Raw genomic sequence first — 57,671 nt, 5'->3', positions numbered from 1 at the left:
CCGGCAAACACGATCGCGACCGCCGTCACCTCGCAGCCGGCGAATACGTGGCTGCCTACAGTGACGTCCTCATCGCGCTGACGGACAAACCCCTGGATGAGGCCGAAGACGCGGTGCGGAATGCCGGCGACGATGTTGGCGCCCGTGCCGTCACGGAGTTGAAGCGTTTTGGGATTACGCCGGGCCTCTTGCCGATCCTGCCGGTTCTGAGCGGGGCCGAGGACGGACCCATTATTCACGTCTATGCACCCCGGAAATCAGAGTCGCCGCCCGCCGGCGGTGCCGCGTTGTCGCATGAACCGGGTGAGGCGCTCGAAGTGCTTTATCCTGACGACTGCCGGCCCAGGGGAGTCAGCGAGTCTGCATGCCATGATCCCCGATGGGTCGAGGCCGGCAGGGAGATTTTGAAGGTCATCACTCAGCACCTCGAACGGCTTAACCATGAAAAGGTTTTTGATCCGGCCCGGGAAGATCAGGCGTTCGCCGAGATGCTGCCCGAAATTACTCATGGCCCGGCAGACGCGCCGCGAGGCCACGCGCTGCCCGCGGCGAGCGAGTCGCTTAGAGCAACCCTGGATCGCCTCGCCCGGTTGCGGCGCCGCGTGGCCGATTGCAGTGCGCATTACAACGCGCGCCTTAACCGGCTGAAGCGCACGCTGTTTACCCTGGCATTTTGCGTGGCGCTTCTCTTTTCGTTGGCTGAATACTGGGAGGCGCCGGCCCCAGGGACACCGTTTCAGCAGGTCTCTTTTCTGGCGGCCTTGGGGTTAACGCTGGCCACCTGGCTTGCTTACTTTCGGTTCAAAACGACCGCGGCGGCCGAACGCTACGACGATTATCGTGCCATCGCGGAGGGGCTGCGGGTTCAGTTTTACTGGACCGCGTGCGGCAGCGGTGAGTCGGTTGCGTCCCGCTACCTGCAACATCAGCGGGGTGAACTCGGTTGGATCCGTAACGTAGTCAGCGCCGTGGCCTTCCCGTACGAACCCAATCGCCTGCAGTTCAACCGGCTATCGCCGGTCGCTCAGCGCGCCGTGCTGCGAAGCATCCGCATCGCCTGGCTTGACGGGCAGCACGCGTATTTCAAAGCCCAAATCGAGCGGCTTACGCACCGTAAGGAAGCGTTTTCGACCCGTGCTCGAGTTCTGCTCTGGACGGGCTTTTTGCTCCAGGCAACCCTCATTTACGTTGCCCAGCACCCCGCGGCTCCATTCCTGTCGCGCCCGCTTGCGCTATTTCCGGTTATTCTGGGCGCGCTGACTCTGGGCGCCCTGCATCTTCTCAAGACCCGCGCTGAACCCCGCGAGAAGGGCTTAGCCTCGAACCACGCCGGCCTGCGAACGGGATCATTTCCAGCGCGGCGCCTGATCACTAACGGCCTGACGGTGATCGCTTTGACCCTGTTCATCCTTGGAACGGTTTACCTGCTCGGGGCGATCGTGCCCTGGCTGCCATCGGCTCGCAATCTGGGCAGCATCCTCAAGAATCTGGTCTTGACCGGCGGCGTTCTCTGCGGTGCCTGGATGGAGGTTAACTTCTTTGAGGAAAACCTCCGCCGCTACGCTTCCATGGTTTCCCTCTTCCAAGCGGCCGGCCCGCGTTTTGACCATTATTTCAACCTGCCCGAACGCGTTCCTCCGGATCAGAAAGCGGCCGCCGAACGGCACGCACTCACCGGCCTCCAAGCCTTGCTGGTCGCGGTGGGCAGCGAAGCGCTTTCAGAAAACGCCGAGTGGCTGATAACCCATCGCGTGCGGCCGCTCGAACCGGTGAGCGCGTGAACAGCAAAGCCGCGCAGTCTGACCGTTAAGGCCCGTTCAGGCGGAGCCAGTTAACATCCGCCTGGCCGATGTTAGCGTCGATATCAGTCTTGAAATTTTTCAACGCAGCCGCGTTACCGCAGACGTACAGCTTGCCGTTGTAAACGGTAAAGGCCTCCGGACCTTCGACGTCGGCCAGTACTCCCTTGGCGAGGCTGTAAGCACAGAATCCGCCATAGCTGGGCGCGTACTTCGCGGGATCCTTGTCAAACTCGGCCTTATCCGCTGGCGATACGAACAGGTAGGTAGCACCCCGATAGGTGCTCGTGAAGGTGGGATTGCCCGCGACCGGCTTTCGTTGTTTGAAGTAGGCGACCGGATCGTACCCCTTCAGAATCACCCCTTGGCTATCTACGTTGATTTTTGTTGCCAGACCGCCTTTCGGATCATTCGGTGCGGCTTGCTCAGGCGAAATTACCGGCCTGTTCCCCGGAGCGGGCCGGGCCGGCTCCGGCGCTTGCTGGGCGGAAGCGCTCAGCGAACAATTTACCGCAAGGACAAACGCGGCTGCGATGCAAGCGGCCGCCCGTGGATACAGGGGGATTCTCATACCTGAGCTCGAATCGATTCGACCTATTCTACACGCGAGGGATAGTTAAAGGAACGTTTTTATTTGAGGTGCGGGCAGCCGGTCTCATCGAGGTATCGCCTCCAGGATTTTCGATCGAACTTGCCTGGCGGTCAGGTCCGCCGGGCTGGCGAGAAGCGCGTGATCAACCGCCACCAGGGCGAGATCGGGCCGATGTTGCGCCAGCAGCATCTCAGCCGCGCGCGTGCAGATAACGCTGTTTTTCGGGAGGTGCGCCAGACCGAATGAGCGAAGGAAGTCGGAGCGCTTGGAGTCAGTCTCAGTCCCGGCCAGCGCAATGTGAAGCAAGGGGTGATCGGGACGGAAGGCCAACGCGTTCCGCATAGATTCGTCGGCGATGCTCGGATTTGTCAGGAGCACGTTATCCACCCATTCAACGATCGTGACATCGCTGGCGGGAAAGATGGTTCGATCGGTTCCGGCGCTAAAGAACCAACGTATAAAGCGGGTTCCCGGACGGAGGTCCCGCGCCGAGTCGTTGAGCTGGTTCGTCCATTGAGATCTGGATTCCTCATCGACCGTAACGAGCGAGCCATCGTCTGAAAATCGGAGTCCGCTTGCGATCGCCGAGAGCGCTTCGACTTGCAGCAGATCGGTACCGGACATCGAGCCAGGCAATGCTTTTACCTGTCGAGCGAGTTCGGCCGGGGTAGCCACGTCCCAAAGCTTGACGGTCTTGTCCCAGCTCGCCGTCAGGACCCGGGTCCCGTCCGGACTAAAAGCAGCCCATCGGACCGCATCCTGATGAACGAAGGAGGCAAGCCGCTTGCCTGACGCCGCGTCCCAAAGGTTGGCGCGGTTATCTGCGCCGGACGTCAGAATCCGGGCGCCATCCGGACTGAATGCTCCATGGTACACATTCGCTTGATGATCGAAAGACGCCAGGAGCTTGCCGGAAGGGGCCTCCCAGAGCTTGGCTGTGTGGTCTGCGCCGGCTGTCAGGATCCGCGTGCCGTCGGCACTGAAGACCGCCTCGCTGACCTCATCCTGATGGGTAAAGGTGGCGAGGAGTTTGCCCGAAGCCGCTTCCCAGAGCCGGGCACGATGGTCTGCGCCGGCCGTCAGGACGCGGGCGCCGTCCGGGCTGAACGCAGCGGTGTTGACCGTACCCTGATGGGTAAAGGAGGTGAGGGGTTTGCCGGAGGCGGCCTCCCAGAGCCTTGCGGCTTTATCGGCGCCGGCCGTGAGAATCCGTGTACCGTCGGGACTGAAAACCGCGGTATTTACCGCGTCCTGATGCTCAAAGACGGTGAGGAGTTTGCCTGAAATCGCGTCCCAGAGTTTAGCGGTTTTGTCCGCGCTGGCCGTGAGGATGCGGGCGCCATCGGGACTCAACGCCGCGGTATTTACCGCATCCTGGTGCTCAACGGAGGTGAGAAGTTTACCCGACGCACTGTCCCAGAGCTTGGCGGTTCTATCCGCGCTGGCCGTCAGCATCCGTGTGCCGTCCTGGCTGAACGCCACGGCATTGACTCCGTCCTGGTGAGCAAATGAAGTCAGCAGTTTACCGGAGCCTGTATCCCAGAGTCTGGCCCGGTGATCTGCGCCTGCCGTCAGCACCCGGGTGCCATCGGGACTAAACGTTGCGTCGTTAACGACGTCCTGATGGTCAAACGAGGCGCTGAACCCACCTGAGGCCGCTTCCCAGACCTTGGCGGTTTTATCCCAGCTCGCGGTCAGGATTCGAGTACCGTCAGAACTGAACGCCACGGTGCTTACGGCGTCCTGGTGAGTGAAGGTTGCGAGCAGCTTGCCTGAGCCCGCTTCCCAGAGCTTGGCCGTTTTGTCCCAGCTCGCCGTCAGGACCCGCGTGCCGTCGCGGCTGAACGCCCCGGATGCGACTACATCCTGGTGGGCAAAGGAAGCCAGGAGCTTGCCTGAGCCCGCTTCCCAAAGCTTGGCCGTTTTGTCCCAACTGGACGTCAGGACCCGCGTGCCGTCCGGGCTGAACGCTGCGTTGTACACTGCCTGGTCATGCGTAAAGGTCGCCAGCGGTTTTCCCGATGGCGCATCCCAGAGCCGGGCCGTTTTGTCTCTGCTGGCAGTCAGGATCCGTGAACCGTCCGGGCTGAAGGCTGCATGGTAGACGGCTCCCTGATGAACAAGCGAGGCGAGCATCTCGCCCGAAGCCGCGTCCCAGAATTTGGCGGTCTTATCCGCGCTGGCCGTCAGAACGCGCGTGCCGTCGGGACTAAACACCGCCTCGTTCGTTTCATCCTGGTGAGTAAAGGAAGCGAGGAGCCTGCCTGAGGCTGCGTCCCAGAGTTTGGCGGTTTTGTCCGCGCTGGCCGTCAGCACCCGCGTGCCGTCGGGACTAAACGCCACGGCATTAACCGTACCCTGGTGGGTAAACGAGGCGAGCACCTTGCCCGAAGCCGCGTCCCGGAGTTGGGCGGTTTTGTCCGCGCTGGCCGTCAGGATCCGGGTACCGTCGGGGCTGAACGCCGCGGCATTAACTGCATTCTGGTGGGCGAAGGCGGCGAGGAGCTTGCCCGAAGCCGCGTCCCAGAGCTTGGCGGTCTTGTCCCAGCTCGCCGTCAGGACGCGTGTGCCGTCGGGACTGAACGCTGCGGCGATGATCACTTCCTGATGGGTAAAGGCGGTGGTGAGCCGGGGAAGCGCGTTCTCACGGTGAATGATCAACTCGTGGAAGAAGCGTTCGGAAGCCACTTGATTCGCCGGGTCGAACCTGATCGCACGCGCGAGAGAGGCGATGGCTTCCTGCCACTCGCCCATTTGAAACTGGCGCTCGGCCTGATTGAAGCTTGCCCAGCTGGCCTGCCGCAGCTGCTCCTTCAGCTTCACCGCAATCTGTGCTTCCGATGCAAACGCCAGCGCCGCACTCCGGCGCTGGCGCTCAGCCCGGAGCCATTGAACGCCGGCGACGATCGCAAGCCCGGTGATCGCCGCCATCACCGCGTAACGAATCCGCTCCTGGACGTGTTTGCGCCGTCGCCGCTCCGCAAGACTTGCCGCGACGTAATCGACTTGTGCCCGGCTGAGCGACGGTTTGAAATCTTTGAGGAGCTTTTCGCCTTCCGCCAGGGGTAGTCCCGGTCCGAGCAGGTCGTCCCGCTGTTTGCCGCGGCTCAGCCAAAGCTTGAGGCTCGCATCCAGGCGGTCCCGCATGCGCAGGAACTCGCGGTTTTCGGCCAGCCATTCTTTCACGCGCTGCCATTCCCGGAGCAGCGCCTCGTGCGCGACGCTTACGGTGACCTCGCCTTGGGGGTCGGTGTCGGCGACCAACAGCCGTTCCTTGATGAACAGGTCGATGAAGCCCTTCGCACCGGCATTCTGATCCTGGCCCATGCCCTCCGCGGTGACGAAATCACGGTAAGGTACCGTCCGGCGGTTGGGCACCTCTTCCTCGCCCTGACCCAGCGTGACCAGGTACCGCATCGCCAACGGAAACGCCCTTTGCTCATGCGGTTGCAGCGTGAGGAATACCGCTTCGGCATGCTTGGCGAGCGCGCCTTTTAATTCCCCCAGTCCGCGGTAGTCCGACCACCGGAGCAACCCGTCGCTGCGAGCCGCCTGCGCGTCGTACAGCAGTGATAAAACGTGCTCGAGCAGGGGCAAGGATTCCGGAGTCGCCGAAGCGGCGTCGCAAAGTGCTTGATCCAGGTATTGGCCGGTGGCCGGCTCCGGTTCGAAGCGCAGGCCGGCTGCTTCGGCCGGCAGCCGGATCATGTTCCCGATCTCGTATGCCGCAGGGGGCCGCAGGTCGACTTTCCCACGCGGACGAGTAAGCTCGATCAGTTCCGGGAATTGCTGATAGAAGGGGTAAAAATCACTCCGTAACGTCGCCAGGACAAAGACCCGGCCACCGTGCGCCAAACCGGCAAGCGCGGAGATATAGCCCTGCCGAACCTCCGGTGAAAAGCCGGTCGTGAACAACTCCTCGAACTGGTCAACCACCAATGCCAATCGGGCTTTCGGCAGTTCGAGCCCCTCCCTCTGCTGCCGGGCCAGCTCCGCGTCGGCAGACCGGCCTGCGGCCCGCAGTTGCCGCTCTCGTTCCTCCAGGGAATGGCACTGCTGGATTTTCCACTCCCGCGCAGCGTGGTCGAGCGCGTCCCGGACCCGGAATGCGACGGTGCCGGAGTGTTGCCTCAGTTCGGCCGCCAGATCACGGACTGCGTTCGGCGATTCCGGATCCTCCAAGGCCGGCAGCGCAGGGGCTTCCAGCAGCGCGGCCGCCAGCGCATCGAAACAATCCCCGTCGCCTCCGCCCGCTCCGGGTCTGGTGATGGCGCGGCGCCAGAATCCGATTCCTTCAATCGTTTCGGGTTGCGTCAACAACGGAAGCACGCCCGCGCACGCCAGCGAGCTCTTGCCCGAACCGCTGGCACCCACGATGAGCACAAACGGCCGTTGCATCCTGGCTTGCTCTTCCAAGGCCTCCAAGACTTCCCCGATGGCTTTGGTTCTGCCGTGAAAGATCGGCGCGTGTTCGAAATCGAAAAACTGCAGGCCGCGGAACGGGTTATGTTTCCAGCGCCGTACCTGGCCGCGGCCGCCCACCAGCTGGCGCCGGCGCTCACCGGAAAGCTGAGTGGAGAGAAAATCCCGGAAATGCTCGCGAAAGAGCTGCTCAAACTGCTCAAGACTCCGGTAGTTATTGAACGCACCAATGTACTGGCCTTCACTATCTTTCAGGAGAGCCGCAAAGAATGCCTGGAGCGCCTTCCATTGCCGGAGAAATTCTTCAAGTTTTTCCGGCGGCTCGAGGGGCGGGTTAGGCTGGCTCCGGTTGCGGTAGACGTGCAGTGCCGGAATGCCGGGCGTTTTCTTGCGTTGCGCCTGTGCCCAGGCAACCTCGTAATCCGTCCCGGACTGAGGCTCACTCCCGTCCGGCATCCTGAAGCGGGGATGCAACTTCGTTCCGAGGCGCGACCACAGGATACAAATCACCAGGTCGAACTGAGCCGTATTGGGAATCTGGTCCTGGTAGGGGAGTTCCAATGAAAATCGCTGGTATTCCCAAAAGTAGGGGCAAAGAATCACCTCACCCGATTCCGGTTCGCTGGAATCGCTCGATGATGCCGGCAGCGGTTCGTCGCGGAGAAGGTTCGAATATTGAACACTGACCGGGATCCCCAGTTCTTCGGCCGTCATCCGGATCAGGCGGTCCGCGATCGTGCGTTCCGCCTGGACATCTCCTGGCGAGGAAACAAAAACCCGGATGGTTTTCATCAGGCCTAGGAACGGTGAAGCTCCGTTTGACTCCATTCCCCCAGCCCGCACTGGTCCTCAAGTGGCGAGGCCCCGCCGCTCTTCTGCCGGTAACATTTGCAAATGATGAGAACCGGCGCAAGACAAACCCGGGCGTGGTCCGCCGGTGAACGGCTTCGGCTTACCGGTGCTGGTTTCGCGGTCCGCCGAACCGTGGCACGAGCATGGGGGTAGCGCGACGGTACCGGTCAAAGGCCGCACCATAGGCCCCTTCCAACCGGCTGTCCTCGTGCAGGGAGCCCACGATGCCGTACAGACTCGTCCACAGGGCGAGCGCGAGACGGTTAACCGTCATCCTCGGGAAGGCCCACAGGGCCACCATGACGCCGACGTTTTCAGGGTGTCTCACGTTGCGAAACGGCCCGAGTTTTTCCGGATGCTTGAGCGCCTGCAGCGGCGGTCCTTGGGCGGCGGCCTCCGGAGGAGGATCACCACCCCGCAAGTAGGCAACGAGTTGCGGCAACCCAAGGATCCGGTCGAAGCCGGTAACGCTCAGCGCGCGTATCAGCAGGCCGATACCGGCCAACTGCATGAGATTAAACGCCCAGGCCCATGGCTTCGGGACCCGGTAAAGATCCCGGTCCCGCAACCGCTGGAAAGCAACGGCCGCGACCAGCGTGGTGAGCACTGATTGGCCGATGTAAAGGGGGCGATAGAGGCCGTTGCGGGCGCGTTCGCCCAGCAGCCTGGCAAACCCCTGCTTTACGGCGGCGGAAGCCAGCAAGCTGTGAACGACGCCGTACAGCAGGAAAAGCAAGCTCACCTTGAAGGCGCTGCCGGTCTGGTGCGAATCGGATCGTGCGTGCATAAAAACGGGGCCGTGGTGCCGGGTCATGGCAAAGGTGGCCATTCTCACATCGCGCGAGCCCTACGGGTCCGGATGCGTGGCACGGCGGTCGGGACGATTAGCGCTTCAGGTAAAAGCGGGTAAAAGCGCTTGGGCGTCCGCCCGGACGCAGCGCACGACGTCGCCGGCCGGTTCGGGATCGCATCCGGGGCCGGGGCAAGCGCGGGAGCACGATTGACGGGGACGGGGGCCTGCATAAGTGTTGGTTCAACTTTATAAGTGTGTAACCAAGGCCGGCAAACTCCATGAACACTGTCCCGCGCTGCGCGGCGTTTCCCTCGCGGCCGAAGTCAGGGCACGGAGGGCGTCAACGGCCTCTAGCCCGGCCGCCCATACGGCGGATCCGGAGCGCAGGACGGCAGAAGCTTGCCCCCAAGATTTCAGATCCAATGATATATGGCACTAATCGAAATTTCCGATTTTAATACCCCCGGCGGTTGGACCGATCCGCAATCCTCAACCCAGCGCAGCCGGGATTGTTGCCGGCAGCTTGAAGAAGGGAACATCCTTTTCTTTCGCCACATGCCCTTCGAGATGCCGAAAGCCGACCTTGAATTCCTTACCGGGGTGAAGCAGAGCGATTCGGCCCTCCACAAAAACATCTCGTACCGGCCGAAAGGGGACGTGCTGCGGGGAGTTGGATCGGCTCCCCCGGAAGCGACCGAGCGGCTGCACCAGGTCATGAGGTCCTACTCGCAAAACGTGACCGCATTCATTTCGCGCCTGTTGGAACCGTATGCCGGCCGTTTTCGTCACGATTTCGCAAGTTACCGCGCCATTGAGGAGCAAGGCCGCGACCTGCCGGTACATCGCCGCAACGACCTGATGCACGTGGACGCCTTTCCGACCCGGCCTACACGGGGCGACCGGATTTTGCGCTGCTTCACCAACGTGAACCCTGCAGAATCGCGCGTCTGGGTAACGGGCGAACCGATGAGCGTGCTCGCCCAGCGCTTCGCGCGGGACGCCGGACTCTCCCGCATGGCGGCCCAATCATCCTCTCCGGCCGGTCGCCTTCGCAGGACGTTACGGCACGTTCTTGGTCCCCTGGCAGGAAAGGGCGCGGCCCAGCGCACCGCTTATGACGAGTTCATGCTGAGCTTTCACGATTACCTGAAGGAGCGCCAGGATTACCAAGCCGAAAAACAAGGGAAGTTGAGAACTGAGTTTCCGCCGTTCTCCACCTGGATCGTGTTCACTGACGGGGTGCCGCACTCGGTTTTAAGCGGACGGCTCGCCCTCGAGCAGACCTTCATCATTCCCCTCAGTGCGATGATCCTGCCCGAGAAATCTCCCGCCCGGGTTCTGGAAAAACTCGCCGGCCAGCCGCTGCTCACATGACGCGTGTAAACGGTGATAATGCCGGCGAGTTGCTTTTGTCCGGTACCGCTGAGAAAGGCAGTCCATGAGTCCTCAACCTGCCAATGCGCCCGGATGGCAACCGCCGGCCAGGAACCGCCGGATTCTGCTCGCTTCACGTCCCGGCGGCGAACCCTCAACGGAGAATTTCCGGCTGGTCGAGACTGATATTCCCGACCCTGGCCCGGGCCGGATGTTGCTGCGAACCATTTACCTTTCCCTCGATCCCTACATGCGCGGCCGGATGAACGCCGGTCCCTCGTACGCACCCCCGGTTGAGGTCGGGGAGGTGATGGTCGGGCAGTCGGTGTGCGAGGTTGTCGAGTCGGACGTCCCCGGCTGCCATCCCGGCGACCTTGTCCTGGCGGCAAGCGGGTGGCAGGACTATTCGCTGTCTGATGGTGCCGGAACGCAAAAGATCGATCGCTCGCTCGGTCCGATTTCTTATGCGCTCGGCGTTCTGGGCATGCCCGGCCTCACGGCTTACACCGGTTTGCTGAATATCGGTAAACCCCGACCCGGAGAAACCGTCGTCGTCGCCGCGGCCGCCGGCGCGGTCGGTTCGGTTGTGGGCCAGGTTGCCAAAATCAAGGGCTGCCGGGTTGTCGGCGTTGCCGGGGGCCAGGAGAAATGCCGTTACGTTCGGGACGAACTCGGGTTCGATGCCTGCCTTGATCACCGCGAGCCGGATCTGCCGGAACGCCTGGAGGCGGCTTGTCCGAACGGCATCGATATCTACTTCGAGAATGTCGGCGGCCCCGTTATGGATGCGGTGTTGCCGCTGTTGAACAACTTTGCCCGTATCCCGGTCTGCGGCCTGATCGCTCACTACAACGCTACCGAGTTGCCGCCGGGGCCTGACCGCGTTCCGCTGTTCATGCGCGCTATCCTGACCAGGCGGTTAACCTTTCATGGGTTTATCGTCTTCGACTACGCTTCGCAATATCCCGAGTTTATCACGGACATGAGCGGGTGGCTCAGCGAAGGCCGGGTCAAGTACCGCGAAGATGTCACGGATGGGCTGGAAAATGCGCCGCGTGAGCTGATCGGTTTGTTAAGAGGTGAGAATTTCGGCAAAAAGATTATCCGCGTAAATCCCGATCCGCTCGAACGGCAGCAGCCTGCGATCAAACCTGCGGAAGGATAACAAAATTTCCGTAACCGGCGTAATACCATTGACACATTTATCTCGGTAGAATGTCGGCTCGGGGGGCGTCGGCGCCGGAGGATGCTGCGTACTTGGTTGAAATGCCTTGGGCCCAACGGGCCGGTAGAACATAGCCCAGGGTTTAGCCCACTGCCATTTAGTTAAGGGCCGCTGGATGGGGGCGCTTTCGTCTCGTAGGGCCGGCTGAGGTTAGCCAGGGACTTTTAGTCCCTGGACGGGGCGTTTAAGAGCGATCGCGTCCCGTCGGGAAAGGGGCGGCGGAAGGCGTTGCTCGCGGGTTCTACCGCCCCTTCAGGGCTCACGTCATTTTACGGTTACCAAGGGTAAACCCTGGGCTATGTTCTGCCGCCCCTTCGGGGCTGAGACCCGGTCGGATAGGGGTAACGCTGGCAGGGCGCCCGGGAAGGAAGACGTAGTTTTACCTCTGTATCCGTCGAAATGGTGTAAAAATTGTTTTCGCCTCGGCCTGCAAAACGCTAGGCGTCGGAGGGGCGTCGTGAGTGCCAGGGATTGAGTTGAACCGCCCTGAGGTGATCCGATGATCCGATGCAACCAGCCCTTCCTGGTGCCCCGGCCAGTAACGCCTTTTGGATTTGTCGCGGACCATTTCTGCGGTAGGGTTTCAACCATGCCTTTCCCACCAGTGACAGCATGGACGGAAACTGCGCCTGGCGCTTCGACACCTTTCGAGAACACTGGCAACGGCAGCCAAGTCGTTTCTGCATACTACCGCGTTCGAGATTTTAGCCGAAAGCTTTGTGCAACGCTTGAGCCTGAGGACTGCGTCGTCCAGACGGTGCCCGAAGTGAGTCCGACCAAGTGGCACCTGGCGCACACGAGTTGGTTTTTTGAGGCATTCGTACTCAAGGTAGCGGTGCCCGGTTACGCGTCCATTAGCCCGGAGTACGCCTACCTGTTTAATTCGTATTACAACGCTGCCGGCAAAATGCACTGCCGGCCGAAGCGCGGGCTGATCTCGCGTCCCACCCTACGCCAGACATGGGAATACCGCTCTCGCGTTGACGCGTTCATGGATCGCGTTTTTGAAGATCCGGATCTCACCGAGAAATTTGCCCCGGTCATCACCCTGGGGCTGCACCACGAACAACAACACCAGGAGTTGATGCTGACGGATATCAAACACGTTTTCTCAGAAAACCCGCTGCGCCCCGTGTTTCGTGAGCGTCCACGGTTGGCGGCCTCGCCGGTTCCCCCGCTCCGGTGGCAAACGTTCACGGCGGGGGTGCACGAGATCGGGTACAACGGCGATGAGTTTTGTTACGATAACGAGGGGCCGCGGCACCGGCAGTTTGTTGAAGGTTTCCAGCTTGCGTCGCGGCTCGTTACTAACGGCGAGTACCTTGACTTCATCGAAGACGGCGGCTACCAGCGGCCCGAGTTTTGGCTTTCGCTCGGCTGGTACACCGTCAATGAACAGGGCTGGGAGGCACCCCTCTATTGGGAACGACGCGACGGAAGCTGGTCCACTTTCACGTTGTCGGGCACGCGCGAACTCAATCGCAGCGAGCCGGTCTGTCACGTCAGCTATTTTGAGGCCGATGCATTTGCGCGCTGGGCCGGAGCGCGTCTGCCGACTGAGTTTGAGTGGGAGGTCGCGGCGGCGGATTTGCCGCGGGCAGGAAACTTCGCGGACGACGAAATCTTTCATGCAAAGCCGCTCGATGAAACGGCCACTGATGAACCCTTTGCGCAAATGTTCGGTGATGTGTGGGAATGGACGCGCAGTTCATACGCGCCCTATCCGGGTTATGCGCCCGTGGCCGGTGCACTCGGCGAATACAATGGCAAATTCATGTGCAATCAGTACGTGCTGCGCGGCGGCTCGTGCGCGACTTCCCGGTCACACATCCGCAAGACGTACCGCAATTTTTTCCCGCCCCAAGCGCGGTGGCAGTTCATGGGGATCCGCCTGGCCAGAGATGTGGACTAACGGCCTGCAAATCGGGTGGCGGCGTACTTTTCCCCATGAAACCTGACGACCACGCGATTGCCGGGAACTTTCACGATTTCGAACCTTCGCTGGATGCATTTCGCCGCGAAGTGGTGCGCGGTTTGTCAGAACGCCCAAAACGCATCGCACCGAAATTCCTTTACGATGAGACCGGCTGCAAACTTTTCGACGAGATTTGCCGGCTCGACGAGTATTATCCCACCCGTACGGAGACAAGTATCCTTCGGGAGAATGCCGCCGAGATTTGTGCAGCACTCGGCCCCGGGTGCCGGTTGGTCGAGTTTGGCAGCGGCAGCAGTACCAAAACGCGCATTTTGCTCGACCGCCTTTCCTCGCCGGCTGCGTATGTGCCGGTCGACATAGCGCGGGAGCATTTGTTGCGATCTTCGGCCAGCCTTTCACGCGTTTACCCGGGTCTGAGCGTGTTGCCGGTATGCGTTGACTACACAGCGGACTTCAGTTTGCCGCGCATGCCGTCTGCGCCGCGCCGGACGGTTGCGTTCTTTCCCGGCTCAACGATCGGCAACCTGGAGCCGGCGGAGGCCGAGCATTTTCTCCGCCGGGTTGCGGCACTCTGCGGCCAGGGCGGGGCATTGCTGATCGGCGTGGACCTGAAGAAGGACCGGCGCACCCTGGAGCGCGCCTACAACGACGCCCGTGGTGTGACGGCGGCGTTTAATCTCAACTTGCTGACGCGCATCAATCGCGCGTTTGGCGTATCCATCCGGAGCGAATCCTTTCGGCATCACGCCTTTTACAACGAAGCATTCGGCCGGATCGAAATGCACCTGGTGAACGGGGCCGAACAGACCGTACAATTAGACGGCGCCGAAATTGCTTTTGGGCGCGGAGAATCCATCGGCACGGAACACTCGTACAAATACTCCGTCGAGGACTTTGAAAAGCTCGCGGCGCGATCGGGATGGACGCTCGAAAGCTTCTGGGTCGATGCCGGCCGTCTGTTTAGCGTGCTGTACCTCGTCGTTGACCGGTACGGAGCGTGGCCCCGCGTCAACGGCGGCGATCCCGTAAGCCCCGCGAGATGATTGAACTCAAATCAGTCAGCAAAGCGTTCGGCGCGACGGTAGCCCTCCACGAAACCGACCTGTCGGTCGAGGCAGGAAAAACCACCGCGCTCATCGGCCCGAGCGGCTGCGGCAAGTCAACGCTTTTGCGATTGATCATCGGATTGCTCAAGCCGACCACCGGCATCCTCACCGTCGACGGCCAGCGCGTCTCCCCGACGAACATCCTCGAGCTGCGGCGGCGTATCGGGTACGTGATTCAGGAAGGGGGGCTTTTTGCGCACCTGACGGCTGCGCAAAATGTGCTGCTGATGGCGAAACATTTGAAATGGCCCGTCGCGCGAATGGAAACCCGGTTGCACGAGCTCTGCGAGCTGACGCATTTCCCCGGAAATGGCCTCGGACGCTACCCGGTCGAGCTCTCCGGTGGCCAACGTCAGCGCGTGAGCCTGATGCGTGCGCTGATGCTTGAGCCCAGGGTGCTGCTTCTCGATGAGCCGCTCGGCGCACTTGATCCGATGGTGCGCGCGCGGTTACAGGAGGAGTTAAAGGAAATTTTTCATCGGCTCCGCCAGACCACGGTGTTGGTGACCCACGACATGGCCGAAGCCGCGTTTTTGGCCGACCGCATGGTGTTGCTCAATGAAGGTCGCATCGTCCAGTCCGGAACCCTCGATGACCTGCGGGTCAGGCCGGCGTCGGCGTTTGTCCGGGAATTCGTGAATGCGCAGCGCGCGTTAACGACGACATGAGAGGGACGGTCGCGATCTTGCTCGTTCTGGCGTTCTGCGCTGCCGCACCGCCGAAGCCGGTGGCTGTCGGTTCGAAGAAATTCACCGAGTCCTACGTGCTGGGCGAGCTTGCCAAGGCCGTTTTGCAGCGCGCGGGATTTACCGTTGAACTCCGGCAGGGGATGGGTGGAACGATCATTTTATGGCAAGCCTTGTGCGGCGGCCAAATCTCACTCTATCCGGAGTATACGGGCACCATCGGCGAGGAAATTCTAAGGGCAAAGGAGCCGCTCAGCGTAGACAGCATGCGTGCGCCGCTTCGCCAACAGGGCATCGGTGTGACAGGAGAGCTTGGTTTCAACAACACCTACGCGCTGGTGATGACGCGGCAGCGCGCCGGCCAGCTCGGTATCCGCAAAATCAGTGATTTGCGGCAACATGCCGACTTGCGAGTGGGCCTGACGCATGAGTTCCTCGACCGGCAGGACGGCTGGGTGCCGCTGAGCAGGCGCTACCATTTGCAGATGGATGATGTGCGCGGGATCGATCACGCGCTCGGCTACGCCGCGCTGGCCGGCGGCTCACTCGATCTCAAGGACGCCTACGCGACGGATGCCAAGATCGTCGAGAACGACCTCGTCGTCCTTGACGATGACCTTCATTTTTTCCCGCAGTACAAGGCGGTGTTTCTCTACCGGCTCGACACCGATCCACATGCGGTTGCCGCGCTGGAAACGCTCGCAGGCACGTTGGACGAGGGGCGCATGACGCGCCTCAACGCCGAGGCGGAGCGGACCAAGGACTACGCGGGAGCCGCGGCGCTCTACTTTGGCGGCGCGCCAAGGCGTGCGGATGGTAACCTCGCAACGAAAGTGGCGCACTGGACCCTGCGCCATTTGGAGCTCGTGGGAGCCTCGCTGCTGCTCGCCATCATCGTCGGCCTGCCGCTTGGCATCCGCGCGAGCCGGCCCGGCCCGGTCAGCAACTTCATTCTGGGGGCATGCGGGATCATTCAAACCATCCCGTCGCTCGCGTTACTGGCGTTGCTCGTACCAGTCCCGTTTTTCGGGATCAGCCCGGCAACGGCGATCTTTGCGCTGTTTCTGTACAGCCTGTTGCCGATCGTCCGCAACACCGCCACGGGCCTTCAGGACATTCCCGCAGCGGTCCGGGACTCGGCCGCGGCGCTTGGCTTGGAGCCGCGCGCGCAGCTGCGCAAGGTATTTCTGCCGCTGGCCTCGCGTACGATCTTGGCAGGCATAAAAACCAGCGCGATCATCAACGTGGGTACCGCCACGCTCGCCGCGTTAATCGGGGTCGGCGGGCTGGGGGAACCCATTCTAAGCGGGCTTAACCTCAACGACTCCAATACCATTCTGCAGGGCGCAATTCCCGCCGCATCACTCGCGTTGCTGGCCCAGGTTGGGTTTGAGGCGTTGGATCGTGTGGTCATTCCAAAAGGTTTGCGTCTCAAGCCGTGAGTGTGTGGGTCGGCCTTGCGCTTCCGGGGCACACAGCCGGTTCGGCAAAAGTGAGGTACAAGGTATTTTCGTTTTGCCTGTATCTGGAGACCAAATTTGCGGCCCTGGCCTCTTACACCATTCAGACGGTTATCTCGATAGAATGCCGACGGGGGGTGCCGGCGCCGCAGGATGCTCCGTACTTGGTTGGTGGAAATGCCCGGCCCGTTGGGCCTGGACCGTTTATACGGTCTAATAGGTGTAACACCGGCACGGCATCTGGGAAGGAAGAAAAAATTTACCTCCATGGCCCTCGAAATGGTATTACGGGCTCCAGCCGAAATTTCGCGCGCGAGTAAAGGGGGGATTGCCAAGGATACAGTTGCGCGTTTTTGTACTTGCGATCCGGCCGCGCCGCACTTTCAGCCGTCAGTTCCTGGGATGGCGTACGTTGCTGCCCTTGCTTTCTAACTACCGGGCGATGGACACCTTCCCTTTTTGTAGTCAGCGATACGTTGTTCCCGGCACCCGTTACCCGTTACCCGTTACCCGTTACCCGTTACCCGTTCTCCCTCAGGGCACGAGTGGAAGAGATTAGTCAGGGAATCAAGACGCGGCAAAGATTTAATTCGGTTGTGGAGACCGGCGTGCCTGGGTTTATTCCAAGAGGAAGGTGAACATGAGAGCCAACCAGCACCTGGAGCAGTCCATGCAAGAGGAACAAATACGTGAAGCCCTGAATACGCACTGGCACGCGTCGGCAGCCGGCGACGCAAACGCGGAACACGATATTTACGCTGACGATGCCATTTGTGATTATCCCCAGTCAGGTGAACGAATCCTTGGGAGGAACAATTTGCAGGCCTTGCGAAGTCATCATCCCGGTAAGCCGTCGGGCTTCAACGTCAAGCGAATGCTCGGAAACGGTGATCTCTGGATCACGGAATACACAATCACGTACCAGGGGCGACCAGCATACACAGTGAGTATTATGGAGTTCCGCAACGGAAAGGTCGTGCGCGAGACACAGTATTTCGCGGATCCCTTCGAGGCGCCGGCCTGGCGGAGCCAATGGGTTCAGCAGATCATGTGAGGCCACACTGAGGCCGGATTGAACCCCGATCGGCGGCTGAACTTTTTTTATTTTGATGCTGGCCGTCGGACGTTTTGGCGGCAACGCGCGCACGGACTTGCCGGCGGAAGCGAATGGTGAAGGCCGTGATCGTGGGCGGGGCCCGTGCCCGCCGCGGAGTCGAGTGAGAAGGAGAAGGTTTTTATGACCAATGCATACGACGCCATTATCATCGGAACCGGACAAGCCGGACCGTCCCTGGCAGAACGCCTTACCGCCGCCGGGATGAAGGTTGCCGTAATCGAGCGCAAGCTGTTCGGGGGCACCTGCGTCAATACCGGGTGCACGCCGACCAAAACCCTGGTGGCAAATGCCTATGCGGCGCACCTCGCTCGCCGCGCAGCCGATTTTGGGGTGGTGATCGAGGGCCGGGTGAGTGTGGACATGACAAAAGTGAAGGCCCGCAAAGACGCCGTGTCGGGCGAGTCCCGAAAAGGCGTCGAATCCTGGCTCAAGGCCATGCAGAACTGCACGGTGTACGAAGGGCACGCCCGTTTCATTTCGCCGACCGAGGTGAGCGTAGGCACCACGCTGCTGAGCGCGGAACGCATCTTCATCAATGTAGGCGGGCGCGCTCTGGCACCGCCCCTGCCCGGCCTTGATCAGGTCAGTTATCTTACCAACAGCTCGATGATGGACGTGGACTTCCTTCCTCGCCATCTGGTTATCGTGGGCGGCAGCTACGTGGGCCTTGAGTTCGGCCAAATGTATCGGCGCTTCGGCAGTCAGGTCACGATCATCGAAATGGGGCCGCGTCTGGTCCGTCGCGAAGACGAGGACGTCTCCGCCGCAGTGAAAGACATCTTCGAGCGCGAAGGCGTTAACGTGCGCCTCAACGCGCAGTGCATCAGCGTGGGCAAGCGGGGCGACGAGATCACCGTAACGGTCGATTGCGCGAGCGGGCCTCCCGTCATCGGCGGATCTCATCTGTTGCTCGCGGTCGGACGCCGGCCCAACACCGACGACCTCGGGCTCGAGAAAGCCGGCGTTGCCGTGGACAAACACGGGTACATTCTCGTAGACGATGAACTGCGCACCAACGTGCCCGGCATTTGGGCGCTGGGCGACTGCAACGGCAAAGGCGCCTTTACCCACACGGCTTATAACGACTACGAGATCGTGGCCGCGAATGTCCTCGATCAAGACCCCAGGCGGGTTAGCGACCGGATCCCGGCCTATGCCCTTTACATCGACCCACCACTCGGGAGGGCGGGCATGAGTGAAGCAGAGGTGCGCAATGCAGGCAGGCGTGCGCTCGTCGGAAAACGACCGATGGCGCGGGTGGCTCGTGCGATCGAGAAAGGCGAAACGCAGGGCTTCATGAAAATCCTGGTCGATGCAGATACCAAAGAAATTCTAGGTGCGGCCATCCTCGGGCCCGGCGGCGATGAAGTCATTCACTCGATCCTGGACGTCATGTATGCAAAAGCCCCGTACACCGTCATCCAAAGGGCCGTACACATTCACCCGACGGTTTCGGAGCTGATTCCCACCATGCTGGGCGGGCTCAAGCCCCTGTGACCCTTGTTGACGCCGCAGCTTCCTACGCGCCCCATCATCGATAACGCCCAGACAACTACGAAACGTGGAAGTACATTGCGCCTGTAGGAAAGAATGCCGTGTGGTTGCGGAAGACCTTCGAAGAGGGCACGTGGGGTGGCCGGAGCCGGCTGGCATGGCGGACCTTGCTTCGTTTGCGACGCGGTTCCTATGATGGAAAGCTAGGATGATGCGTCCCGACATTGTTCCAGGGTCCAAATTCCCAGACTACGAGCTCACCGATCACACGGCGAAACGCCGCAAGCTATCCGACTTGCAAGGACAACATCCGATGGTGCTCGTCCTGAGTCGCGGGGGGTATTGCCCGAAGGATCGCCGCCATCACGAAGGCTTGGTCCAACTTCACCGCGAGCTGGAGGTGGGCTACTGCCGGCTCGTCACGATCAGCACAGATAACATCACTGAGACGAATGAGTTTCGCTCGGGAATCGGCGCGCACTGGCCTTTCCTTTCCGATCCGGGCCGCAGGATTCAAAAGGATCTCGACATCGCGGAGTATACGGATCCGGAGCACAATCCGATGATTCCTCACGTCATTGTACTCGAACCGGGTCTTGTCATCTACAAGGTCTACATGGGCTACTGGTTCTTCGGCCGGCCGACCATTGAAGAGCTACGACAGGACTTACGCGCCGTGACCAGGAACTGCCGGCCGGACTGGGACATCACCACGCCGGAACTGAAAGCAGCCTGGCAACAAGGCCGGAAGGACCTCTTCTATCCCTACGGCAAAACTTACGCGCAGACTTTAGGCGAGCAGGACTAAGAGCGAAGCCGGCAGAAGGCATCCGAATTAACCTCACACGGGAAGCGATCGTCATTCGCGGTTCAGTAATCTGACGCTGCGTACCGGTAGTGGAGGAGTATCCCATGGGAAAGCTTGTGTCAGTCAACGTAGGCCTGCCGCGTGAGGTCACCTGGCGGGGGCAGACTGTGGAGCCACATTGTCTATAGCAGGCCCGAGCTTGAGGATCAGCTGGGTCAGGATTACGACTCCGCCGGCCGCCTGAAAGTGGCCTTGCTCGATCGGCTTCGCGTCACTCGAAATGGTGATTTCTACCTCTGTGGACCACCTTCATTCGGGGTGTGCCACACCTGCGAGTGCGCGTTGATCGGAGGGGCGGTCGACTATCACCCCTCGCCCTTGGAGCCGCCAAGCGAAGGAAATCTGTTGATCTGCTGCTCGCAACCCAGGGGTGAGGTCGAGATCGACCTCTGGCCGGTCTTGGGCGTTTTGGGCGTTGCTGATCTCCGCGGCGACGGCCACGCTTGATGATGCGACCTCACGGCACCAGGACTGCAGCTCCCTGCAGGCGTCCGGTGCGCAACCGTTCGAGCGCCTCGTTTGCCTCCGTTAACGGCAAACGTTGTACCTCCGGTTTGATCCCGGCGGCCGGCGCCAGGGTAAGAAATTCTTCGGCGTCGCGCCGCGTCAGGTTGGCCACCGAACAGATCGTGCGTTCACCCCAGAGCCAGGCGTAAGGAAACGAAGGTACATCGCTCATGTGGATGCCGCCGCACACGACGCGGCCTCCCTTGTCGACGGCCTTGAGCGCCAGGGGTACCAACGGCCCCGCCGGGGCGAAAATGATCGCGGCATCCAGGGGTTCCGGCGGCGGTTCATCCGAACCGCCGGCCCAGATTGCCCCGAGGCGTTTGGCAAACTCCCAATCGGCGGCTTTACCGGGGCGGGTGAAAGCGTAGATCTGCCGTCCCTGGTAACGGGCCACCTGAGCCACCAGGTGCGCCGCCGCGCCGAACCCGTAAAGGCCAAGCCTTCGCACGCGGTCCGGGTTGCCCGCCATCACCAGCGACCGGTACCCGATCAGGCCGGCACAAAGCAGGGGCGCCGCAACGGCGGGTTCATCGTACGCCACGGGGATCGCAAAACAGAAACGCTCATCGGCAACGGCGTACTCCGCATAGCCGCCGTCGCGCGTGTAACCGGTAAACTGCGCCCGCTCGCAGAGATTTTCGTCGCCCCGTTTGCAGAACCGGCACTGGCTGCAGGTCCAACCTAACCAGGGGATACCCACGCGCCGGCCGGACGCGAATCGGCCGGAGTCGCACCGGAGGACCTTGCCGACAATTTCATGGCCCGGAATGAGGGGCAGTTTCGGTTCGGTCAGTTCGCCATCGACAACGTGCAGGTCGGTCCTGCAGACGGCACAGGCTTCCACCCGGACCAGGAGTTCCCCGGTCCCGGGCTGCGGGGTGGGCACCCGCTTGGGCACAAGCGCCGTCAAGGGCTTCTCCAGGACCATCGCCAGCATGAGGGGTGGAATTTGTGCTTCGGGCATCAGCTTCGAGGGTAAAGGATATGCAGCGGGTTTTCACTGAAACGCTGCCGGTAAATTTACATTGCCCGTACAGGGAAAGGCTGCGACCCCTGTACGGCCCAACCATCAAGAGACCTTATACCGTTCAGACATTTATCTTATCTCGGCAGAATGCCGGCTCAGGGGGGTGTCGGCGCCGGAGGATGCTTCGTACTTAGTTGAAATGCCTTAGGCCCAACGGGCCGGTAGAACCTAGCCCAGGGTTTACCCTGGGTAACCGTAAAACTACGATCGAGCCCTGAAAGGGCGGCAGAAGACGTTGCTCACGGTTTCCGCCGCCCCTTCAAGCCAGGGTCGTGGGGAAACGCCTTCCCAGGGTAAACCCTGGGCTATGGTCTACCGGCCCGTTGGGCCTAGGCCGTTCATACGGTTTAATAGGTGCAACGCCGACAAGGTACCTGGGGAGGAAGACAACATTTTTTACCTCCATGGCCGTCGAAATGGTATTAGCCCCGGATCAAAAGAGCTGCTCGACGCTGTAACGGCCAGGGCCGCGCTGCGTCAGTAATGGTGTAATATGGTGTAATCGAGCGATGGTAAGGATCGAAAAAATGGAACGCTATCCCCGGGATAACCCTCAGAGACGAACCGATATTGCCCGCCAGACCGTTACGCCTAAGCGGTTGGGCGCTTCACCGCAGCGCGGTTCACCTTCACAGCGCCCGCAATGGGCGCCAAGGCCTTGGCCGGCCATTAAGCCCGCAGCCCCGAAACGTTAGAGTTAAGGATCGCGAGGCCTCGAAGCGTTATGAGCCGGCTTTAATACCGCTTCGACGGCCATGGAGGTAAAATTTTGTCTTCCTTCCCAGGTTACCTGCCGGCGTTAAACCCACTAGACCGTATAGTCATCCTAGGCCCAACGGGCCGGAAGATCTTAGCCCAGGGTTTACCCTGGGAAGGCTTTTTCCCCCAACCCAGCCCTGAAGGGGCGGCGGAAACCGTGAGCAACGCTTTCTGCCGCCCCTTCAGGGCTTGATCGTGTTTTGACGGTTACCCAGGGTAAACCCTGGGCTATGCTCTACCGGCCCGTTGGGCCTGAGGCATTTCAACCTACCGGCCCGATATCCTTTATGTTGCTCGACGAAGGCGCGCGTGAGGGCTTGGAGAGAATCAGCCGTCTCGTGCCGCGCCATCGTTGCGCGGCACCGCGACGCAACCTGCCCGGTTCTGCGTGCCTCTCACGTCAGAGAGGCCATTTCCAATTGGCTGCTTCCGGGACGTCGACCCCGTGGTCATACGCGTATTGGCGGCAGGCAATCTGGGTGTTCTTGTAGCGCTCCTTAGCGTGGGCGCCTGCCACTTTGAGCCGCGGCACCCGGTCAATAACGTCCATGGCCAGGCTGAACCGGTCGATCTGATTTCGGATCGCCAGTTCCAGCGGCGTGTTGATATTGCCGTGTTCCCTGTACCCGTGGACGTGCAGGTTGTCATGGTTGGTGCGCCGGTAGGCCAGCCGGTGAATCAGGTAGGGATAACCGTGGAAGTTGAAGATGATCGGCTTATCCAGGGTAAACAGGCTGTTAAAGTCGCGGTCCGACAAACCATGCGGGTGCTCGGTGTCGGGCTCGAGCTTCAGCAAGTCTACCACGTTGATGAATCGGAGCCGCAGGTCCGGGAAGTCAGCTCGCAGCAGCACGCTGGCTGCCAGGGCCTCCAGGGTGGGAATGTCACCGCAACCCACCAGCACCACCTCCGGCTCCTGCCCCTCGTCGGTGCTGGCCCATTCCCAAATGCCCAGGCCTTTGGTGCAGTGGGCGATAGCGGCATCCCGGTTCAGGTACTGTAAATGGCGCTGCTTGTCGGAGACGATCACGTTGACGTAATCACTGCTTCGCAGGCAATGGTCGGCGACCGACAAAAGGCAGTTTACGTCCGGCGGCAGGTAAACCCGTACGACCTGAGGGCTTTTGTTAATGACGATGTCGATAAAACCGGGGTCCTGGTGGGTAAACCCGTTGTGGTCCTGGCGCCAGACGGTGGAGGTGATCAGGAGGTTCAGCGAGGAAATCGGCGCCCGCCAAGCCAGGTCGCGGCTGATCTCAAGCCATTTGCAATGCTGGTTGACCATGGAATCGATCACGTGCGCGAACGCCTCGTAGCTGGAGAAAAAACCGTGACGCCCCGTCAGCAGGTACCCTTCCAGCCAGCCCTCGAGGTTGTGTTCGCTCAACACCTCCATGACCCGGCCGTCGGTCGAAAGCTCGCCACCGTCGGCGTCCTCGGGAAAGAAAACCGCATTCCAGGTTTTCTTCGAGGCGGCATAGACCTCATCGAGCTTGTTGGACGTGGTCTCGTCGGGACCGAAGACGCGGAAATTGTTCGGATTGGCCCGCAGTACCTCGCGCAGGAACGTTCCCAAAGGCCGGGTGTTTTCGGCCTCGGTTTTACCGGGGGCATTGACGTCAGCCATGAAATCCCGGAAGTCCGGCAGCCGCAAGGTCCGCCGGATCAAGCCGCCGTTGGTGACCGGGTTGGCGCTCATGCGGCGCGTGCCGGCCGGAGCCAACGCCTTGAGTTCAGGCATCAGCCGGCCCTGCGCATCGAAACACTCGTGGGGACGGTAGCCGGCCAGCCAATTCTCCAGCATCTTAAGGTGCTCCGGGTTCTGGGCGATGGTGGCGATGGGCACCTGGTGGGCGCGCCAGAAGCCTTCCACGCGGTGGCCGTCGACCTCCTTGGGGCCGGTCCACCCCTTCGGACTGCGCAGCACAATCATCGGCCAACGCGGCCGGCCCGTACGGCCCGACCGGCGCACCTGGTCCTGGATGGCCCGGATCTCTTCAAAACAGCGCTCCAGGGTGGCCGCCAGCGCCTGATGCATCGATTGAGGTTCAGACCCCTCCGCAAAATAGGGACGGTAACCGTAACCGCGCAACAAGGCCTCGAGTTCCTCGTGCGGGACGCGGGCGAGGACGGTCGGATTGTTGATCTTGTAGCCGTTGAGGTGCAGTACGGGCAGCACGGCCCCATCGCGGGCGGGGTTGAGGAATTTATTGGAGTGCCACGAAGTGGCCAGGGCCGCGGTCTCAGCCTCGCCGTCTCCCACGATGGTTACGGCAATCAGGTCGGGATGATCAAAGGCCGCGCCGTAGGCGTGCGACAAACTGTACCCGAGCTCGCCGCCTTCGTGGATGGAACCCGGGGTTTCAGGCGTGCAATGGCTGCCGATGCCGCCCGGGAACGAGAACTGCCTGAAAAACCGCCGCAGCCCCTCTTCGTCCTGGCTTTTGTCGGGATAAACTTCCGAGTAGGTGCCTTCCAGGTAGATGTGGGAAAGCACCGCGGGTGCCCCGTGGCCCGGACCGGCGATAAAAATGAGGTTAAGGTCGAGCTTGCGGATAAGCCGGTTAACGTGCGTGTAGATCAGGCTCATGCCGGGGTCTGACCCCCAGTGGCCGAGTAGACGCGTCTTGAGGTGCTCGGGCCGGAGCGGTTCGCGCAACAGTGGATTGTCGCGCAGATAAATCATGCCGACGCAGAGGTAAAGGCTCGCCCGCCAATAGGCGTCCAGCAGGCGCACCTCTTCGTCCGTCAGAGGCGATCCCGGTATGGTGGCTCTGGCCGGGCCGTAGGCGCTCAAGTTGTCCAGGTCATGCGAATCTACAAACTCGATGTTCTTCGGGTCCATGGGTCGTTGCTCGTCAGGCTTGAGGTTGATGGCGATGGTGATAGTGGTGGCGGTGGAAATGGCGCCGTTCGGGCCGGGCCGAAAGCCGATAGCACCCAGCGTTCAGAATTGGGCGGCAGCGGCCCGAAGCGCTGCAGGTACGCGTCGAAATCCCGTTTCCTCTGGTCGCGCCTGCCGCCGATGACGGGTTCTTGGAATCGATCATTCGTCAGATTTCTGGCCCCCGAGACCGGGAAAACCCGATGCCGGAGGCAGGTTTGCGGGCCGACAGGTCACGAGCGGCCATGACCAAAGCCGAAACGGCCTCGACAACGCTTACCCGCTGATCTTGCGGGATGGCGGCAAGAACGCGCGCGAATTTCGCGCCGCGCACCCGTGCGAGGTGTTGCGCAGCGGTTCTGCCTGCTTCGCTCAAACTGACGTGCATGACCCGGCGGTCGTGCTCGGCGGTGGTCCGCCTGACCCAGCCACGGCCTTCCATCAACCGTACCAAACGGCTGACCGTACTCTTTTCCAGGCATAAACCCGCCGCGAGATCGCGTTGGCTGATCGGTCCGGCAGCGTGCATGTCCATTAACGCGTGAACTTCGGCCACGGAGATCGGTCGGCCGCCGGACGGCATCCGGTCGGGCCGATGCAGACCAAAGGCACGAACCAGGGTGACGACCGCCTCCATCAATTCCCGGGCCTTGACAAGGTCAGCCATACTCATGATATTGAAGATAGTTCGAATCTACAACCAATTTGCGTTCCTTTGAAAGCGTTTCTTTTGTTCCTGGCGGTTCGCCACGCCGTTTGCCCCTTTGGTCAGGAGCCATCGCCGGGAAATTCGCTTTGTTTGAAGGAGGCCGAGGCGCGCGGCAGCTGCTGCCTTGATAACTATAGCCGCGATTCGCAGGCGCGCAGATCCCCCCGTGATTTCCGTTGCCGGAGTTAGGATCATCTGACGGGCGACTGTCTCGAAGGCTAAAAGGGGGAACGGACGGAATTTTCAGCCCGCAGACGGGGCTGCGCGCTACCGGCAGCGGTGCTTTCGCGTGCGCAGGCGGGTTCCGGGTGATCACCGCTTCCCGGAGCAAGGGGAACGTCTCCCGAAGCGGGCGCATCAGCGTCAAATTAACATCGCCTCCGCAGGCTTCGGCGCGCACGTTTTCAGCGCTCTTCGACCGGCGGCGCAACAGAACATGATTCGTGAAATCTGGCGCCTGGCAAAACCTTACTGGACCAGCCAAGAGAAGGCATGGGCCTGGGGGCTCCTGTTCGCGGTGATCACCCTCAACCTCGGCAGCGTCTATCTCAGCGTCCGGGTCAACGAGTGGAATCGTGCCTTCTACAACGCGTTCCAAAGCTTCGATCGGACCGAGCTTTTCCGGCAATTCGGCATTTTTTGTATCCTGGTGGTCCTTGCGGTTACGACTTCGGTCTACGCCGTCTACCTGAACCAGATGCTATACGTGCGCTGGAGGCGGTGGCTGACTCACGAGCATCTGGATGCCTGGATGGGGCAACAGGCCTATTACCGGTTGCAGTTGTTGAGCACGACGGATAACCCGGACCAGCGGATTGCGGAGGATATCGGCCAGTTTACGGCTTACCTGATGAGCCTGGCGGTGGGCCTCATTTCCTCGATCGCCTCGTTTGCCTCGTTCTGCGTGATTCTCTGGGGTCTTTCCGGGACGGCAGAGATCCCGCTTGGCCCGCTGGGGGCGGCGCGCATCCCCGGGTTTTTGGTCTGGGCGGCTCTGCTCTACGCCGGAGTTGCTACCTGCGTGGCGGTTAAGATCGGCCGGCCGCTGGTGACCTTGAATTTCGACCGGCAACGCTACGAGGCCGACTTCCGCTTCAGCCTGGTGCGCCTGCGCGAAAACGCGGAGCGGGTGGCCGTTTATGGTGGCGAACCGGTTGAGCTCGACGTTTTCCACCAGCGCTATCACCGCATTTTCGAGAACTTCAAGCGCATCATGAAGCGTCAACGGATCCTGGGCTGGTTCACTTCCGGCTACACCCAGGTGGCGCCCATTTTTCCCATGGTACTCATTGCGCCGCATTATTTTGCCGGACTGATCACCCTGGGGGGTTTGATGCAGGTGGTGAATGCCTTCGCCAACGTCCATGCCGCCCTGTCGTTCATCATCAGCAGCTATCCGGATATTGCGGCTCTGCAGGCGGTCACGCAACGGCTCAGCGACTTCGAGCGGCGCTTGGGCAGCATTCGCAAACTGCCGGATGCGCCGTCGCAGACCGCCTTTCGCCGCGGCCGGGCCGCCGGGGGTGTGGTGGTCCGGAACCTGGATGTTGATCTTCCGGCGAACATCCCCCTTTTGCGTGGGGTAACGTTTGAGGTCGCCCCCGGAAAGGCGCTGCTGATCACCGGCCCGGCGGCGATAGGAAAAACGACCTTATTGCGGGCCATCACCGGCGTGTGGCCTTATTGCCGGGGCGAAATTGAGCTTGGGTCCGGTTCGCTCCTCTCGGTTCCCCAGTCGGCCTACATGCCGTTGGGCGCGTTGCGTGCCGCGCTCCTTTATCCCCGGGGCGAAACGCACGGCTCGCCGGACGAGCGGCTCCGGATGGCGCTCGAGGCCGTCGGGCTCGAGGCGTTAACGCCCGACCTTCATCGGGAGCGAGACTGGTCAAGGCAGCTGTCGCTGGGCGAGCAACAGCGGCTGGCATTTGCCCGGATCCTGTTGGCCAGACCGGCGATGGTGTTTCTGGACGAGGCGACTTCGGCGCTGGATCACCGCGCCGAGGCCCACTTGTACGGCCTTTTGCGCACGGCGCTCCCGCAGTCCACCGTGGTCAGCACGGGGCATCGAACGGGGTTGCGCCGCTTCCATGATCAGGTTCTGGACTTGAATGCCTTCCGACCCCTCGTCCTTGCGCCCGCAGGGCCGGACGCGCGGTTGCTGATGGTCACGACGGCCGAGCGCCCGCCAGGGAAGCGGAGTGCTGCGACCGCACAAGTCTCCCGCTTTGCCGACGGCGGCCTCCAAGCCTCCGGCGGGCGGCGGGTGACCTTTTCTGTCGAACCGGGTTGGATCAGAATAAAATCGAGAAGCCGAAGGTGAACCGCCTGCTGCCGCGCGGCGGGGCGGGTTCTGGCGTCCCGGGCCGCGGCCGTTGAGTGCCGGGCCTTCAGGGCTACGCCTTAACCTCAGCGCAGTCGCCCGCAGGGCGGAGCCTGTCTCATACCATTTAGACAATTATCTCGGTAGAATTCGGGCGCGAGGGGGTACTGGCGGATGCTCCGCGCCTTGTCGAATTGATCTTACACCGTTCAGACAGTTGTCTTGGTGGAATTTCGACCGGGTTTCAGCCCCGAAGGGGCAGCAGACCTTAGCCCAAGGTTTACCCTGGGTAACCGTAAAATCACGATCGAGCCCTCCTAAGGCGTCACGCCTGTACGCCCTCCCTAACAAACGCCCGTCCCGCCGGGTTGGATTTGCTGAAGGGGCGGTAGAAAGCGTTGCCGTCGGGTTCTGCCGCCCCTTCAGGGCTCGATCGTGATTTTACGGTTACCCAGGGTAAACCTTGGGCTAAGTTCTCTTGGCCTTTCGGGCCGAAAGACGGTCACGGCTGTCCCCGCGCTGCCCTCAAACAATGTGGGTAAAGCTCAGGGGTGGAACCCTGGGCTAAGGTCTGCCGGCCCGTCGGGCCTAAGACAAAAATTTTACCTCGATGGCCATCGAAATGGTCTTAACGCTCTCCGGATACGGCAGGCCGCCGGCCCCGAGATGCGCTGCTCTCACGCGTTTTGCGGGCTGTAGCATGGCCCGAACGGATAAGATTGGCGCTTCAAGAGGATTCGACATCGACACAGGGCCATCCAGCGATTAAATAGGGAAGGAACTAGCGTTGAATCCGGAGCATGCGCCCATAACGGATGACCCGGCGCGTTTTTGCACGACCCGCTGGAGCGCAATCCTTGTGGCCGCGCAGAGCCAGTTACCCGGAAGCCAGGCGGCTCTAAGCGAGCTCTGCCGCCTTTACTGGTACCCCCTGTATGCATTCGCCCGCCGCCGCGGGTCTGCTCCGCACGATGCCCAGGACCTCACCCAAGGCTTTTTCCTGCACCTGTTGGAACATCGGGCCCTGAAACACGTTCAGCCGCTGAAAGGGAAGTTTCGATCCTTTTTGCTCGCCTCTTTCCAAAATTTCCTGGCGGACGAAATTGACCGGGCTCGCTGCCTCAAGCGGGGCGGGAACCGCGAGTTTGTTTTTCTGGATGCCGAGGACGGTGAGAAACGTTACGGGCTCGAACCGCGCGACCACCTGACCGCAGAAAAGATCTTTGAGGCACGCTGGGCCATGACCCTGCTTACCCGGGCGGTAGAACGTCTGCGCGATGATTACGTTGCCCGTGGCGAGCAATCAAAGTTTGAAGTGCTCAAGGTGTTCGTGGGTGTGGAGGAAGGGAAGGGCCCGCCGTCCTACGAAGAAATCGCCAAATTGCTGGGCGTAAGGATCGGTGCGGCCAAGACGTTGATCCACCGGTTCCGGAAACAATATGCCGCATTTTTGCGCCAGGAAGTCGCCCTCACGGTGACGGACCCGGCGGAGATCGAAGATGAGATCCGCGCGTTGTGCGATGCGCTGGTTGTTGCCGAAGGCCGGTTATGAACGGGGCGTCCGGAGACGCTGCGATCGATTCGAAAGCCCAGGCCGGGGCGCCGCCACCCACTGACGTAATTTCCACATGCCCGAAATGCGGGACGAAACTGCCGGCTGCCCGTCCTGCCGAGCGGTGTCCGGTTTGCCAACTCCGGGCTGCGTTGGAGACAACCACCGAACCCGTCGAAACCACGAGTGACGGCGACCCGGCGGAAATCTCTCCGGGGAAAGGCGCCGGCACACCGTCAGTGCACAGGTTTGATCATTACGAATTGTTCACGCGCAACGACGGTACTCCCGTTGAGCTCGGTCGCGGGGCGATGGGCGTCACGTATAAAGCCTTCGACACCAACCTGCGTTGTCCCGTGGCGTTGAAAGTCATCAATCCCCGTTACCTCTACGACGAATCCGTGCGCGCAAGATTTGTCCGCGAGGCACGTGCGGCCGCCCGACTTCGCCACCCGCACGTGGCGTCCGTCTTTCATCTCGGCACGAAAGGCGGCCATTACTTTTACGCCATGGAATTCGTGGAGGGCGAAACGCTTGGCGAAGTGATTCATCGCCAAGGGCCGTTGGGGGTGGACGTGGCGGTCGAGGTTGTCGCCCAGGTCGCTGCTGCGCTGGGCGCGGCGAACAAAGAGCAAATCGTCCATCGGGACATCAAACCGTCCAATCTCATGCTCTGCTTCGGCCAGGACGGCGCGGTGACCGTCAAAGTTATCGACTTCGGTTTGTCGAAGGTAACGTCCCCTTCGCAGTCTGATCCGGGCCTCTCCGCGCCAGGCACCTTTGCAGGAACAGCTCTCTTCGCCAGCCCGGAGCAGTGCTCCGGTGCAAAGGTGGACATTCGTTCAGACATTTATTCGCTGGGCGTAACCCTCTGGCAGATGCTCACGGCCAAACTGCCTTTCGAAGGCACCGCGCCTCAGCTCATCCACCAGCATTTGCACGCGCCGCTTCCGTTCCAGCAACTGAAACAGCTCCCGCACCCGGTCTGCGTGCTGCTTCAGTTCATGCTGGAGAAAGATCCCGCGCGACGCCCGCAGACTCCCGACGAACTCCAGTCGGCGTTACGCGCCATGAAGAAGGCATTGGACGCGCCGCAACGGCCGGAATTTCGAGACCGGCGAGGGATTTCTCAGCCGGGGAGGAAAGTGCCGTCCCGCCGGTGGAATTGGCTTCCCGCCGGGATTGGCGTTGCGCTTCTGCTGTTGGCGGCCGCGCTCGGCCTGAATTGGTATTTTTCCAGTCCGCGATCGCTGCCGGCGCCGACGGCCGGGTCGTCCGTCGCGGTGCTGCCGTTCGACAACCTCAGCGGCGACAAGGAAAATGAATATTTCAGTGATGGCCTGACCTCTGAAGTGATCTACCGGCTATCCGGCGTGCCGGATTTACGCGTGATCGCGCGCGGTTCAGTCCTGCAGTACAAAGCGATTCCGCCGGCTCAGCGGAAGAGTCTGGGTGAAATCGGCACCGAACTTGATGTCGGCGCGATTCTGGAGAGCAGCGTGCAACGGGTCGGCAACCGGATCAAGGTCATCACCATTCTCTACGGGGCACGGGCCGGCCGGAGGCTCTGGGGATCATCGTACGATCGTGATTTGAAGGATGTATTCGCCATCCAGAGCGATCTGGCCGAGCAGATCGCCGTCGCGCTGCACGCAACGCTCTCTGCCGAGAGGCGTGCAAATCTCCAGCAAAATCCGACCGAGAACGTTAATGCCTACGACCTCTACCTCCGTGGAGAAGCAGCCTCGCACCTCGATCGCAAGGAGGACAACGACCATGCGGTCGAGTTTTTCGAACAGGCGTTGGCGCAGGATCCCAGGTTCGGGCTCGCCTACGTCGGCCTGGCCGGCGCCTACATCGATCGGGTGAAGCGCTTTCAAGGTGAGGCTTTCTGGCTGGATTCTGCGGTTGACCTTTGCCAGCAGGCGATCGCACTCGACCCGAAGCAACTGCGCGCGTACACCACGCTGGCCAACGCCTTTAACCTCAAAGGCTCGTTTGATCGGATGGATGGACCGGTTCGCACCGCCCTCGAGCTCGCGCCGAATGATTGGGATGCAAACCGCATGGCGGCAGCCGAGTTCACGGAGCTCAGGCGTGAGCCGGAAATGTACGCATCGATTCGAAAGTGCTTCGTGACCAACCCGCAGGATTCGTGGGCGCCCTATGAGCTCGCGTTGATCTGCTGGACGGTCAGCGAGACGGTTCTGGCCGAGCAATGGATGCAACGCGCCATCAATTTGGAAGCTGATCCGCAGAAGCACCACCTCATGGAGGCTGAACGGCTGGTGTACCGCGGCGATTACGCCTCGGCGCGTCCTCAATTGAAGCCGTTGCCGCCGGATCTGAAAACCCAGTACGCAACGGTTTCGGACCTGGTTCTTTTCTGTTCGTTGCGGCTAGGGGATTGGACGGCCGCCATCAGCGCCCTCGAGGCCAGGCTGAAGGCAAACGGCGACAACCCGACTGCCCTGCTCCGTCTCGCGCTCGCGCGGCGAGGGGCCGGCCAGGAAGACGAGGCCAACGGTACGGCCGAACGTGCCGTGACGTTGGCCCGGCAAAGCCTGCCAACGACGAAAGCGCCCCGCTGGATGCGTTTTGATCTGGCGGTAGGTTTGCGGCTGCTGGATCGAAAGGACGAGGCTTATCAGTTCTTGCGCGAGTTGGTAGCCCACGGCGGTTTTCCCCATCCGGTGTTAGGAACGGCCGATCCGGGGTTGGCCGTCTTTGCGTCTGACCGCGAATATCAAAGCATCCTGGCCGATCTGCGTACGCAGAACGAGGTTAAACGCACCCGGATTCTCGAGATTGAGCAAGGGTTCTGAAGCTGCCGCCGGCACGCGCGAGAAACCCTGTATACTAACTCTCAAGCCGGCAACGGCCGTTTAGAAGGGCCGCGGCGAACCGGATATCGCTGACCGCCGTTGTTCAGGCCGCTGCACTTCCATGGCGTCTAACTAACGCGGGCCAACCTCGGGTTGGCGGTGATCAGTCCTGCCGTGTTCCTCGCTGTCAATCGTTTTCGGCGCCTCACCCGCGTGCGTCAGGTACAAGGCAAGCGCGATCAGCGCAATGCCCACCGTAAGGTAGACCAGGTTCAGTGGGGGCGTTTCGGGCCGGTTCGCATCTTTAAATACCTCCACGATAAGGATGATCAGGATGATCTTGCCGAGGCGGGTTTTGAGATCCTCCAATGATTCGATCTCCAGGAGCCGCCGTGAAATGCTTGAAGCACGCGCAACCGCAAGCTCACCGATGAAAAGCTCGTACAGGCCGAACGCGAAGATGAGCATGAATGCGGCGAGCAACGAGATATCAATTACCGCAATGATTTTGCGTGCGATATCGCCCAGCAAGGAATCGTGCATTTCCGAGGTGATGGCCGGGCTGAAGGAATGAACGGTGGTCGTCAGGATGCCGACAAAGTCAGCGGTGACTAAAAGCACCAACGCGACGGCGCTCATGACGCTTATCACCACGGTGACCAGCACCACAAAACGGCTGTTCCACAGCGCGGTCTCAAACCATTGCTTCAAGGAATTGCTCATAAAATCAGCCATTTTCGTCCTGCCAAGGCCGTTGCCAATCATCAAATGCCGCGCCTACCAGCCCAAATAATGTGAAAATTATGGAAAAATCCGAAAACTTTGCTTGCACCAAGGATCGAATTACGCTTCAAAAGGTTGCCGGAACCAACGGTCCGCCTCCTGACTTCACGGCGGCGCAACCGCCTTCCCGAGAACTCAGATGCCGGATGTGAGCTTTATTAAGTCGAAACGGGCATGGGTCATAGCAGCCGCGGCGGGCTGGCTGGCATGCGTCTGCTGGAGTGGTGCACTGCAATCGACCCATCGCGCACACGGGGACGCACCACAGGATCCTCTGATCGGCGATTGGGCGGGCGTGGAAAGGTTTGGCCCTCTGGAAGCGGCTCAGGTCGATGTGCGCCTGAAGTTTAGCTCAGACCATTCACTCTCGGTCGAGATGGCGGCCGGCCACGGTCCGGGCACGAGTCCAGAGGATAATCTGGCCGGGCGAGGCACGTGGCAGCGCCGGGCCAACCAGCAAGTCTTGCTCACCGTCGAACACCTGAGGTATGGCATCAACGAACTCGGGTCTGGCATGCGTGCCAAACGCGTCAAGCGGTGGTGCAACAAGGTGGTTAACCTGATCGATGTGGGGGACCGCCGGTTGGTGCTTACAAACCTGTTTCGGCCCGGCGAGGAGGTTTTTATGCGCTCACAGGATTAGCTGCCGGGTCGCTGCAGCAGTTCCATGGAGGTAAATTATGTCTTCCTTCCCAGGTGCCCTGCCGGCGTTACACCTATCAGACCGTATAAACGGCATAGGCCCAACGGGCCGGGAGGCGGTTTGATGGCCTGAAGGGCCAAAGGAACTTAGCCCCGGGTTTTATCCCACTGCCATTTAGTTAAGGGCCGCTGGATGGGGGCGCTTTGGTCCCGCAGGGACGGCTGAGGTTAGCCAGGGACTTTCAGTCCCTGGACGGGGCATTTATTGAGCTTTAACAAATGTAATCACCGAACAATCCGCGGAAAAATGACCCTGATCGTATCGATCAAGTCTCAATCATACCATTTCGATGACCATCGAGCGAAAATGTTGTCTTAGGCCCAACGGGCCGGTAGAACATAGCCCAGGGTTCCACCCTGGGAACGCACCCCTCCCCCCGATCGAGCCCTGAAGGGGCAGCAGAACCTGCCGACAACGCCTTCTGCCGCCCCTTCAGGGCTCGATCGTGATTTTACGGTTACCCAGGGTAAACCCTGGGCTATGTTCTGCCCCCCCTTCGGGGCTGAAACCCGGTTGAACTTCCACCAAGGTAACCCTCTGAATTGGTGTAAGAGCCGTTCAACAAGGTGCGCAGCATCCTCCGGCGCCCCCCTGAGCCGGTCTTCTACCGGAATAACGGTCTGAATGGTGGAAGAGGGAGCGCGTCCCCTATCAGGGACGCCTGAAACGCTGCCCCGGAGGGTGCCGGCTCCCAAGAGACCGGCCAAACCCGGTGCTGCCGCCGTGGGTTCCCGGCCCAGTGCACCGGACCGTGGCCGTGATCAACTGGCTGTTCCGCTGACGCCGCCATTATCATCTCCTTAAGGATTCCTCGACAGTCTGGGGCGTTGGTCCGCGCCTTGAGAGGAATCAATTTTTCGGTCCGGGGACACGTTCCTTGAACCGGGTCCGGCAATGGCACCAACGCTTTGTTATCGCTTTTCCGCTCCTTTGGACTCTTGAGGATTGTCGGCTTCCATGACATTCTTTCGTTGCAACGGACAGGCTTGCCGACTGACGAGGAGGTACAGACGACGGCGAAAAACGTTATTTGCCTTTGGTACAACGGCACAGCGGAAGAGGCCGCCGGATTTTACGCCCGGACTTTTCCGGACAGCGCCGTCACCGCGGTTCACCGCGCCCCTGGCGATTATCCGGCGGGCAAGCTGGGAGATGTGTTGATGGTCGAGTTCACGGTGCTCGGAATACCCTGCCTCGGCCTCAATGGCGGCCCGGCCGTCGAACACAGCGAAGCGTTCTCGTTTCAGATTGTCACCGAGGATCAGGCCGAGACCGACCGTTACTGGAACGCGATCGTTGACAATGGGGGAGAAGAAAGCCAGTGCGGGTGGTGCAAGGATCGGTGGGGCTTGTCCTGGCAGATCACCCCAAGGGTGCTTCTGGAGGCGGTAACCGGTCACGATCGGACGGCCGCCAAACGCGCTTTCGACGCGATGATGGGAATGAAAAAGATCGATATTGCCGTAATCGAGGCAGCGCGGCTTGGATCGCGCTGATTGTTTGCGCCTGTATTACTGCGGCGGCTTAAAACTGTACAAATCGGCCGGCTGACGGGACCGGATTTGAACCTGCGTGGCCCGAACGCGTATGAGTGACCGCTTGGGGGACATGGTATCAGGCATTGAGGTGCCTTCAGGGATTGGTGTCGGACCGTACTTAAATCGTAGACTGAGGCGATTTCCTGTACTTGATTCGTGGACTGGCGCCCCCTCCAGCGAGGTATAACCGAAAGTTGCGGATGAGGGCGTAAAGAAAGGCGCATCCTTCCAGTAACGAAAAAGAAACCCGACTGCCTCACCCGAGGCAGTCCGCAACGAAAGGATGCACCGTGAAAGAAGATAAGGTCCTCTCGCTGGAGGAGCATAAGCGTCTAAGCAACCGCACCTGACCATCGCCTGAATCATTTGTGCTGCACTGGCCGGATGGCAAGACGGTGCGCAAAAGACTTATGGAACCCAACGAAGATGCCATTGTTGACATCCCCAAAGACCGCGTAAAATTCTTTGGGGGTACCGGGAAAATGCTGTTACCAAGTCGTGCGGCCGTGGCAGCCCTGATAAAGCAAATCCCTGAGAGCAAACTCATCACGACCAAGCTGCTTTGTAAGGAACTTGCTGATCAGTTCAAGGTGCGAGGGACTTGTCCTGTTACGACCCAAAAGGCTCTCCAAGCGATCGCTAATGACTCAAGCAAAAATATTGCTTACTGGCGGGTGATAAATGCGAACGGAGGGCTGATCGCTCGGTTTCCCGGCGGCGCAGCCGGTCAGGCGGCACGATTGGAAGAAGAGGGTTTCACCATCGACAAAAAAGGGAAAATACCGAAGGTAAAAGGCTTCAGAGAAAGCCTCGTACGTTTTGATTAACACTTCGTGATCGACGTGTCTTCCAAAACGATCCGCTCCGTCCACACGCAGAAAGGTCGATTCCACCTTATACTGCTCCGTAAAATTCTGCTCTCCCGCATTTTGCGTGGCTTTAACTCAGATCGCTGTTTGCTACCTGATTTTTTACCTAACCAAATGGTCTGTATCGCGAAGCCGGCCGACTTCCCCGTCCAGCGCGTGGCGGAACGGACGCCCCGGGCCCGGGCAGTTCGCAAGTAACCACCGCCTTGGCGCACCTGATATGGGCGTGATTAGTCCGGCGCGTACGGAGGAGCCGGCAGAACTTGACGCCCGCAGTCCCTTGGAAGAACTCATCGCCCAAGACGCTCGCAAAATGCTCCAAGCCGCCATTGACCACGAGGTACAAGCCTACTGCGGGCTCACCAAAGTCGGCGCACGGCCCAGGGCCACGCGGCCGTCGTGCGCAACGGCCACGTGCCGGAACGACAGTTGGCCACCCGGGTGGCCAGTCTACGATTTAAGTGCAGTTCGACAGCTGATCCGGGCCCGGGTGCTCAGGCAGCGAACGGGAAGAGGTGTTCCGCGGTTGTATCCCGGCTTCCGGCAGCCGGTGCAAAGCATCGCGGTCCGACCCTGAGAATCTCCCGCTCTCCAAATCGCTTGTACTTAATCCCTGGCCCAGCCAAGGCGAAAAAAGTCAGGCCAATCGCCCATCCATAGGAGCAGCCTCCTGCGTACGCGAACCGCTATTACGGCTGCTTTTTCCCTAGTGTCTGCAAAGAGTAGCCGCCCATCGCCCATGAAGGAGTCAAACCATGCAACCCCGTTTTTACCTCCACCAAGGCGTGAGGCAGATGCGCCGGCGCCCGCCTTCTTGGCTCACGGTCAGCCTCCTGCTCGGGCTCATGATAACCGCTGCCGGCCTGCGCGCGCAGACGGTCAACCCGGCTGCCTACTGGCCCTTCGACGAGGGCACCGGCATCGTGGCCCACGATGCGTCGGGCAATAACCACGATGCCACCCTGCAGGGCGGCGCCGGTTGGACGGCCGGCCTCGTGGGCCCCTATGCCCTCAGCCTGCCCGGTGCCCCCGGCAGCTACGCCGACGTCCCTACGGATGTGGTCGACACCACCCAGAGCTATACGGTGGCTGCCTGGGTTAAACTCAACGATGTCAACGGCTACCAGACCTTCGTCAGCGAAGACGGCCCGGAACCCACCAACCCGGAAAGCGCCTTCTTCCTGCAATTGCGCGGCGACAGCCACCAGTTCTCCTTCACCATTCCCTACAGCTTTTTCATTAACGCCCAGTCGGGCTTCACGCCGGTCGCGGGCCGATGGTACCACCTGGCCGGCGTTTATGATGCCGCCGCCCAGTCGGTCTCCCTCTACGTCAACGGGGTCCTCGCGGACACCATCTATCGCGTGGCACCCCGGGCGGCGAGCGGCCACACGGGCATCGGCCATGGGCAGTTTGCCGGCAGCTACGTGGACTGGGTCAACGGGGCCATCGACGACGTGCGCCTCTACGGCGCCGCCCTGAGCGGGGCCGATATCCTGCGGATTGCGCAGATCGGCAACCCGTCCCTGACCGTGCCGACGGTGCAACCGGCCGCGCTCGAGGTCGACGCCGCCCACCCAGGGGCCCGGCTTGATCCCCTGTTCAACGGCCTGATGATCGAGGAAATCAACCACTCGCTGGACGGCGGCCTCTACGGCGAACTGATCCAGAACCGGGACTTTAAGGATGACCCCACCACCCCGGTGCATTGGTCGGTCGTGCAGGACGGCGGCGGGGCCGGTTCGATCGCCCTGGACCCGAGCCAACCCGTGCCGAATACCGCCTTGACCGTGAGCCTCCGGGTGGACGTGAGCCACGGCCCGCGCGTGGGGGTCGCCAACGAGGGCTACTGGGGCATCCCCGTCCGGCCCTTGATGACTTACCGGGCCTCCTTCTGGGCCAAAGCCGCCCCAGGTTTCAGCGGCCCGCTGACGCTGGAGGTGCAAAGCGCCGACGGCACGACGGTGTACGCCCGGGCCCAGGTGCCCGAGATCACCACCGACTGGGCGAAATACGGCGTCCTGCTCCAGACCTTTTATGCGCCCTTCACCGATGACGCCCGCTTTGTGATCTCCACGGGCAGCGCCGGCACCTTCTGGCTCAACCAGGTGTCGCTGTTTCGACCCACGTACCGCAACCGCCCCAACGGCAACCGCATCGACCTGATGGAAATGATGGCGGCCATGAGGCCGCATTTTCTCCGGATGCCGGGCGGCAATTACCTGGAGGGCAACACCATTGAGACCCGTTTCGAGTGGAAAAACACGATCGGCCCCATCGAGCTGCGGCCCGGGCACATGGGCACCTGGGGCTACCGCTCTGACGAAGGGGTGGGGCTCTTGGAGTTTTTGGAATGGTGCGAGGATTTGAACATGCAGCCGCTGCTGGCGGTCTATGCCGGCTACTCGCTTAATGGCACCCACGTCAACCCCGGCCCGGACCTGGCGCCTTACGTGCAGGACGCGCTCGATGAGATTCAGTACGTCACCGGCAGCACCAGCACCGCCTGGGGCGCCCGGCGCGCCGCCGATGGCCACCCGGCGCCCTTCCCGCTGGAGTACGTGGAGGTCGGCAACGAAGATTTCTTTGACACTTCGGGCAGCTACGAAGGCCGTTTTGCCCAATTCTACGACGCCATCAAGGCGACCTACCCCAACCTGAAGCTGATCGCTACGACGCGCGTCAGCAGCCGCACGCCCGACGTGGTGGACGATCACTTCTACAACTCGCCCCGGAGCATGGCGCGCATGTCCAGCCATTATGACCCGAGCAATTACGGCCGGACCGGACCGAAAATCTTCGTGGGCGAATGGGCCTCCCAAGAGGGTAGCCCGACGCCGGACCTGTTTGCCGCCTTGGGCGACGCCGCCTGGCTGACCGGCCTGGAACGCAACGCCGACCTGGTAATCATGGAGTGCTACGCGCCGCTGCTGGCCAACGTCAACCCGGGCGCCTACCAGTGGCCGACCAACCTGATCGGCTACGACGCGCTGCGCAGCTACGGGTCGCCTTCCTACTACATGCAGGTGATGTTCGACTGGCTCCACGGCGACGTGGTGCTGCCGGCAAAGCTGACGACGAGCGGCGGCTCGCTGCTGTATGAAAGCGTCACGCGCGACACGCGGGATGGAACCATCTACCTGAAGCTGGTCAATATGGCCGGGGAACTCCAGCCGCTGCACGTGACCCTGAACGGCGCGGGCGGCGCCGCTGCGGGCCTCGCGGTGGTGCTGACCTCGGCCAACCCGCAGGACACGAACACTTTGGATGAGCCTTACAGAGTGGTGCCGCGGATCATGCAGGTCAGGGGCGGGGGCCCCAGCTTCGATTTGGAGCTTCAACCCTACTCGGTCACGGTCCTGCCCATCGGCGGGCCTGGGCACGGTCAGCCGTGATCGTTGAGCGCGATTGAGTGGTAAACGCCGGGGTGCCTAAAAACCCGGTTGCTCCCGGTGAAATGATCGAGCACCCAGCCGGCTTTTTCCAGGTCATTGATCAACGCTCGGATCTTCCGTGGCGTGCGTTCGGGACAGCGCGCCCCTCAAGGCATCATGGTTGCAAACGTGAATTCATGAAAGTCCGCATTCACTTACTCCGGTCGAACCACTCCCGGAGCGCATGGGCCACGATGTCCTGATGCGACCAGTCCTTTTGGCCGGTCCCCTTTCGCCGGGCCGAGACGTCGATGAGTTCGTCGACTAACGCTTCAGGTAACCGGGAGGATTGCGGGATGAGCCGGACGTCCGGTTCTGGCGGCGGCGGCTTAGGGGCTTCGGTTTCACCTCTTCAATCATCTCTTCGGTTCCTACGATTTTGAGATCCGCAGCACACGCAACCACGGCTACCTGCTTCGGATGTATCGAGTCCGCTCAGAGAATTCGCCGCTGTTCGTTCGGGAGCGGGACGATTACGGGCTGGAGGATGCTAAGACGCGCGCTGATCGCTTGGCCAACCAGCATGTGCCGGTTATCGTGCAGGGGTAAACCATGAGCGCACCCGCTACCGCGCGGCCCTTTGCCGAGCAGCACGCCTTGAACCGTCAGGTCTGGGACCGGATCGTCGACGACCCTCGTTTCGAGGACGTCCTCGAACGGGTAGAGACCGACCGCGACGGCCGCCTGATGATGAGCCCACCGCCCTTAATGCCCCACCGCGTGCGCCGGCAGCGCATCAGCGAGCTCCTGAACCGGCTCTTACCCGAGGGGGGGCACCTTCGCCGAAGGGGCCGTTTCGACCGGTCAAGGCGTCAAGATTGCCGACGCGGTCTGGTACCCAGCCCCCTTGGCCCGGCGCGTCGAGCGCGAGGAGCTGAGCGTGCCGGACTTTGCGCCGGACATTTGCGTCGAGGTGCAATCGCCCAGCGACACCCCACCCAAACTCCGCGAAAAGGCGGCGGCTTTCTTCGGGGTCGGCGTCCGGGAGGTTTGGGTCTGCGACCGCAAAGGCAAAATGAGGTTTTACGGCCCGGAAGGACCGCTTGAACGCTCCGGCCTCTGTCCTGAGTTCCCCGACGAGATCCCGGCCAAATTCTTGCGCTAGCCGCCCGTATGCGTGAGCGGCTGGTCTGGTACGAACACCTGGCGCCCTTCTGCCGGTCCGTGATCCGCCTGCGCTCCGGCGCCGGATCGATGCCACCGTCCCCGGCCAGCTCGGACCCTGCGACGAACTACCGGCTTTCACCGCAAGCATGTCTTGCGGCTGCTGAAGCGCGGCGGCCCAAGCGTCGCAGGCCTTGGGCGAGCGGCCAAGACCCGTGCCCGTCGTCTGTACGACGGTGGCCCACTGCGGCCAATCGACCCTGGGCAATTACGTCCATAGTTTGGTGTTGACCGATATCGCCTCGGGCTGGACTCCAGTGCGCGGCGATGGTGGTGCGCGAACAAACCCTACTTATTCAGACCCTTGAGCAAGTGCGGGCGAAGTTGCCGGTACCGCTGCGCGGGCCGGACGTGGACAATCGATAGCGCCTTCATCAATGAAACGCTGGTGGCCTATGGCCGCCAGCGCGGGCTGGAGCTGACCTGCTGCTGCGCCTACCGCAAGAATGATCAGGCCTTGCTTGATCAGCGCCAGGGCTTTCGCGTTGCCGCTCGCCTCGTATTTGGCGAGCAGCCGCGACAGGATGGCGGCGTGGTAGTAGACGATCGCATTCGCGATCAGCCGTGCGCACGGGTTGCTGACCTCGATTTCGATGTCGGTCCTGCCGGTCAGCTCCTTCTTGCCGCCGACTTGGGCAATGGCCGAGCGGAGCTGGAGTTGGGGTGACGGAATTTTCAGGGGTTTGGGCTTACAACCCCTGGTCGGCGCGCCTTGTTTTCCGGCCTTCATGCCTTGACCGTTAGCTGGATCCTTGCGAACCATTATTGGCGGTAAACCATGACCCTCAAGCAACAGGTCCACCTCCTTATTGATGAACTGCCCGATGATTCCCCGGTATTCATCGAAGTGTGTGAAGCGCTGCGGATGGATCACGCTATCGACGAGGCCCTGGCCGACCCACGCGCCGGCCGCACTTATAGCGCCGAAGAGTTCATGGCGAAAGTGCGCGAACGATGGCCGCCAGGAGGCTCCGAGTAGTCTTCACCCGAAGCGCCTGGGGTGATCTCGAGAAAATCGTCGCCTACTGGAGCCGGCGGGGTGAACCCTAGCGCGGCGAACAGTACGCGCACGATCTTCCGGCCGAAGCGATCCGCCCGCTCAGCGACCCGGGCGTTGTCCGCCGCGGTCACCACCTGCGGCGCACCGCTTACCCCGAAGTGCAAGAGCTCCCGGCCTTCAAACGCTCCTACCGCATCCTTTACTTGCGCAAAGAAGCCGAAGGAATCGTTGAAGTGCTGCGCTGTTGGCACAGCCACCGGGGCGAACCCTTCAAGGAATTACTCGGAAGCGGCCCGACCCTAAGTTTCCTTAAGTGGTTCCCTTGCAGCAAGTTGCAGTGCGGCGCGAAATGGCCTTCCGGCACATTTACAAATTTAAAACGGTGTCGCAGGCGGCCCGTTTAGTATTGATAAAGCGCGTTATCAATACTAAAACGGCCCAACATGATTCAGGACGCCGAAAACGGGCAATCCCTCAGCATTGCCTCGGAACCGGAAGGAAAACGCTTGAGCCGGGCCGAGTTCCAGGGGTAGCGGGAGGGAAGCCGCGATAAGACTTCACAAGAGCCGGATCCCCGGTAAGGGGGCAGCTGCAAGTGCTGTTCATCGGTGGATACCTGGGCGTAGCCGATCCGCATGGCGGTTCTCGAAACTCAGCTCGGGCGCGACATTCCAAGAAAACGGTTTCAAGAATGGATTTCGAGAATGGCCGTCCCGAGGCGACAAGGTGGACCTTCGGCATTCGGCTGCGGTCCTTAAAAACCACCCTTTCCGAGAAGACCCCCATGCCCCGCCGCTGCCCCCTGACCGGGGCATCCGGCTCTTGTGAGGTCTTATCGCGGCTTCCCTCCCGCTACCCCAGAAGGCGATGCCGCCCAGGCGCGGGACCCCGTAGGCCGTGCCATGGATCAGGAAGCGGTGCAGGTGCTCGTCGCTCCAAGCGAAGGTATGCTGGAGGATTGCATGGAGTGGAGGTCGGCGAGGCTGGGGTGGCTGGCCACGAGCAGGCGCCGCCACACCAACGGGCTGGACGCTGCGGAGCACGACGCGAAGTTGATCGAAGTTGATAAATCCCCGGAAGATACGGAAGGTTCAGCCATGCGGGCACGTTTCCGAAGCCTACAGGTCTGGGCTTCGAATCCGACCCCCCCAAAATCTCCCGCTCTCGAACTTAGGCTAGGGGTAGCGTGAACTGAAACGTCGCGCCGCGCCCCGGGTTGTTGGTGGCCCAAAGCCGGCCCCCGTGGGCCGAGATGATGGTGCGGCACACCCCCAAGCCCAAGCCCATGCCTTGCCCCTTCGTCGTGAAAAAGGGCTCAAAGATGCGCTCTAGTTTATCGGGTGGAATGCCGCCGCCCTGGTCGGTCACCGATACCCGCACCCCTTGGCCATCCCCCAGCTCGGTGCGCACCCGCAGCCTGCGCTCAGACCCCTCGACGCCGGCCATGGCGTCACAGCCATTGACCACCAGGTTGAGCAGCACCTGCTGGAGCTGCACCCCGTCGCCGGGCACCGTCGGCAGGGGCTGCGCCAGGTCGGCCTCCACGGCAACCTGCTGACGGGCCAAGTCGCTGCGCGCCAACTTGAGGGCGTTCTGGACCACTTCGTTCACGTCGAGCCGCTGCCGTTGCACCTCGCCCTTTTTCAGCAGCAACCGTAGGCGCCGGATGACTTCGGTCGCGCGCTTGCTGTCCTCCACGACGTCATTGAGGATGTCCTGCAGTTCGGCCGCATCGGCGCCCCCCTGCGCCATCAAAAGCTGCGCGGCTTGCGCGTTACTCAGGATGGCCGTGAGCGGCTGGTTGAGTTCGTGGGCCAGCGCGCCGGACAGCTCCCCCACCAGCATCACGCGCGAGAGGTGGGCCAGTTCGTTGCGCTGCCGCGCCGCTTCCAGTTCGGCCTGCTTGCGTCGGGTGATGTCCAGCGAGACGCCGCGCAGGCGCCGCGGCTTGCCGCCCTGGAACTCGACGCGGCCACGCCCGGCCATCCACCGCACCTGCCCATCAGGCAACATGACGCGGAACTCGCTCTCATACTCGCCGTCGCCGCTCAGCGCCTTGGTGACGGCTTGGCGCACCGCCTCGCGATCCTGCGGGTGCACCGCCTGCAGGCCGCGCTCGAAGCTGAGTTTCTCCGACGGCGTGAAGCCGAACAGCGCCCGGCCTGGGTCCGAACTCCAAGCCTCGTCTTGCGGGATGTCCCACGTCCACATGGCCAAGTCGGCAGCCTCCGCCGCGAGGCACATGCGCTCCTCGCTGTCACGCAGCGCTTCTTCAGCCTTGCTTCGATCGCAGTTTTCTTGCCTCAGGTCAGCGTACAATCGGGCGTTTTCTAGAGAGATCGCCGCCTGTGAGGCCAGCAGTTCCAGCACCGCAAGGCGACCCGGAGTGAAAACGCGGGGCGTCAGGTTGTTCTCGAGATAAAGCACGCCGACCAACGCGCCCGTCTTCACCAGCGGCAAGCACAGGATGGACCGTAGACGCCTCGCGCGCACGTCGTCGTCGTGCGAAAATGGACTCGGGGCCGAGGCGTCGTCCAGAATCACGCGATCATGCGTCCTCATCACGTAGCGAAGGACGGACTCGGGGACTTTGGGGGGCGTCACGAAGGCTTGCGCGAGGGTCACCTCGACCTTGTCGTCCCGCGTCGCGGCCTCCGCCGCGGTCCCGGGCTCCTGCCCATGGGGCAGGAACAGGAGGCCTCGCTCGGCACCGGCGCTCTCGACCGCAATCACCATAAGGGCCTCGACGAGTTTCCCGAGGTCGATCTCACGGGACACCGCTTGCATGGCCTTGACCACGGTGGTGAGGTCAAGTTGCTCGAGGGACGCGCCCATCGTAATGGTCGGCTCAAGCGGCACCCCTGTGAGTTCCGGGTAGAGTTGGTCGAGCCGCTTCACCTTGCCCCGAGCGCCCCACCGGAAATAACAAGCGCGCGCATCCCGGAGGTGGTCGTGGCCCGTTGCCCCTGAACCGCGGCGAAGGTAGAATCGGCCCGCAAGTTCGTTGGCGATGCCCTCGTTCTGGGTAAAACCATTTTCGCGTGCGGACCGGATCGCCCGTTCGTACAGGCGCTCGGCCTCGAAAAGCCGCCCGTCGAGGCGGGCGACCTCGGCTGCAACCAGGGCGTATTTGTCCAGAAAGGTAGCCGCACAGCACTCGGCCCATTCGCGAAGCTGCGCCATGGCCTCCGTGAGCGCTTCGCGCCACCCGCGCTGTTGCTCAGGGGGTGTCGTCTCAAAGAGCGCCGCGATCGTAAGGGCCAGGTAGTAATGGTAATCGGCCAAGTGGACGCAACCCGTCGCGGCCCAAAGCAGCGCCTTGGCCTTCTGGGCGGCGGCGAGCGCCGCTTCGTGGTCGCCCAGGATGAATCGCCCCTGCAGTTGAAGAATCCAGTACCAGCAAACGATGGCCCGGTCGCCCGTTAACTGTACCTCGAAGGCGGCCTCGTCGACGCGTGCGCCTTCGGAGGTGAAGGCCGTTGGGCTGCCTCCCCGCATGCTCTGAATGAACTGTTGCTGGCTGAGGAGGCGCTCCACATAGTCACGGGATTTGGCTTTCCGGACGAAATCCAGGCATTTCTCGGACTCGCTCCACACCTCGTCCAGGTGATCCCCTCGCACCAGAAGGTCGGTGACGGTATGGTCACAGCAGTAACAGGCATAAGTAAGGTCGCCCGTTTCGACCGCGGCGGCAAAGGCAGCCCTGATAAAGTCCAGCGCCGTCGTGACGGGTTGGGTCCAAATCGCAACCCAGGCCATGGTCATGTAAACCTTCGCCCGGTAGGCAACAAATCCGTACTTCTCGACGAGGTCGATGCCGAGCTTTCCAAAACGGTAGCCCTCGGCATAGCGGTGAAAGGCCGGCCCTAAAATGAACCCAAAATACGCGTAACCGTGCGCGGCGGCATCCGTCGTGCCGTGCTCCAAGCTCAGGTTCACGATCCGGCAGATGGACAGCAGGAACAGGTTGGTATCGGTGAAGAACGCCGGGGAGTAGAGGGCAGACAGCACGCGCGTGGCCGCCTGAATTTCCGGGTCGGTCATGGGCGGCAGGTCGATCAGGCCCTCGATGGGCCGGCCGCCCAAGTTCCGCCAAACCAGCTCGTATTCAGCTTGGACCTGCTCCGGGGTGGGGTGGGCCGGCAACTCGATGCCGAACAGGCGCAGACCTTCGAGCGCGCTATTGACGGCCTCCTGGTAAGTCGATCCCAGGATGTGGAGATTAATCCTCAAGCGATAGACGGCCGCCTTATCGGCTTTCGACGCGGCGTGCTTGAGCAGCTCCGAAATCAGGGAGGCCGCCTCTTCGAAGTTTCCGCACAGGAACTGGCATTCGGCGCGCAGCAACCATAAGCTAAACGCAAGCTCGTACCGGTTCTGCCAGCCCTCGCGGCCAAGCAGGGTCATTCCCACCCCCAGGTAGGTGCACGCGGCCGCGTAGGCCGTCGAAGCCCGGGCTTTTCTGCCGGCCTCCAGGTTGAGTTGGGCCGCGCGCCCTTTCTCGTCCAAGTCCGAGATGAGCGCCACGCCTTGGTTGAGCTGGTTGACGGTATCAAAGAGGTTCTGGGCGAGCTTTTCGGGAGGCAGTCTCGCCAGGAGACGGCCGAGTTGCAGATGGGCGTTGGCGCGCATCGCCTCGGGGATCAATGAGTAGGCGGCTTCCTGGATGCGGTCATGGGCGAATTGGTACGAGCTGGCCGAGCGGGTGACAAGCCCTTCGCGGACCGCTTCGCGGAGCTCCGCGTGCAGCTCCGCCTCCGAGGCCCCATGAACGACCGCCAGGATGGCGGCCTCAGCCCGGTTTCCAAGGCAGGCGAACCGTTCGAGCGCCCGTCGGGTGGCCTCCCCGAGCCGATGGAGCTTGCCGGCGACCAGGTCGACCACGTTGTCGGTGATGCGCCGGGCGCGAATGCGCTCCAGGTCCCAGCGCCAGGCCGCTTGGCGCGGGTCAAACTCTAACAGGCGTTCTTCGGCCAGCGCCGCCAGGAATTGGATCGCAAAGAAGGGGTTGCCCGCCGTCTTCTCGTGCACCAGCCGCGCCAGGGACTCGGGGCGCGTGCGCTCCTGATGCAGGCTATCGGCGGTAAGTTGGCTCACCGCCTCGAGCGGCAGCGGGCCGAGCACGATGTCCTCCACGCGCGCCCCGGCCCGGCGGATCGAGCCCAACGCCCCCCTGAGCGGATGAAAGGGACTGACCTCGTTGTCCCGGTAGGCGCCGATCAGGAGCAGGTGCCGGACGTCCGGGTGAGTGACCAGGTGCTCGAGGAGCTCGAGGCTGGCCGCGTCCAGCCATTGCAAATCGTCGAGGAAAAGCGCCAGCGGGTGCTCCGCGCGGGCAAAGACGCCCAGGAAAGCCCGCCACACCGCCTGGAAGCGGTGCTGGGCCTCTTGAGGGGGCAACTCGGTCACGGGCGGCTGCGGGCCAAGGAGCCGTTCCAGCTCGGGGATGAGGCCGGCTATCAGTTGGCCGTTAGGGCCAACCGCCTCCCGGATCCCCTCCCGCCAACGCCCGGCCTCGGCTTCGGATTGGCTCAGAATTCGGCCGATCAGGGCCTGAAAGGCCTGGGCGAGCGTCGCGTAAGGGATGTCCCGTTTGTACTGGTCAAACTTGCCCGAGAGGAAAATGCCCCGCGACCGCGCGACGGCCTGGTGCAGCTCGTTGACCACCGAGGATTTGCCAATGCCGGCGTAGCCCGACACCAACACCAGCTCCGGGGTGCCGCTCGCGGCCACCCGCTCGAAGGCCTCGCGCAACGCCTGGCTTTCCCGCTCGCGCCCGTAGAGCTTCTCCGGGATCAGGAGCCGGTCCAGGACGTCATCGGCCCCAAGCCCAAAAGGGTCGATGCGGCCGCGGGCCTCCCATTCCCCTAGGCATCGCCGCAAGTCCGCTTCCAGCCCGGCGGCGGTTTGGTAGCGCCCTTCGGCGGTCTTGGCCAGCAGCTTCAGGATGATGGCCGAGAGCGCTTCAGGGACCGCTTTTTTCCGTTGCGCGGGCGGCAAGGGCTGCCTTGCCATGTGGCAGTGGACCCACTCGAGGGCATCGGCGGCGCTAAACGGCAGCGCGCCCGTGAGCACCTCGTAGAGGGTCACCCCCAAGGCATAGAGGTCGCTGCGCGAGTCGATCGAGCGGTTCATGCGGCCGGTTTGCTCGGGCGCCATGTAGGCGAGGGTCCCCGCAAGCGATTCGGGGGGCTCAAGGGCCGGGCGCTCGCGCGGCACGTGCGAAGCGATCCCAAAACCCGTCAACCAAACCTGGCCAGACGTCAGGTCCACCATGACGTGGGCCGGCTTGAGGTCCTTGTGAATCATGCCGCGGGCATGAAGCCTGCCCAGCGCGGCGCAAAGCCCGAGGGCGATGCGCAGAAACTGCCTCAGGTCCAACGGGCGCGCGAGCAGCCGATCCAGGGGCTCACCGCCCGGGTCCGCAAGCACCAGCGCCCTCTGGCCCCCGTCTCGAACCAGTGCCATCGGGAGAACGGCCCAGGCCGGGTCCAGCTCGCTCCGGAGCGCATGGTAACGCTCGAGCCGTTTCAAGGTCTCTCGCGCCGGGGAGGTCGACCGAGGCCTGACCACCAGGATCCGGCGGGGCTCTGCGTCCCTGCGGCCGCGGTAAAGGACGAACGCCGCGTCTTCCTGTAAAAGCTCCAGCGCGTATGTGGAAAGGTCCGTCATCACCATTTGCAGCGCCTGCGGTTGCCTCACCTCCCACGGTTGTCTGACCTCCCTACGGAGCCGGCCCAGCGTTGAGCACCCACCGACGGTCGCCGCCCGCGAACCGCCTTGGGACAATTCGTGTCACCCCGAGTATAGCATCTGCCAAAAGTGCCTTCCGGGTTAAATTCCAACAAAGGTAGCTACCTCGGCGCGTTCTCGGGAGTGCTTCACCGCGATGCGGGCGCAAAAAATGGTCCAATCCTCGCCAGCCCTGAAGCGCTCGCTTCCTCACTTCCTCTACCAAATGGCCTTGCATGGCGCCCAGATCACCCTCGGGCTCCGCTTTCAGGGACGCTGCGGATCGAAACCCTCATTGGTCTTGTCGGGTGATCCTGAGGGTGGGTTCATTGTGGATCTTGGGGGTAATCAATCGCGACGGCGATGGCGTCGAGCAGCGCCTGGCGATCCACCGGCTTGGCGAGGTACGCCGTGGCGCCGCCCGCCAGGGCGCGGTCACGGGCCTGTGGGGAATCTCGGCCGGTGATGGCGATGACCGGCACCCGCACCCCCGCCTGCGTCAGCCGGCCTTGCACTTCAAAGCCGTCCATCTGCGGCATGTGTAGGTCAAGGATCACGCAGTCGGGGGTGTGAGTTTGCAACGAGTCCAGCAATGCCGCCCCGGAAGCGAACGTCTCCACGTCCAGCCCCGCCACACGCAGCAACCGGGTAAGGGCTTTGCCCACGGGGGCTTCGTCGTCCACGACGGCAATAAGGGAGTGCGCCATACGATTCACCCCCGACGTTAGCAGACCTGCCCGAAATCGGTATTGAACCTTCGGTTAATAACGACGCGGGCCGGCCGCGCGGCGCGATCCTGCGGCGAAGCTCACGGGTCCGCGCGTTAGGCCGGTGAAAGGCAGCCGTCGTGCCCCGGCCCTCAGGGCAGACGGCGGTCGTCGTCTCACCACCAAGCGGTAGCCGCCGGGGCATAAAGGGATCGGAGGGTAGCGCCGCCCGGTGCAGCGAGCTAAAAGGCCGGTTAAACGGGCGGCGAATGCCCTGCAGATGGGTCACTGCCCTCACCACCTTGAGGTGTCCAGGCCCCGGCGCTCCGGATCCCCGTCCGGTCGGCCAACCGCACCAACTCGGCCAGCGAGTTGACCCGCAGCTTTTGCATGACCCGGCCGCGATGGACCTTAACCGTTTGCTCGCAAGTGCCCAAGTCCGCGGCAATCACTTTGTTCGGTTTCCCGGTGACCACGTGCACGAAGACTTCGTATTCCCGAGCGGTCAGCAACCGTAGGGCTTCGGCGTCGTGCGCCCGTCGAGAAAGTCCGGCACGCGCTACCCGGTTCGTGCGGATCGCTCGATCGATGGCGTCCAGCAATTCGTCTTTTTGCACCGGTTTGCTGAGAAAATCGGCCGCCCCGCCTTTCAGGGCGCGCACCGCTTTGGGGACGTCCGCATGCCCGGTAAGAAAGATGATCGGCAGAATGCTTCGTGTGGCGGTCAAGACCCCCTGCAGTTCCAAGCCCGTAAAGTCCGGCATGGTCACATCCAACACGATGCAGCCCAGGGCGTCTCGATTTGAGCGGTCCAGAAACTCCCGGGCGGAGGCGAAAGCCTGCACTTCGTAACCGGCGGCACGAACCAGCCGGGCAAGGCTTTTGCGCACCGCGGGTTCATCGTCCACGATGAAGACGGTGGCGGGTTCTGAGCTCCGGGGGGTCTGCGTGGTCATGGTGCGCCTCGCGGAATGAATGAGCCTAGGGCGGAGCGACGCCGGCGAAAGCCGTCGTCAAGCGGACAGAGCCGACCGGCGCGATAGGACACGGTAGAAGGGGCCTTGCCGCTCACCATAAGCAGCTTACCCCCAGTAGCATATCCGATTGCACTGCGATGTCTACTGGCCCTTGGCCCTATAGCTCCATGCCGCGCATCTATACACAAGGGCATTAAAAGGTGCGAAATGGTTAGATGGAACGCAGACGGCGTAAGGTCTCATTTCCCTGCGTCCATTGGGCGAATCCCGCTCCAGCAGCGGTATTGACGGCATCGATACCGGTGGGAAATAGACATCGTAAATGCAAAGCCACCCCATTCTATTCGCAATCACTTATGACTGTGCGTATAGCGACGGTACCGGTCCGCGCGCGTCAGACCGCGGCGTTCTTGTCGAGGACCGCACCGGGGTTTAGAGGAAGGCGGGCAGGGCTTTTCGAACCCGAGTGAGCACGTGCGCGTTGCCGACCACTGTGACCGGGGTACCCACCTGGACTCGCCCGAAAAAGCGAGCCGCAAGGTCTCGAGGCATCCGCACGCACCCGTGCGAGGCCGGGTAGCCGGGAAGGTAGCCGGCGTGCAGCCCCACCGCCGGGCTGAATTCCATGAAAAAGGGCATCGGCGCGGGCCGATAATGACCGCCCGCAGGGATGCGGCTCGCCGGGGTGGCGTTGGCATTAACCACCCGGCCGGAGGCGTCGAGGACCGACCCGAAGCTCCGTGAGCGGTGATCGATGTCTTTGCTGAAAACGCTAAAGTGGCCCGTGGGCGTTGACCAGCCGGGTTTGCCGGAGGAGATGGGAGCGACCAGGCTGACCCTGCCACCCTCCATCAGGTAAGCCCGTTGCTCTGAAAGGTCGATTAGCACCCGGGTTTGCTGGGCGCTCGCCCGGTTTGCCGGCCCGATGGCCAGCAGCGCCATCATCGACCAGAGAATCGCTTTCATAGGGCACCTGCCTTCCTACGCCGCCACGGCCGTGACCGCACCGTGACCGGCGCTTGGCAGCATCGTACGCGATTGCGAGAGGGCTTTCTATTGTACTTTGGTAGCATGCCGCCCTCGACCACGCCCGGCGCTTGCGGATGGGCACCAACTCGTGAGGCCGAATACTTACCCTGTGGGTTGCCTCCGAGGGCACCGGGCCCGGGTTTCGAACGATTGCACCGGCAACCCCCCTCTGCGACGGGGTCCTGCACCAACGCGTCGTGCGAACGTCCAGGTCAATAGGCCTTCCGGGAGTGTACTAAGGTATAATTGCAATCGTCTTTCGGGCTGCACCAGATTGCGCGCGTAGAATGGTAGGGGCTTTGTTCATTTGCCCCCCTTCGACCGATTGCATATTCCCGTGAAGCGCGCGTGGTTATCCAAATTGAGCGATGCGGCCGCCGTCCCGGCCATGGCGTTGGCGTTCGCCCTATCGCTCAGCCTGCAGGATCCAACCCGTCGCGAGGGTTTCGACGCCGCAGGCCAACGAACTGCGACTTTCGATCTGACGGGCGCCGACCATTGGTTAGCAAAGCACGATCTCGGCGGCTACCGTGCGAAAGAACGCCTGACCTACCGCCGTCCAGGATGGGGCGTGGCCTTTCCATAGGTAAAATCACATGGCTAAACGCGGTGCGCGTCGTCCTGGCCGTCGCCACGCCCATTAACAGGAAGCATAAGGGAATGTTATTAGCATCAGAGGTGCAGGAGGAAGGCTCGCTAATGCTGCGTGATCTGCCAAGCAGACGAGGCGGCAGGCCAAAGATGAAACGCGGCGTCTGCCACCTCCAATGCAGCGATAACCGAGACGGAACCTGGACGGACCGGCTGGTCGAAGGGGTGGCATCCTGGCCGCACGTGGAACGTGGCATTTCTATCACCGGGGACCTGCCTGCCGTATCGTTCTGCGTGACCGAAAACGCCAGGGCCAGCAACCCTGGGGCCTTTATTTCGCCCCAGGAGTTCGCCCGGTGCCTGCGCGCAGGCCCGACGATTTACCTGGCGATGCGCCTCGTCGATGCGCACTGGGCCATCGTCCGCGGCTGGGCCGAACCGCATCAGCTGGCAAGAACCGGGGTGATTCCTGCCGGCATCATGGTCGTCTACACCCCTCGTGATCGGGGTGAGCTCGAGGTGTGTGCGACGCTATTCGAGGCCGCTTACCGATTTGCCTGCATCGACCCGCTTGGGGAAGCGCCGGCCGGACTTCCTCCAGGGCAGAACGGTTGGGGATGGTCCTGTGGGGGAGAGAAAAAGGCGGCCCCGTTAGCGAATCGACGGCGCCCTTGACCGGACTGAACTGCTTCACGGGGGTCTTCGGGTTGAACCAAGGTCCAATAGCCATTGCGGTGAGGACCGTTTAGTTTCGGCGTAAAGCCGGTGAAGATAAATGCTTAAAGGGAGGTGGGAAGATCGCGGTAGGGTTCCCGCATCGTGGGGGGCCGTGTTAAACCGCCCTTCACTTCCTACTTAACGGCGCGCCCTGCGGCTTGGGAGGAACCGGTATGATGACTTTGATCGTTCTATCCAGCGGCTTCTTATTTCTGCTGTGTATTGCGGGCTGGAGGTAGGGGTTTTAACGCGGGCCTGAGATAGCTCCGGCTTTATCCCATTCCAGAACTGCCGTCGCTTGCGGGATCGAGGTCGCTCTCTCGGCGCCCCGATCCGGCCGCGTGCTGCTCAACCGATGAAAGCGCGTCGCTGCGTCACCGCTCAATGGATTCTGGCGGGTATTTCGTTGCTGAGCTGCCTCGGCGGCTGCTCGATTCTGCCGGTGCGCCCGGTGGCGGGCGCTCACGATCGCGCGTTCATCGATTATTGGCCGCCCTCTGAAAACAGGAAGAATCGTAAGCCGTTGAGCCTCGCCATCAAAGATAATATCGACTTGAAAGGGGTGATCACCACCGCGGGCGCCGATCCCGCACGCGTGATGGAAGTGTTGAAAACGACGGTCGCGGCCAAGCCGGGGGTGGCGGAGGCACCCTTGCCGCAAGCCCACGTCGTGAGCTTCAGCGCCGGGGCGGTCACCTTTCAACTTCGCGCTTGGACGGATGGCCACGAGAACTTGGCTCAGCTGCGAAGCGATCTCGCGGTGGCGGTGAAGGAGGCCTTGGCGCGCGAGCAAATTGCGGTTGCCTAACGGAAACGGTAGCGGAGTTTGGCCGTTTCCGTCAGTCCATCACGCGAGACCAGAAAAAATCGGAGGCAATCAGGGCGGCGACCCCTGTTCCAGCAAAAAGTCTGCGCGGCAACCAATCGGCTCTCGCCCTTGCGTTGCTCCAGCTCCTCAGGGTAAGGCGGGATCAAGCCAAACGTCGTCGACGCTTTCTTCCAGCCTCCGGTTTTTTCTGGTCTCCGGGGCGAGCGGCAACGCGAAAGCCCCTGGCGCTGGTCAAGAAGCTGGCGGCGGCGTGGCGCCACGCCCACCTGAACGGGCACTACGCTTCCGTGGTGACGGACAGCTCATCTACCTGGATGCGATCGTGGCGGGGCTGGAGTTGGGATGGCGGAATTTTCGGGGGTTTGGGCTTACAACCCCAATAGGCTCTGCCTCCAGATCTCGACCCTACCAAAGTCCAGGCATAGCTGGGGCACGCCAGCTGGAATTGCACCAAAGTACAATGGCGGCGGCGACTCCCGTTTGGTATCCACTTTAGTAAGCGCAGAACAAGCGCAGGTTTTCCCCCCTTATCCCTCTTGGAGGTTCTCATGCCGCGAATGCCGAAAGTTCTTTGCATGGCCGCTTCTCTGGCGTTGGCACTTTATTGGGCCTGTGCGCTCGCGTTCTACTTGTTCGGATCCGTCTCGGTGCGCTCCTCGTCCGGCGAACTCGCGCCGCAGCCTTCCGATGGCGGCGTCATCTACCTCGATCAGGGGTGGTCCCAAGCGGACCGGGACACATGGTACTGGATACCGCAGGGGAGCGTCATGATGTCCTATGACATCTTCCTCAACCTGGAACGGGCCGATAGCCAGCAGTCCTTTCGGTCGGATGCCAATATGGAACGCTATGGCCTTACTCCCTCCCGGCCCGATCCAGAGACGAATCCCGATGGCTTGCCGATTGGGGTGACCAAGGAGGTGATCCGCGAAGGCCGGTGGAAGGGCGTGCATGCCGGCATCAACTGCGCGGCGTGTCATAACGCGGAGCTGTTTTATCAGGGAAAACGCATTCGCATCGATGGCGATGTCGGCATGCATTTAGACATCCAGGCGTTGTTCTATGAGGCCGATGACGCCATGCAGGCGACGCTGCGTGACCCCGCAAAGTTCGATCGTTTGGCGGCCCGGATCGGGACCTCGAGTTCAGACGCCAGGGGCGACCTGCGGAAACGCTTCGAAAATGACGCCGAGCGCGTTCATTACTACACCAGCCGCATCATGGCCCCCCCCCATGATTGGGGGCCGGGGCGCATGGACGCCCTCAATCTGATCATCAACCGTCGGACGACGATCGCGCCGAGAATTCCTGAGAACTGGTTTCCGCCCCTGGCACCGGTCAAGCCCCCGTTTCTCTGGAATGCCCCGCAGGGGACGTGGACGCAATGGAGCGGCATTGCGCAAGACCCGATCGCCCGCAACTACGGCGAAACCCAGGGCGTTTACCTCCCCATGGACCTGGCCTCGAAGTCACCCGACGAAGGGCTCTTCGATTCAAATGCCCGCCTGCGCAATCTGGAGAAGATCGAGGATTTGGTTTGTCGCCTGGCACCACCCAAGTGGCCGGAAGAGCTCTTTGGAAAAATCGATGTCGCTAAAGCGGCGGAGGGCAAAAAGCTCTTCGCCAATCACTGCGCGGAATGCCACAATGCCTACCCCTACGCATGGACCGAACCCAACAAGTACGGCAAGCGCTTCCTTGAAGTTGGCATCGTGCCGCAAACATACATCGGCACCGACCCGATGCAGTTCGAAGATTTTCAGCCGTACGTGTTGACCGCCCAACTGGCCCCCTACCTGCCGCCCCCATTCCAAGGTCGTCCCGTCGTGCCCACTAAGGTCTTTGAACCCTTCGTGAGCAGAAGCCTTTTGGAGACGGCATTGAAGAAACTTAGTCTGACCCCGGAAGAGGAGGTCAAGCTCCACGGCTACCGGGAATATCCCCTGCCGCATCCGCCGGAGCGCTCGTACAAGGCTGCGCCCCGCGACGGCATTTGGGCAGAACCGCCTTACATGCATAACGGGTCGGTGCCCAACCTGTACGAGATGCTGGTCCCGGCGGCGCAACGGACGAAGAAATTCTACGTCGGCCGGGACTTTGACCCGGCCAAGGTGGGGGTGGACACCACGGGCAACTCGGGCAAGTTCCTCATGGACACGACCCTGGAGGGCAACTCGAATGCCGGCCACTCGTTCGAGGAGGGCCCCCGGGGAAACGGCGTCATTGGCCCGCTGTTAACCGACGAGCAGCGCTGGGCGCTCGTTGAGTACCTGAAATCCATCCCTGAGGAAGCGGGCCGGGTCACGCCCTTTGGGGGCCCACCTGACGCGACCACCGGGCACATGAAATGGGAAGGGCCCACGGGACAGTGAACCGGTAGCCACGCAGGAGGATCGCCATGTCAGACCATATCGACGGTCCACGGCAGATCGGTGACCCGGCGGCCGATCTCACCGATCTGTTCGCGTTCACCAGCCCCGAAAACCCCGCCCATACGGTGCTGGCCGCGAACGTCTTTCCCTCGGCGGGGGTGACGGCGGTGTTCTCCAACGCGGTGAACCACTCAATCGTCATCCGCAGGGTGGCGCTGGCCGGCACCGGCAAAGATGCGAAGTTCACGCCAGGGGATAAAGAGTATCGCTTCAGCTGCCGGTTTGGCCTGCTCGAACCCGAAGGCGGGAAAACGGTCCAGCGCGGCACCTTGACGTGTCCTGGGGGCCAGACGCTGCGTTTTGTGGTCAATGACGAAAACGGCGCATCGACGCCGGATGGGGTATTCCGGGTATTTGCGGGCCTGCGCTCCGACCCCTTCTTACTCGCATGGGTGGGGGGGACGACAAAAGTTCCCAACCTGTTGGAGCATGACAACGTGCTGGCGATCGTCATCGAATTCGACACCCAACGCGTGCTCAACCCCAGCGAAGGCTCGCTCTTCGGCGCGATTGCGGAAACCACCCCTTTGGCGGCGGGCAATAATCCCGTGGAGCGTCCGCCGCTGCGTTACGACTGGGTGGGCCGCCCGGAGCAGACCAACATGCGCCTGAACAATGGGGGGTTGGAAGGCGTCGATGACCTACGGGATTTGTGGAATCAGCAGACCCCATTTGCGCTGGCAGAAGGGCTCAAGCCTTTGTTTCGCCAGCGCCTGGTGGATAGCCTGACCGAGTGGGACCTGCGCGACGGCAAGGCGGACTGGACGCCCGCAGAGATCGCCGCCGCCGCCAACGTCTACCTGGACGACTTTTTGCTGTTCGATGCGTCCAAGCCGATGAGCGACGCAAGCTTTTTTGAGATCGAAAAGAGCACGCTCCGGGGAAAGGCCTACCAGACGGGCGGCGGCCGTACCGTCGACGCGGACGTGGTCGACCTCATGCTTACGTGGATGGTCAACAACGACCGGGAGTACCTGCAAGGTGGCTCCGCCAATCCGACCAAGCCTGGCACCAAGACGTTTCCCTACGAGGCTTCGCCGAATACGGAGTTGCAGGCTGTGGCCGACGGCGTGGACCTGGCGGCGCCTCCGGATCAGGTCTGGGCGGTGGTCGGGCCGTTTGGCGGCAGGTGGCACCCCCTGATCGCCAACATAGAGCTGACCGGCGAAGGCGTCGGCCAGTTGCGCACCATCGAAACGATCGACGGCAAGCGGATCATCGAACGCCTTGAAGCCATCGACCAGTCGCAAAGGGTCTACCGCTACACGAACGTCAGTGGATTTGGGGTCGTGGACTACACGGGAACGTTCGACGTCAAACCCAAGGGGTCCGGCAGCTCCGTCGGGTGGCGCGTGCAGTTTCTGGCCGATAACCAACCGACCCTGATCGTGAGGACCATCGTTGCCACCCTGATGAAAACCGGCTTCGAAGGCCTGGAAAAACGCTTTGGGGCCCTGAAATGATCGAAGCGTCGGAAATCAATCTGGTTTATCCGGTCACGGATGGCGACATCGCCGTTAACAACCTGGAGAGCGCGCGCCAGCAGGCCTGGAGCCGATTCTGGCAAGCGCCGTTGCGGCCAGGCATCGCAGAGTACCTCGTAGAGCAGGAGCAATTGACGTTGCAGTTTGTCGGGGATCCAAGTGCGCTCGACCGCCTGGGGGCTCTGGTTAGTCACCTTGATCGCGTGGACGCGGAATCGTCGCGAACGGCGCTCATCCACGCGCAGGTCGCCTCGATGGCCCACCGCTTTGCCGACGCCAGACGCTACCTCGCCGAAGCCGCCGAGGGCAGGGGGTGGTCTGAGGCGGCGAATCGCCTGTCCTTGAGCATCGATCAGGCCTGCGGAAGCAGGT

At 61.8% G+C, this 57,671-nt stretch carries 38 protein-coding genes and 1 pseudogene (1 of these 39 running past the window's edge); 26 read left to right on the top strand and 13 right to left on the bottom strand.

What is annotated here, in order from left to right; translation table 11 throughout:
* Positions 1 to 1,781 carry the 3' portion of a hypothetical protein gene (locus JO015_07380; GenBank protein ID MBV9998921.1) on the top strand. Its footprint begins 487 nt before the window's first position, so only the last 1,781 of its 2,268 coding nucleotides appear in the window; its start codon lies beyond the left edge, outside the window; the stop codon is at positions 1,779 to 1,781.
* Positions 1,782 to 1,806: 25 nt separating this feature from the next.
* On the opposite strand, the gene JO015_07375 is transcribed toward JO015_07380, so the two are convergent.
* The 3 genes from JO015_07375 to JO015_07365 all read right to left on the bottom strand — a co-directional run bounded on the left by JO015_07375 (position 1,807) and on the right by JO015_07365 (position 8,452).
* Complete coding sequence (locus tag JO015_07375; protein MBV9998920.1) at positions 1,807 to 2,370, bottom strand: hypothetical protein; 564 nt, start codon at positions 2,368 to 2,370, stop codon at positions 1,807 to 1,809.
* A gap of 84 nt (positions 2,371 to 2,454) precedes the next feature.
* On the bottom strand, positions 2,455 to 7,605 hold the full coding sequence (locus JO015_07370) for a hypothetical protein (protein ID MBV9998919.1): 5,151 nt from the start codon (positions 7,603 to 7,605) through the stop codon (positions 2,455 to 2,457).
* A 160-nt stretch (positions 7,606 to 7,765) separates the two neighbouring features.
* Entirely contained in the window at positions 7,766 to 8,452 is a 687-nt protein-coding gene (locus tag JO015_07365; protein ID MBV9998918.1) for a hypothetical protein, read from the bottom strand.
* Between the two features lie 435 nt (positions 8,453 to 8,887).
* Between JO015_07365 and JO015_07360 the strand changes: the two genes are divergently transcribed.
* The 10 genes from JO015_07360 (at position 8,888) to JO015_07315 (ending at position 20,171) form a co-directional block, all read left to right on the top strand.
* Entirely contained in the window at positions 8,888 to 9,832 is a 945-nt protein-coding gene (locus JO015_07360; GenBank protein ID MBV9998917.1) for a Kdo hydroxylase family protein, read from the top strand.
* 64 nt (positions 9,833 to 9,896) lie between these two features.
* A complete protein-coding gene (locus tag JO015_07355) occupies positions 9,897 to 10,997 on the top strand; it encodes an NADP-dependent oxidoreductase (GenBank protein MBV9998916.1) in 1,101 nt (366 codons plus the stop codon).
* Between the two features lie 649 nt (positions 10,998 to 11,646).
* The gene (gene egtB, locus JO015_07350) at positions 11,647 to 12,969 is read left to right on the top strand and encodes an ergothioneine biosynthesis protein EgtB (protein ID MBV9998915.1); all 1,323 of its coding nucleotides are present in this window, start codon (positions 11,647 to 11,649) and stop codon (positions 12,967 to 12,969) included.
* A gap of 35 nt (positions 12,970 to 13,004) precedes the next feature.
* Positions 13,005 to 14,036, top strand: a complete 1,032-nt coding sequence (egtD, locus tag JO015_07345; GenBank protein ID MBV9998914.1) for an L-histidine N(alpha)-methyltransferase — start codon at positions 13,005 to 13,007, stop codon at positions 14,034 to 14,036.
* Positions 14,033 to 14,767 carry an ATP-binding cassette domain-containing protein gene (locus JO015_07340; protein ID MBV9998913.1) on the top strand — a complete coding sequence of 245 codons (735 nt, stop codon included), beginning with the start codon at positions 14,033 to 14,035 and terminating at the stop codon, positions 14,765 to 14,767. Before egtD ends, JO015_07340 begins: the two co-directional genes overlap by 4 nt.
* A complete protein-coding gene (locus JO015_07335) occupies positions 14,764 to 16,227 on the top strand; it encodes an ABC transporter permease subunit (protein ID MBV9998912.1) in 1,464 nt (487 codons plus the stop codon). The genes JO015_07340 and JO015_07335 overlap by 4 nt, the downstream gene beginning before the upstream one ends.
* 688 nt (positions 16,228 to 16,915) lie before the next feature.
* The gene (locus JO015_07330; GenBank protein MBV9998911.1) at positions 16,916 to 17,299 is read left to right on the top strand and encodes a nuclear transport factor 2 family protein; all 384 of its coding nucleotides are present in this window, start codon (positions 16,916 to 16,918) and stop codon (positions 17,297 to 17,299) included.
* A gap of 183 nt (positions 17,300 to 17,482) precedes the next feature.
* On the top strand, positions 17,483 to 18,859 hold the full coding sequence (locus tag JO015_07325) for an FAD-containing oxidoreductase (protein MBV9998910.1): 1,377 nt from the start codon (positions 17,483 to 17,485) through the stop codon (positions 18,857 to 18,859).
* A gap of 208 nt (positions 18,860 to 19,067) precedes the next feature.
* Complete coding sequence (locus JO015_07320; GenBank protein ID MBV9998909.1) at positions 19,068 to 19,664, top strand: redoxin domain-containing protein; 597 nt, start codon at positions 19,068 to 19,070, stop codon at positions 19,662 to 19,664.
* A gap of 141 nt (positions 19,665 to 19,805) precedes the next feature.
* Positions 19,806 to 20,171: a hypothetical protein gene (locus JO015_07315; GenBank protein ID MBV9998908.1), complete on the top strand. Its 366-nt coding sequence runs from the start codon at positions 19,806 to 19,808 to the stop codon at positions 20,169 to 20,171.
* A 10-nt stretch (positions 20,172 to 20,181) separates the two neighbouring features.
* Here the strand turns inward: JO015_07315 and JO015_07310 are convergent, their stop codons facing one another.
* The 3 genes from JO015_07310 to JO015_07300 form a co-directional block, all read right to left on the bottom strand.
* A complete protein-coding gene (locus tag JO015_07310) occupies positions 20,182 to 21,171 on the bottom strand; it encodes a zinc-dependent alcohol dehydrogenase family protein (GenBank protein MBV9998907.1) in 990 nt (329 codons plus the stop codon).
* Positions 21,172 to 22,420: 1,249 nt separating this feature from the next.
* Positions 22,421 to 24,865, bottom strand: coding sequence for a phosphoketolase family protein (locus tag JO015_07305; protein MBV9998906.1), 2,445 nt, complete (start codon positions 24,863 to 24,865; stop codon positions 22,421 to 22,423).
* A 208-nt stretch (positions 24,866 to 25,073) separates the two neighbouring features.
* On the bottom strand, positions 25,074 to 25,571 hold the full coding sequence (locus JO015_07300) for a MarR family transcriptional regulator (protein MBV9998905.1): 498 nt from the start codon (positions 25,569 to 25,571) through the stop codon (positions 25,074 to 25,076).
* A gap of 478 nt (positions 25,572 to 26,049) precedes the next feature.
* On the opposite strand from JO015_07300, the gene JO015_07295 reads away from it, so the two are divergent.
* The 3 genes from JO015_07295 to JO015_07285 all read left to right on the top strand — a co-directional run bounded on the left by JO015_07295 (position 26,050) and on the right by JO015_07285 (position 32,310).
* Positions 26,050 to 27,933: an ABC transporter ATP-binding protein/permease gene (locus tag JO015_07295; GenBank protein ID MBV9998904.1), complete on the top strand. Its 1,884-nt coding sequence runs from the start codon at positions 26,050 to 26,052 to the stop codon at positions 27,931 to 27,933.
* A gap of 787 nt (positions 27,934 to 28,720) precedes the next feature.
* A complete protein-coding gene (locus JO015_07290; GenBank protein ID MBV9998903.1) occupies positions 28,721 to 29,485 on the top strand; it encodes a sigma-70 family RNA polymerase sigma factor in 765 nt (254 codons plus the stop codon).
* Positions 29,486 to 29,637: 152 nt separating this feature from the next.
* Positions 29,638 to 32,310: a protein kinase gene (locus JO015_07285; GenBank protein MBV9998902.1), complete on the top strand. Its 2,673-nt coding sequence runs from the start codon at positions 29,638 to 29,640 to the stop codon at positions 32,308 to 32,310.
* Positions 32,311 to 32,442: 132 nt separating this feature from the next.
* Here JO015_07285 and JO015_07280 read toward each other — a convergent pair whose 3' ends face one another.
* Positions 32,443 to 33,033, bottom strand: a complete 591-nt coding sequence (locus JO015_07280) for a YqhA family protein (GenBank protein ID MBV9998901.1) — start codon at positions 33,031 to 33,033, stop codon at positions 32,443 to 32,445.
* Between the two features lie 208 nt (positions 33,034 to 33,241).
* On the opposite strand from JO015_07280, the gene JO015_07275 reads away from it, so the two are divergent.
* From JO015_07275 to JO015_07255, 5 genes are all read left to right on the top strand, one after another.
* Positions 33,242 to 33,736, top strand: a complete 495-nt coding sequence (locus JO015_07275; GenBank protein ID MBV9998900.1) for a hypothetical protein — start codon at positions 33,242 to 33,244, stop codon at positions 33,734 to 33,736.
* Positions 33,737 to 34,782: 1,046 nt separating this feature from the next.
* Positions 34,783 to 35,292 carry a VOC family protein gene (locus JO015_07270; GenBank protein MBV9998899.1) on the top strand — a complete coding sequence of 170 codons (510 nt, stop codon included), beginning with the start codon at positions 34,783 to 34,785 and terminating at the stop codon, positions 35,290 to 35,292.
* A 452-nt stretch (positions 35,293 to 35,744) separates the two neighbouring features.
* Positions 35,745 to 36,161: an MGMT family protein gene (locus JO015_07265; protein MBV9998898.1), complete on the top strand. Its 417-nt coding sequence runs from the start codon at positions 35,745 to 35,747 to the stop codon at positions 36,159 to 36,161.
* A 797-nt stretch (positions 36,162 to 36,958) separates the two neighbouring features.
* On the top strand, positions 36,959 to 39,598 hold the full coding sequence (locus JO015_07260) for an alpha-L-arabinofuranosidase (protein ID MBV9998897.1): 2,640 nt from the start codon (positions 36,959 to 36,961) through the stop codon (positions 39,596 to 39,598).
* An 886-nt stretch (positions 39,599 to 40,484) separates the two neighbouring features.
* Positions 40,485 to 40,742 (top strand): Uma2 family endonuclease, encoded by a 258-nt coding sequence (locus tag JO015_07255; GenBank protein ID MBV9998896.1) that lies wholly within the window; start codon positions 40,485 to 40,487, stop codon positions 40,740 to 40,742.
* 522 nt (positions 40,743 to 41,264) lie between these two features.
* Here JO015_07255 and JO015_07250 read toward each other — a convergent pair.
* Together JO015_07250 and JO015_07245 are read right to left on the bottom strand one after the other, a co-directional pair.
* Positions 41,265 to 41,456 (bottom strand): annotated as a pseudogene (locus JO015_07250) (Tn3 family transposase).
* A gap of 260 nt (positions 41,457 to 41,716) precedes the next feature.
* Positions 41,717 to 42,058 (bottom strand): hypothetical protein, encoded by a 342-nt coding sequence (locus JO015_07245; protein MBV9998895.1) that lies wholly within the window; start codon positions 42,056 to 42,058, stop codon positions 41,717 to 41,719.
* A gap of 645 nt (positions 42,059 to 42,703) precedes the next feature.
* Between JO015_07245 and JO015_07240 the strand changes: the two genes are divergently transcribed.
* Positions 42,704 to 42,991, top strand: a complete 288-nt coding sequence (locus JO015_07240; protein MBV9998894.1) for a hypothetical protein — start codon at positions 42,704 to 42,706, stop codon at positions 42,989 to 42,991.
* Here JO015_07240 and JO015_07235 read toward each other — a convergent pair.
* The 4 genes from JO015_07235 to JO015_07220 all read right to left on the bottom strand — a co-directional run bounded on the left by JO015_07235 (position 42,972) and on the right by JO015_07220 (position 51,159).
* Positions 42,972 to 48,449: an AAA family ATPase gene (locus tag JO015_07235; GenBank protein MBV9998893.1), complete on the bottom strand. Its 5,478-nt coding sequence runs from the start codon at positions 48,447 to 48,449 to the stop codon at positions 42,972 to 42,974. The two genes, JO015_07240 and JO015_07235, sit on opposite strands and share 20 nt — an antisense overlap.
* Before the next feature lie 410 nt (positions 48,450 to 48,859).
* Positions 48,860 to 49,240 (bottom strand): response regulator, encoded by a 381-nt coding sequence (locus JO015_07230; GenBank protein ID MBV9998892.1) that lies wholly within the window; start codon positions 49,238 to 49,240, stop codon positions 48,860 to 48,862.
* 254 nt (positions 49,241 to 49,494) lie between these two features.
* Entirely contained in the window at positions 49,495 to 50,196 is a 702-nt protein-coding gene (locus JO015_07225; protein ID MBV9998891.1) for a response regulator transcription factor, read from the bottom strand.
* Positions 50,197 to 50,649: 453 nt separating this feature from the next.
* On the bottom strand, positions 50,650 to 51,159 hold the full coding sequence (locus tag JO015_07220; protein ID MBV9998890.1) for a L,D-transpeptidase: 510 nt from the start codon (positions 51,157 to 51,159) through the stop codon (positions 50,650 to 50,652).
* Positions 51,160 to 51,583: 424 nt separating this feature from the next.
* Between JO015_07220 and JO015_07215 the strand changes: the two genes are divergently transcribed.
* The 6 genes from JO015_07215 to JO015_07190 form a co-directional block, all read left to right on the top strand.
* Positions 51,584 to 51,832, top strand: a complete 249-nt coding sequence (locus tag JO015_07215) for a hypothetical protein (GenBank protein MBV9998889.1) — start codon at positions 51,584 to 51,586, stop codon at positions 51,830 to 51,832.
* Positions 51,833 to 51,906: 74 nt separating this feature from the next.
* Positions 51,907 to 52,512 carry a hypothetical protein gene (locus tag JO015_07210; GenBank protein ID MBV9998888.1) on the top strand — a complete coding sequence of 202 codons (606 nt, stop codon included), beginning with the start codon at positions 51,907 to 51,909 and terminating at the stop codon, positions 52,510 to 52,512.
* Between the two features lie 397 nt (positions 52,513 to 52,909).
* Positions 52,910 to 53,362 carry a mechanosensitive ion channel gene (locus JO015_07205; GenBank protein MBV9998887.1) on the top strand — a complete coding sequence of 151 codons (453 nt, stop codon included), beginning with the start codon at positions 52,910 to 52,912 and terminating at the stop codon, positions 53,360 to 53,362.
* Between the two features lie 596 nt (positions 53,363 to 53,958).
* Positions 53,959 to 55,755 (top strand): hypothetical protein, encoded by a 1,797-nt coding sequence (locus JO015_07200; GenBank protein ID MBV9998886.1) that lies wholly within the window; start codon positions 53,959 to 53,961, stop codon positions 55,753 to 55,755.
* 26 nt (positions 55,756 to 55,781) lie between these two features.
* Positions 55,782 to 57,278, top strand: a complete 1,497-nt coding sequence (locus JO015_07195; protein ID MBV9998885.1) for a DUF4331 family protein — start codon at positions 55,782 to 55,784, stop codon at positions 57,276 to 57,278.
* Positions 57,275 to 57,671 (top strand): hypothetical protein (locus JO015_07190; GenBank protein MBV9998884.1); only part of this gene is annotated, 397 nt, incomplete at its 3' end. The genes JO015_07195 and JO015_07190, both read left to right, overlap by 4 nt.

Source organism: Verrucomicrobiota bacterium (assembly GCA_019247695.1).
Classification (GTDB): domain Bacteria; phylum Verrucomicrobiota; class Verrucomicrobiia; order Chthoniobacterales; family JAFAMB01; genus JAFBAP01.
Note: the sequence above shows the minus strand (reverse complement) of the source record. Positions and strands in the feature narration are given on the sequence as shown.

What these genes read in the sequence shown, in the direction of transcription:
- JO015_07300 (MBV9998905.1), bottom strand. Translation starts at nt 25,571, where the DNA reads ATGGCTGACCTTGTCAAGGCCCGGGAATTGATGGAGGCGGTCGTCACC.
- JO015_07265 (MBV9998898.1), top strand. Translation starts at nt 35,745, where the DNA reads ATGGAACCCAACGAAGATGCCATTGTTGACATCCCCAAAGACCGCGTA.
- JO015_07280 (MBV9998901.1), bottom strand. Translation starts at nt 33,033, where the DNA reads ATGAGCAATTCCTTGAAGCAATGGTTTGAGACCGCGCTGTGGAACAGC.
- JO015_07200 (MBV9998886.1), top strand. Translation starts at nt 53,959, where the DNA reads ATGGCCGCTTCTCTGGCGTTGGCACTTTATTGGGCCTGTGCGCTCGCG.
- JO015_07230 (MBV9998892.1), bottom strand. Translation starts at nt 49,240, where the DNA reads ATGGCGCACTCCCTTATTGCCGTCGTGGACGACGAAGCCCCCGTGGGC.
- JO015_07310 (MBV9998907.1), bottom strand. Translation starts at nt 21,171, where the DNA reads ATGCTGGCGATGGTCCTGGAGAAGCCCTTGACGGCGCTTGTGCCCAAG.
- JO015_07210 (MBV9998888.1), top strand. Translation starts at nt 51,907, where the DNA reads ATGTTATTAGCATCAGAGGTGCAGGAGGAAGGCTCGCTAATGCTGCGT.
- JO015_07220 (MBV9998890.1), bottom strand. Translation starts at nt 51,159, where the DNA reads ATGGCGCTGCTGGCCATCGGGCCGGCAAACCGGGCGAGCGCCCAGCAA.
- JO015_07340 (MBV9998913.1), top strand. Translation starts at nt 14,033, where the DNA reads ATGATTGAACTCAAATCAGTCAGCAAAGCGTTCGGCGCGACGGTAGCC.
- JO015_07355 (MBV9998916.1), top strand. Translation starts at nt 9,897, where the DNA reads ATGAGTCCTCAACCTGCCAATGCGCCCGGATGGCAACCGCCGGCCAGG.
- JO015_07370 (MBV9998919.1), bottom strand. Translation starts at nt 7,605, where the DNA reads ATGAAAACCATCCGGGTTTTTGTTTCCTCGCCAGGAGATGTCCAGGCG.
- JO015_07375 (MBV9998920.1), bottom strand. Translation starts at nt 2,370, where the DNA reads ATGAGAATCCCCCTGTATCCACGGGCGGCCGCTTGCATCGCAGCCGCG.
- JO015_07320 (MBV9998909.1), top strand. Translation starts at nt 19,068, where the DNA reads ATGCGTCCCGACATTGTTCCAGGGTCCAAATTCCCAGACTACGAGCTC.
- JO015_07305 (MBV9998906.1), bottom strand. Translation starts at nt 24,865, where the DNA reads ATGGACCCGAAGAACATCGAGTTTGTAGATTCGCATGACCTGGACAAC.
- JO015_07330 (MBV9998911.1), top strand. Translation starts at nt 16,916, where the DNA reads ATGCAAGAGGAACAAATACGTGAAGCCCTGAATACGCACTGGCACGCG.
- JO015_07360 (MBV9998917.1), top strand. Translation starts at nt 8,888, where the DNA reads ATGGCACTAATCGAAATTTCCGATTTTAATACCCCCGGCGGTTGGACC.
- JO015_07295 (MBV9998904.1), top strand. Translation starts at nt 26,050, where the DNA reads ATGATTCGTGAAATCTGGCGCCTGGCAAAACCTTACTGGACCAGCCAA.
- JO015_07225 (MBV9998891.1), bottom strand. Translation starts at nt 50,196, where the DNA reads ATGACCACGCAGACCCCCCGGAGCTCAGAACCCGCCACCGTCTTCATC.
- JO015_07335 (MBV9998912.1), top strand. Translation starts at nt 14,764, where the DNA reads ATGAGAGGGACGGTCGCGATCTTGCTCGTTCTGGCGTTCTGCGCTGCC.
- JO015_07205 (MBV9998887.1), top strand. Translation starts at nt 52,910, where the DNA reads ATGAAAGCGCGTCGCTGCGTCACCGCTCAATGGATTCTGGCGGGTATT.
- egtD (MBV9998914.1), top strand. Translation starts at nt 13,005, where the DNA reads ATGAAACCTGACGACCACGCGATTGCCGGGAACTTTCACGATTTCGAA.
- JO015_07240 (MBV9998894.1), top strand. Translation starts at nt 42,704, where the DNA reads ATGGATCAGGAAGCGGTGCAGGTGCTCGTCGCTCCAAGCGAAGGTATG.
- JO015_07195 (MBV9998885.1), top strand. Translation starts at nt 55,782, where the DNA reads ATGTCAGACCATATCGACGGTCCACGGCAGATCGGTGACCCGGCGGCC.
- JO015_07260 (MBV9998897.1), top strand. Translation starts at nt 36,959, where the DNA reads ATGCAACCCCGTTTTTACCTCCACCAAGGCGTGAGGCAGATGCGCCGG.
- JO015_07325 (MBV9998910.1), top strand. Translation starts at nt 17,483, where the DNA reads ATGACCAATGCATACGACGCCATTATCATCGGAACCGGACAAGCCGGA.
- egtB (MBV9998915.1), top strand. Translation starts at nt 11,647, where the DNA reads ATGCCTTTCCCACCAGTGACAGCATGGACGGAAACTGCGCCTGGCGCT.
- JO015_07365 (MBV9998918.1), bottom strand. Translation starts at nt 8,452, where the DNA reads ATGCACGCACGATCCGATTCGCACCAGACCGGCAGCGCCTTCAAGGTG.